This is a genomic window from Pseudomonas sp. P4_C4, assembly GCF_056402055.1.
The window spans coordinates 1-57,671 of record NZ_JBFUID010000007.1 but is presented as its reverse complement, the minus strand read 5'-3'; the positions used below and the strand labels follow the sequence as shown (position 1 = coordinate 57,671).

At 59.3% G+C, this 57,671-nt stretch carries 48 protein-coding genes and 2 pseudogenes (1 of these 50 running past the window's edge); 22 read left to right on the top strand and 28 right to left on the bottom strand.

Features of this window, described 5'->3' with window-relative positions:
- The 9 genes from AC1DXW_RS06215 to AC1DXW_RS06175 form a co-directional block, all read right to left on the bottom strand.
- Positions 1–754 carry the 5' end (the start) of a glycosyltransferase gene (locus AC1DXW_RS06215; protein ID WP_477752391.1) on the bottom strand. It extends 2,840 nt beyond the left edge of the window, so only the first 754 of its 3,594 coding nucleotides appear in the window; it begins with the start codon at positions 752–754; the stop codon falls past the left edge of the window.
- 115 nt (positions 755–869) lie between these two features.
- Positions 870–2,441: a flagellar hook-associated protein 3 gene (locus AC1DXW_RS06210; protein ID WP_477752390.1), complete on the bottom strand. Its 1,572-nt coding sequence runs from the start codon at positions 2,439–2,441 to the stop codon at positions 870–872.
- Positions 2,442–2,454: 13 nt separating this feature from the next.
- On the bottom strand, positions 2,455–4,500 hold the full coding sequence (flgK, locus tag AC1DXW_RS06205) for a flagellar hook-associated protein FlgK (protein WP_477759847.1): 2,046 nt from the start codon (positions 4,498–4,500) through the stop codon (positions 2,455–2,457).
- Between the two features lie 23 nt (positions 4,501–4,523).
- Positions 4,524–5,810 (bottom strand): flagellar assembly peptidoglycan hydrolase FlgJ, encoded by a 1,287-nt coding sequence (gene flgJ, locus AC1DXW_RS06200; RefSeq protein WP_477752388.1) that lies wholly within the window; start codon positions 5,808–5,810, stop codon positions 4,524–4,526.
- Positions 5,811–5,821: 11 nt separating this feature from the next.
- On the bottom strand, positions 5,822–6,910 hold the full coding sequence (locus tag AC1DXW_RS06195; protein ID WP_477752443.1) for a flagellar basal body P-ring protein FlgI: 1,089 nt from the start codon (positions 6,908–6,910) through the stop codon (positions 5,822–5,824).
- A 27-nt stretch (positions 6,911–6,937) separates the two neighbouring features.
- Positions 6,938–7,633: a flagellar basal body L-ring protein FlgH gene (flgH, locus tag AC1DXW_RS06190; protein ID WP_108218610.1), complete on the bottom strand. Its 696-nt coding sequence runs from the start codon at positions 7,631–7,633 to the stop codon at positions 6,938–6,940.
- Between the two features lie 52 nt (positions 7,634–7,685).
- Positions 7,686–8,471 carry a flagellar basal-body rod protein FlgG gene (gene flgG, locus AC1DXW_RS06185; RefSeq protein WP_007975316.1) on the bottom strand — a complete coding sequence of 262 codons (786 nt, stop codon included), beginning with the start codon at positions 8,469–8,471 and terminating at the stop codon, positions 7,686–7,688.
- Between the two features lie 45 nt (positions 8,472–8,516).
- Positions 8,517–9,257, bottom strand: a complete 741-nt coding sequence (locus AC1DXW_RS06180; protein WP_477752387.1) for a flagellar basal body rod protein FlgF — start codon at positions 9,255–9,257, stop codon at positions 8,517–8,519.
- 336 nt (positions 9,258–9,593) lie between these two features.
- A complete protein-coding gene (locus AC1DXW_RS06175) occupies positions 9,594–11,153 on the bottom strand; it encodes a sigma-54-dependent phenylalanine hydroxylase transcriptional regulator PhhR (RefSeq protein ID WP_008021363.1) in 1,560 nt (519 codons plus the stop codon).
- A 279-nt stretch (positions 11,154–11,432) separates the two neighbouring features.
- Between AC1DXW_RS06175 and phhA the strand changes: the two genes are divergently transcribed.
- The 5 genes from phhA to AC1DXW_RS06150 all read left to right on the top strand — a co-directional run bounded on the left by phhA (position 11,433) and on the right by AC1DXW_RS06150 (position 15,775).
- Positions 11,433–12,224 (top strand): phenylalanine 4-monooxygenase, encoded by a 792-nt coding sequence (phhA, locus tag AC1DXW_RS06170; protein WP_104449926.1) that lies wholly within the window; start codon positions 11,433–11,435, stop codon positions 12,222–12,224.
- Between the two features lie 104 nt (positions 12,225–12,328).
- Complete coding sequence (locus AC1DXW_RS06165; protein WP_046037728.1) at positions 12,329–12,685, top strand: 4a-hydroxytetrahydrobiopterin dehydratase; 357 nt, start codon at positions 12,329–12,331, stop codon at positions 12,683–12,685.
- On the top strand, positions 12,685–13,878 hold the full coding sequence (locus AC1DXW_RS06160; RefSeq protein WP_477752386.1) for an amino acid aminotransferase: 1,194 nt from the start codon (positions 12,685–12,687) through the stop codon (positions 13,876–13,878). The genes AC1DXW_RS06165 and AC1DXW_RS06160 overlap by 1 nt, the downstream gene beginning before the upstream one ends.
- A gap of 412 nt (positions 13,879–14,290) precedes the next feature.
- The gene (locus AC1DXW_RS06155; RefSeq protein ID WP_477752385.1) at positions 14,291–14,476 is read left to right on the top strand and encodes a hypothetical protein; all 186 of its coding nucleotides are present in this window, start codon (positions 14,291–14,293) and stop codon (positions 14,474–14,476) included.
- Between the two features lie 99 nt (positions 14,477–14,575).
- Positions 14,576–15,775, top strand: coding sequence for an MFS transporter (locus AC1DXW_RS06150; protein ID WP_477759846.1), 1,200 nt, complete (start codon positions 14,576–14,578; stop codon positions 15,773–15,775).
- Here AC1DXW_RS06150 and arfB read toward each other — a convergent pair.
- The 7 genes from arfB to AC1DXW_RS06115 form a co-directional block, all read right to left on the bottom strand.
- Positions 15,772–16,185 (bottom strand): alternative ribosome rescue aminoacyl-tRNA hydrolase ArfB, encoded by a 414-nt coding sequence (gene arfB / locus AC1DXW_RS06145; RefSeq protein WP_108218603.1) that lies wholly within the window; start codon positions 16,183–16,185, stop codon positions 15,772–15,774. The genes AC1DXW_RS06150 and arfB overlap by 4 nt on opposite strands.
- A 223-nt stretch (positions 16,186–16,408) precedes the next feature.
- A complete protein-coding gene (locus tag AC1DXW_RS06140; RefSeq protein ID WP_477752383.1) occupies positions 16,409–17,821 on the bottom strand; it encodes an amino acid permease in 1,413 nt (470 codons plus the stop codon).
- 779 nt (positions 17,822–18,600) lie between these two features.
- Positions 18,601–19,821, bottom strand: a complete 1,221-nt coding sequence (rluB, locus tag AC1DXW_RS06135; RefSeq protein ID WP_477752382.1) for a 23S rRNA pseudouridine(2605) synthase RluB — start codon at positions 19,819–19,821, stop codon at positions 18,601–18,603.
- 285 nt (positions 19,822–20,106) lie between these two features.
- Positions 20,107–21,090 carry an SMC-Scp complex subunit ScpB gene (gene scpB, locus AC1DXW_RS06130; protein WP_477752381.1) on the bottom strand — a complete coding sequence of 328 codons (984 nt, stop codon included), beginning with the start codon at positions 21,088–21,090 and terminating at the stop codon, positions 20,107–20,109.
- Between the two features lie 11 nt (positions 21,091–21,101).
- Positions 21,102–21,860, bottom strand: a complete 759-nt coding sequence (locus tag AC1DXW_RS06125; protein WP_181456712.1) for a segregation and condensation protein A — start codon at positions 21,858–21,860, stop codon at positions 21,102–21,104.
- Between the two features lie 60 nt (positions 21,861–21,920).
- Positions 21,921–22,550 (bottom strand): L-threonylcarbamoyladenylate synthase, encoded by a 630-nt coding sequence (locus tag AC1DXW_RS06120; protein WP_032829738.1) that lies wholly within the window; start codon positions 22,548–22,550, stop codon positions 21,921–21,923.
- Between the two features lie 13 nt (positions 22,551–22,563).
- A complete protein-coding gene (locus AC1DXW_RS06115) occupies positions 22,564–23,427 on the bottom strand; it encodes a PHP domain-containing protein (protein ID WP_218432616.1) in 864 nt (287 codons plus the stop codon).
- Between the two features lie 87 nt (positions 23,428–23,514).
- Between AC1DXW_RS06115 and AC1DXW_RS06110 the strand changes: the two genes are divergently transcribed.
- The 6 genes from AC1DXW_RS06110 (at position 23,515) to AC1DXW_RS06085 (ending at position 27,811) form a co-directional block, all read left to right on the top strand.
- On the top strand, positions 23,515–24,111 hold the full coding sequence (locus tag AC1DXW_RS06110; RefSeq protein WP_477752380.1) for a septation protein A: 597 nt from the start codon (positions 23,515–23,517) through the stop codon (positions 24,109–24,111).
- A 1-nt stretch (position 24,112) separates the two neighbouring features.
- Positions 24,113–24,412 carry a YciI family protein gene (locus AC1DXW_RS06105; protein WP_477752379.1) on the top strand — a complete coding sequence of 100 codons (300 nt, stop codon included), beginning with the start codon at positions 24,113–24,115 and terminating at the stop codon, positions 24,410–24,412.
- A gap of 122 nt (positions 24,413–24,534) precedes the next feature.
- Complete coding sequence (locus tag AC1DXW_RS06100; protein WP_477759845.1) at positions 24,535–24,948, top strand: SH3 domain-containing protein; 414 nt, start codon at positions 24,535–24,537, stop codon at positions 24,946–24,948.
- Between the two features lie 7 nt (positions 24,949–24,955).
- The gene (locus AC1DXW_RS06095; protein ID WP_477754467.1) at positions 24,956–25,633 is read left to right on the top strand and encodes a response regulator transcription factor; all 678 of its coding nucleotides are present in this window, start codon (positions 24,956–24,958) and stop codon (positions 25,631–25,633) included.
- A gap of 208 nt (positions 25,634–25,841) precedes the next feature.
- Positions 25,842–26,291, top strand: a complete 450-nt coding sequence (locus tag AC1DXW_RS06090; protein ID WP_477754468.1) for a Spy/CpxP family protein refolding chaperone — start codon at positions 25,842–25,844, stop codon at positions 26,289–26,291.
- 182 nt (positions 26,292–26,473) lie between these two features.
- Entirely contained in the window at positions 26,474–27,811 is a 1,338-nt protein-coding gene (locus AC1DXW_RS06085) for a sensor histidine kinase (RefSeq protein WP_477754469.1), read from the top strand.
- A gap of 37 nt (positions 27,812–27,848) precedes the next feature.
- Here AC1DXW_RS06085 and AC1DXW_RS06080 read toward each other — a convergent pair whose 3' ends face one another.
- Positions 27,849–28,415 (bottom strand): NAD(P)H nitroreductase, encoded by a 567-nt coding sequence (locus AC1DXW_RS06080; protein ID WP_477754470.1) that lies wholly within the window; start codon positions 28,413–28,415, stop codon positions 27,849–27,851.
- A gap of 121 nt (positions 28,416–28,536) precedes the next feature.
- On the opposite strand from AC1DXW_RS06080, the gene AC1DXW_RS06075 reads away from it, so the two are divergent.
- Positions 28,537–29,991 (top strand): TrkH family potassium uptake protein, encoded by a 1,455-nt coding sequence (locus tag AC1DXW_RS06075; RefSeq protein WP_477759844.1) that lies wholly within the window; start codon positions 28,537–28,539, stop codon positions 29,989–29,991.
- Here the strand turns inward: AC1DXW_RS06075 and AC1DXW_RS06070 are convergent.
- Complete coding sequence (locus AC1DXW_RS06070) at positions 29,948–31,009, bottom strand: AraC family transcriptional regulator (RefSeq protein ID WP_477754472.1); 1,062 nt, start codon at positions 31,007–31,009, stop codon at positions 29,948–29,950. The genes AC1DXW_RS06075 and AC1DXW_RS06070 overlap by 44 nt on opposite strands.
- Positions 31,010–31,169: 160 nt before the next feature.
- On the opposite strand from AC1DXW_RS06070, the gene AC1DXW_RS06065 reads away from it, so the two are divergent.
- Both AC1DXW_RS06065 and AC1DXW_RS06060 read left to right on the top strand, forming a co-directional pair.
- Complete coding sequence (locus AC1DXW_RS06065) at positions 31,170–31,481, top strand: Mpo1-like protein (protein WP_477754473.1); 312 nt, start codon at positions 31,170–31,172, stop codon at positions 31,479–31,481.
- 27 nt (positions 31,482–31,508) lie between these two features.
- A complete protein-coding gene (locus AC1DXW_RS06060) occupies positions 31,509–32,099 on the top strand; it encodes an HD domain-containing protein (protein ID WP_477754474.1) in 591 nt (196 codons plus the stop codon).
- Positions 32,100–32,243: 144 nt separating this feature from the next.
- On the opposite strand, the gene AC1DXW_RS06055 is transcribed toward AC1DXW_RS06060, so the two are convergent.
- Positions 32,244–33,059, bottom strand: a complete 816-nt coding sequence (locus AC1DXW_RS06055) for a UDP-2,3-diacylglucosamine diphosphatase (protein WP_477754475.1) — start codon at positions 33,057–33,059, stop codon at positions 32,244–32,246.
- A gap of 134 nt (positions 33,060–33,193) precedes the next feature.
- Between AC1DXW_RS06055 and AC1DXW_RS06050 the strand changes: the two genes are divergently transcribed.
- The gene (locus AC1DXW_RS06050) at positions 33,194–33,958 is read left to right on the top strand and encodes an AraC family transcriptional regulator (RefSeq protein ID WP_477754476.1); all 765 of its coding nucleotides are present in this window, start codon (positions 33,194–33,196) and stop codon (positions 33,956–33,958) included.
- Between the two features lie 71 nt (positions 33,959–34,029).
- Positions 34,030–34,923, top strand: coding sequence for a DMT family transporter (locus AC1DXW_RS06045; protein ID WP_477754477.1), 894 nt, complete (start codon positions 34,030–34,032; stop codon positions 34,921–34,923).
- Here AC1DXW_RS06045 and AC1DXW_RS06040 read toward each other — a convergent pair.
- From AC1DXW_RS06040 to recQ, 4 genes are all read right to left on the bottom strand, one after another.
- Positions 34,917–35,204: an Rdx family protein gene (locus AC1DXW_RS06040; RefSeq protein WP_477754478.1), complete on the bottom strand. Its 288-nt coding sequence runs from the start codon at positions 35,202–35,204 to the stop codon at positions 34,917–34,919. The genes AC1DXW_RS06045 and AC1DXW_RS06040 overlap by 7 nt on opposite strands.
- A 33-nt stretch (positions 35,205–35,237) precedes the next feature.
- Positions 35,238–36,476 (bottom strand): type IV pilus assembly protein FimV, encoded by a 1,239-nt coding sequence (locus AC1DXW_RS06035; protein WP_477754479.1) that lies wholly within the window; start codon positions 36,474–36,476, stop codon positions 35,238–35,240.
- Positions 36,477–36,603: 127 nt separating this feature from the next.
- A complete protein-coding gene (locus AC1DXW_RS06030; RefSeq protein WP_150724407.1) occupies positions 36,604–37,038 on the bottom strand; it encodes a MarR family transcriptional regulator in 435 nt (144 codons plus the stop codon).
- 119 nt (positions 37,039–37,157) lie between these two features.
- Entirely contained in the window at positions 37,158–39,284 is a 2,127-nt protein-coding gene (recQ, locus tag AC1DXW_RS06025; RefSeq protein WP_477754480.1) for a DNA helicase RecQ, read from the bottom strand.
- Positions 39,285–39,678: 394 nt separating this feature from the next.
- On the opposite strand from recQ, the gene AC1DXW_RS06020 reads away from it, so the two are divergent.
- The 4 genes and pseudogenes from AC1DXW_RS06020 to lapD all read left to right on the top strand — a co-directional run bounded on the left by AC1DXW_RS06020 (position 39,679) and on the right by lapD (position 43,362).
- A complete protein-coding gene (locus tag AC1DXW_RS06020; protein ID WP_007975277.1) occupies positions 39,679–40,266 on the top strand; it encodes a UPF0149 family protein in 588 nt (195 codons plus the stop codon).
- Between the two features lie 10 nt (positions 40,267–40,276).
- On the top strand, positions 40,277–40,672 hold the full coding sequence (locus tag AC1DXW_RS06015; RefSeq protein WP_477754481.1) for a YbaN family protein: 396 nt from the start codon (positions 40,277–40,279) through the stop codon (positions 40,670–40,672).
- 115 nt (positions 40,673–40,787) lie between these two features.
- Positions 40,788–41,378 (top strand): annotated as a pseudogene (locus AC1DXW_RS06010) (transglutaminase-like cysteine peptidase); the annotation flags it as partial.
- A 43-nt stretch (positions 41,379–41,421) separates the two neighbouring features.
- Positions 41,422–43,362, top strand: a complete 1,941-nt coding sequence (gene lapD, locus AC1DXW_RS06005; protein ID WP_477759843.1) for a cyclic di-GMP receptor LapD — start codon at positions 41,422–41,424, stop codon at positions 43,360–43,362.
- A 60-nt stretch (positions 43,363–43,422) separates the two neighbouring features.
- On the opposite strand, the gene AC1DXW_RS06000 is transcribed toward lapD, so the two are convergent.
- Positions 43,423–44,442 (bottom strand): hypothetical protein, encoded by a 1,020-nt coding sequence (locus tag AC1DXW_RS06000; protein ID WP_477754483.1) that lies wholly within the window; start codon positions 44,440–44,442, stop codon positions 43,423–43,425.
- A gap of 250 nt (positions 44,443–44,692) precedes the next feature.
- Between AC1DXW_RS06000 and AC1DXW_RS05995 the strand changes: the two genes are divergently transcribed.
- Entirely contained in the window at positions 44,693–46,183 is a 1,491-nt protein-coding gene (locus AC1DXW_RS05995) for a hypothetical protein (RefSeq protein ID WP_477759842.1), read from the top strand.
- Between the two features lie 141 nt (positions 46,184–46,324).
- A pseudogene (locus AC1DXW_RS05990) lies at positions 46,325–47,522 on the top strand (transposase).
- 135 nt (positions 47,523–47,657) lie between these two features.
- On the opposite strand, the gene AC1DXW_RS05985 reads toward AC1DXW_RS05990, so the two are convergent.
- The 4 genes from AC1DXW_RS05985 to AC1DXW_RS05970 all read right to left on the bottom strand — a co-directional run.
- On the bottom strand, positions 47,658–48,875 hold the full coding sequence (locus tag AC1DXW_RS05985; protein WP_477755371.1) for a hypothetical protein: 1,218 nt from the start codon (positions 48,873–48,875) through the stop codon (positions 47,658–47,660).
- A gap of 382 nt (positions 48,876–49,257) precedes the next feature.
- On the bottom strand, positions 49,258–51,453 hold the full coding sequence (locus AC1DXW_RS05980) for an autotransporter outer membrane beta-barrel domain-containing protein (RefSeq protein ID WP_477759841.1): 2,196 nt from the start codon (positions 51,451–51,453) through the stop codon (positions 49,258–49,260).
- 305 nt (positions 51,454–51,758) lie between these two features.
- Entirely contained in the window at positions 51,759–53,732 is a 1,974-nt protein-coding gene (locus tag AC1DXW_RS05975; protein WP_477759840.1) for a hypothetical protein, read from the bottom strand.
- A gap of 270 nt (positions 53,733–54,002) precedes the next feature.
- The coding region (locus AC1DXW_RS05970) for a beta strand repeat-containing protein (RefSeq protein ID WP_477759839.1) at positions 54,003–57,671 on the bottom strand (3,669 nt) is incomplete at its 5' end.

Here is a 57,671-nt window from a genome sequence, read left to right as displayed (position 1 = left end):
CACGGGCCTTGAGCATCTGCGACAGCCACTGCCGCTCGGTTTCGGCCGCGTCCTTCATCGACTGCTGGCCGCTCAGCCGCTCGGGGTACAGGCGCTCGACGCCGAGCACATGATTGGACACCGCCAGATTGCCGCGCCGCATCAGGCAGACGTACAAGGCAAAATCGAGGGTCGCGACGAAGCAATGGCCGGGCTGCGTCAGTGCCGGGAACAGTTCGAGCACGTCAGCCCGCCGGAACATCGCGTTGCTGAAGCCGCCGAGGATGTTGACCGGGAAGTTTTCGAAGATCGCCAGCAGGTCCTCGCCCTTGAACACTCCGCCCACCGGGGACAGCGGAGTGTTCTCCAGGCGCGACGGCAGCGGCATGTCGTCGGCATCCCACAGCAGGCGCTGGGCCACGACCAGATTGACGTCGGCACAATCGATCAGCACCTGGGCCTGACGCTCGATGCAGGCCGAAAACAACTGGTCGTCATCACACAGAAACTTGATGTACTCGCCTTGCGCCACTTCCAGGCAGGCTTGCAGGTTACCCACCAACCCCAGGGTGCGCGGGTTACGCACATACCGCACGGTCGCGCCCTGCTCAACCACCGAAGCCACGAAGTCTTCGATCTCGTGACCGCGACTGTCATCGCAAACGATGATCTCCAGGTTGCCGTAGCTCTGGTTCACAGCCGTGTGCAAGGCACGACCGAAAAAGCGAGGATTGAAGGCGGGAATGACCAGGCTGACAAGCGGAAGTGAATTCACGGCAGGCTCACAGGCGGTGCGAGCCCGCCCTGAAAAGCGAGCCCTTTGTTACCGCAAAAAAGACGATAAATACTGAAGGGGCAAGGCCATCGGGCGCCTGCGCGCCCGACCACCGTCAGATCTTGTTGAACAGGCCCAGCTGGGAAATCTTGCTGAACGCCAGCTGCGCCGCCTGCAACATGGTCTGCTGCAAGGTCAGGCGAGTCATGACTTCGGCCGGATCCGAATCGCGAATCGACTTCTGACTGGCGCTGTTCGCCAGGGTCAGGCTCTCGTTGGTCGCGGTCTGGTTATCCAGTGCCTGACCGCGGGCACCGATCGTGGTGATGGCTGAGCCGATCTGGTTGGCCGCACTGTCGATGTTGCCCATTCCCGACTCCATGGTGCCCAGAAACTTCTGTTTGGCCACCGGGTCGCCATCGACTGGCGTGTTCAGCGCGGTGATCATCTGGCCGAGAGTGTCGAGCACGTTCTGGGTCTGATGGTTGTTGGACTGAATCACGAACTGGTCGCCGGACGCCGGGGCGCCACCGCCCAGGGCAAAGGTCACACCCGCCGCGGTGGCGTTGCCGCCCGATACGGTACCCGACGACACCGGTTTGCTGTCGGCGGTGATCGGCGCGGCATACAGGTCGAAATTGCTGGCGCTGGTGAACTTGAGGATCGCCCCGCCCGACGGGAAGGCGTTGGTGTACGCCGTCGGGTTGCTCACGCTGGAACCGGTGATGACCGCGGTCGACGCGTTACCGGCGCTGCGCGAGGTGTTGAAGGTGTCCGACGTGGAAGACAGGTTGAAGCTGTGACCGGCGATCACCGCATCCGGGTTGGTATCACCGGTTTTGAGGTTGATGTTCAGCTTCAGGTCAACGCCACGGAAACTGACCGTCTGGTTGGCGCCATTGGAGTTACTGATCAGGCCGTTCTGACTGGCTTCGGCGGTCACGTCATTGCCCAGCGAGTCGGTGATCTTCAACTGGGTGCTGCTGAGGAAACTGACGGTGTACGGCTGGCCGCCCGTGAAGCTCGCATTGTAGGTGGAGCTGGTGCCGACCGTACCGTTGGACAGCACCACGCGACCGTCATCCACCGCCGGAGCGGTCATGGTGGTCTGGGTGCGGCTGGTGTTGAGGGTCTGCTGGAACGCATTCCAGCCCGTGGTGTTGGTCCCGACCGTCATGCCATCGCCAATGCCAAGGTCGATGGTGGTCTGGTCACCGTTGTAGCTGTAGGTGCCGTCCGAGTTCTGCGAGTAAGGCGCGGTGTCGGTTTTCGAACCGGAGAACACATAGTTGCCGTTGGCATCCTTGGCGTTCATCAGGCCCAGCACTTGTTGCTGGATCTGGCCCAACTCCGACGCGTAGGCCTTGCGGTCCGCATCGGTGGCAATGCCGTTGCTGGCGGCGAGGGCCAGTTCCTTGGCGCGCTGCAAAGCGGTACCGATGGAGTCGAGCGTCGTTTCCTGCAGGCTCAACGCATTCTTGGTGGTGCCGATGTTGGTGCCGTACTGTTCAAGCATCGCGCTCTGCTGACCCAGCTCCAGCAAACGACCGGCACCGATCGGATCATCGGCGGCGGTGTTGATGCGGGTCAGGCTGCTGGCTTCGTTGCTGGTCGCGATGGCCTTGTTGAAGTTGCGCTGGTAATTGGCAGCGGTGATTTCGTAATACTGGGCGGTGGAAATGCGCATGAATTACGACTCCTTAAAGGCTGTTGATCAGCGTGGTGAAAATTTCCTGCGCAGCCTTGATGATCTGCGAAGACGCGGTGTAGTACTGCTGGTACTTGACCAGGTTGCCGGTTTCTTCATCCAGGTCGACCCCGGAGTTCGAATCCCGCGCCCCTTTGGCATTGGCCAGGATCGCCGTGGTGGCGTCGCTGTCGGACTTGCCCTGGGCAGCCTTGGCGCCGACGTTGGTCACCAGCTTGTTGTAGGCATCGGTCAGGCTGATGCCCTTGCTCGCCGTGCCGGTGTCTACGGTCTGCCTGGTTTGCAGGCCGACCAGCGCCTGGGCGTTGCGGTTGTCCGAAGACGCCGCGCCGGTCAGGTTGATGGTGAAGCTTTCGCCACTGGCGGGCGTGGCGCCGACCGTGGTCTGCACGGTAAACGTCTTCTGCACGGCCGGCGTGACGCTGGTGTCCATGACCGGCGCACCGCTGGCATCGACCATGCCCACTTTCAGGTTCAGGGTGTTGCTCTGGCCGGGAACGATGGTGCCGGTGCTGATCGAATTGCCCTTGGCATCGACCATGTTGTAGCTCTGGCTACCGCCGCTGGCCGCGCCGAACACCAGTTTGACCGGCGTCGAGTTCTTGAGCGCGGTCTGCATTTCTGCCTGGGCCGCCGGGTTGTAGATATCGAGGGTGCTGGTCAGCATCGGCTGGGTGTAGGTGCCGGTGTTGTTGGCACTGGTCACGCCGGTCAACGGTGCTGCGGCCGCGATTTTTTTCGGGTCGGTGAGCACGGTCTGGATACTCRCCGCCGCGCCACGGGTCGGTGTCACCTTGAACGAATCGCCGGCGCTCAGCGCACCGCCGTTGAGGTTCAGGCTGAAGCCATCGATCACCGGGGCCGGGGTCGTCGTGGTGCTGAACGCGCCCATGTCGGTGCCGTCCGAGCGCTTGACGGTGTAGTTGGTCGCGCTGGTGAACGTCACCTGATAGTCGCTGGTGGTCAGCTTGCCGGTGTCCTTGATGGTGACATCCAGGTTGCCGGAGCCGGCACTGTTGCCCGCCGCGGCAATGCTGCGCTGGCTGACCAGGGCGGCACTGTTGATGTTGTTGAAGATCGCCGCGCCGAAATCACCGTTCTTGTCGATGCCCTGCGCCTGTTGGCTGTTGATCTGGTCAGCCACCACCAGCGCCACGCGTCCCAGTTCATTGAGCGAAGGGTCGAGCACTTCCTTGCGGTAAGTCAGCAAACCACCGATCTCACCGCCGCTGACCACCGAGGTCACGTCGATGGTGCTGGAGCCACGGTTGAGCTGCAGCGCCATGCGCGATGGATCGCCCTGGCTCGGCACGGTTTGCAGTGTATTGGTGGTGTTGCCGACCACCAGTGGCTGACCGCTGCCGATGTAGACGTCGTAGCTGTTGCCACGCTCGACCACCTGGGTACCGACCAGCCCGGACAGTTGGCGCACGGCTTCGTTGCGCGAGTCCAGCAGGTCGTTTGGCTGGTTGGTGCCGGTGGAGAGCTCGGAAATCTTCTGGTTGAGCGTGGCAATCGTGGTGGACAGCTTGTTCACCTGATCCGCCATGTCGCCCAGGCTGCCGTTCAGGTTGGTGTTCTGATCGTTCAATTGCTTGGCAATCGAATTGAAGCGAGCGGACAAGGCCTGGGCACCGGTCAGCACCGACTGGCGGGACGTGTCGTCGGTGGCAGAGGTCGAAACGCCTTGCATCGACGTGAAGAACTTTTGCAGCACACCGGTCAGCCCGGTGTTGGAATCGGAAAGCGTGGCGTCCAGCGGCGTGGCCTGAGCGTTGTACGACGTAGCTTCGCTGTCGAGCGAGGTCGCGGTACGCAGCTGCGAATCGAGATAGGAGTTGTACACGCGACGCACATCGGCCAGCGTCGTGCCGGTGCCGATGAACACATTGCCGTACTGAATCGAGCCTTTGGTGCTCTGCACAGACTGCTGGCGCGAGTACCCGGCGGTGTCGACGTTGGCAATGTTGTTGCCGGTCGTCACCAACGAGTTATGGCCAGCACTCAGCCCCGACATCCCGATATTGAGCAAACTCATGTTTCAGACCTTATACCTTGTGCCTATAAAGGCGTGGTGGAAACGCCCGCCGCAGCGTAGTTCTGGTAACTCGTCATCTGCCTGGCTATCTGCGAAATCTTGCTTGCGTAGTCCGGGTCGGTTGCGTAACCGGCCTTCTGCAACTCGCGTACAAACTGTTCTGGGTTATCGGCCGACTTCACGACATCTTGATAGCGATTATTGGTCTGCAGCAAAGTCACAAGGTCATGGAAACTGTCCTTGTAGGAGTCGTAGGAACGGAACTCGGCCGTCTCCTTGACCATCTGCCCGTTTCTGAATTCGCTGGTGATCGCCCGCGCCGAATTGCCCTGCCAGCTGTTGCCGGCCTTGATGCCGAACAGGTTGTGGCTGCTGCTGCCATCCTGCTGGCGCATGACCGACTTGCCCCAACCGGTTTCCAGGGCCGCCTGGGCCACCAGATAACGTGGATCGACACCGATCCGGTCCGCCGCTTCCTTGGCCATCGGCAACATGGTGTTGACGAACTGGTCGGCGGAACTGAAGGCTTTCTTCGGTGGTGCCAGAGGAATCTGCGCCATGGCGCGACCGTAAATCTGCATGCCGCCCGCGGAGGATTGCTGTGCGTTCGCCAGCCAGTCGCCGTTGTACAACGGTCCCGCACCCGTGTTCGTCGTGCGTTCAGGTAATGGTGTCTTGTTGAGCGTTGTGGCCGTGGTCGTCACCGAAGGCACCAGCCCGGCCAACAACCGATCAGCCAGCTTCGGCGGCAATGCCAGGCGTCGCTGATTGATCAGCGCCATGTCATTGCGATGAGCGCCCTCGCCCGCCTCTTGCTGCGCATGGACCGAGCGCGAGGCCCACAACGGACGCTGGCCGTTGACCCGTGACAACGGCCCATTGAGCGCAACCGTGCCAGCCGCCATCGGCGTTTGCACGGCCGCCTTGGCAGCCTCTTGCTTGGCCAGCGACGCAGCCGCTGCCTCGCCCGGCGCCATCGGTTTGTTCTTCGACATCTGGCGCATCAGCACATCCGCCAGGCCAATACCACCGCCCTCGCGGGACATGGAAACGGCCAGCTGCTGGTCGTACATTTCCTGGTACTGCTTGGCCGCCGGGGTGTTCATCGGATTGTCCTGACCCAATGCTTCGGTGGCCGAGCGCATCGACTTGAGCATTTCCCCGAGGAACAGCGACTCGAACTCCTGCGCCACTTTGCGCATGTTGCCGTCGCTGTTCTTGTCGCCGACCTTGAGCTGGTTCAGGCGATTGAGGTCCGAATAGGAGCCCGAATCGCTGCTGCTGACCAGACCGCTCTTGCGCATATCCACGATGGCCGTCCTCAGATCACGATCAGGTCGGCTTGCAGGGCGCCTGCCTGCTTCAGCGCTTCGAGGATGGCCATCAAGTCACCCGGTGCCGCGCCGACCTGATTCACCGCCCGCACGATCTCGTCGAGGGTGGTGCCAGGGCCGAACTTGAACATCGGCTTGGCTTCCTGCTGGGCGTTGACTTTCGAACGCGGCACCACCGCCGTTGTGCCATTGGACAGAGGGCCGGGCTGGCTGACGATCGGGTCTTCGGTAATGGTCACGGTGAGGCTGCCGTGGGTCACGGCGGCCGGGGATACCTTGACGTTCTGGCCGATCACGATGGTGCCGGTACGGGAGTTGATGATGACTTTCGCCACCGCTTGGCCCGGATCGATTTCGAGGTTTTCCAGGATCGACAGGTAGTCGACACGCTGGCTCGGATCGAGCGGCGCGGTGACGCGAATCGAACCGCCGTCGATGGCCTGGGCCACACCAGGGCCGAGCATGTCGTTGATCTTGTCGACGACGCGCTTGGCGGTGGTGAAGTCGGAACGGTTGAGGTTCAACGTCAGGCTGTTGCCCTGGTTGAAACCGCTCGGCACCGCGCGCTCCACCGACGCGCCACCGGGGATGCGACCGGCCGACGGAACGTTGACGGTGATCTTCGAACCGTCTCGCCCTTCCGCATCGAAACCACCGACCACCAGGTTGCCCTGGGCCACCGCATAGACGTTGCCGTCGATACCCTTGAGCGGTGTCAGCAGCAAGGTACCGCCGCGCAAGCTCTTGGAGTTACCGATGGACGAAACGGTGATGTCGACTTGCTGACCCGGCTTGGCGAACGCCGGCAAATCGGCACTGATCGACACCGCCGCGACGTTCTTCAACTGCACGTTGCCCGACCCCGGCGGTACCTTGATGCCGAACTGCGAGAGCATGTTGTTGAAGGTCTGCAGGGTGAACGGGGTTTGCGTCGTCTGGTCACCGGTGCCGTTAAGTCCGACCACCAGGCCGTAGCCGATCAATTGGTTGGAACGCACGCCGGAAATGCTGGCGATATCCTTCAGACGCTCGGCCTGCGCGTTGAGCGCGGCGGACAGCATCAAGGCGGCCACCATCAGGTGTTTAAGATTCAAACTGACCACCTAGAAAGGGAACAGCGGGCTGAGGAAAAAACGGTCGAACCAGCCTGGCTGACTCGCATCGGCAAACGAACCGGTGCCCGAGTAGGTGATGCGCGCATCGGCGACACGGGTCGACGACACAGTGTTGTCGGTAGAGATGTCATCGGCGCGCACCAGGCCGGCAATCCGTACCAATTCGTCGCCGGTATTGAGGGTCATCCACTTCTCGCCGCGCACCGCGATGATGCCGTTGGGCAACACATCGGCGACGGTCACGGTGATCGAGCCGGTCAGGGTGTTGCCCTGCGCCGCCTTGCTGTCGCCCTTGGTCGCGCGATCGCCTTCATAGCTGGCGTCCAGACTCAGGTCACCACTGCCGAACGGATTGTTGGTGTTGGGGGTGGAGCCGAACAGCGAGGTCAGGCCGATGCTGGCCTTGCTGTTCTTGCCAATTTGCGAGTTGGCGTTTTTGCTGGCCTGGGTCCTTTCGTTCAGGGTGATGGTGATGATGTCACCGATCCGGAACGCCTTGCGGTCGCTGTAGAGGTTCTGTTCGAAACCGGCCTGATAGATCGAGCCGTTGTTCGCCGCTGCCGGCAAGGGCGTGCGCGGCAACACCGGAGCGTAGTAAGGGTCATTGGGCTTGGGCGTCGCAGGCACGCAACCTGCGAGCGCGGTGATCCCACTCAGTGCCAGAACAGATACATAGCGATGCATGACCCTACCTCACGGTGTTGCAGGCAGCCTCATGGCCGCCCCATAGACTTGATTACAGATTCTGCGTTACGAACGAGAGCATCTGGTCGGCGGTGGAGATCACCTTGGAGTTCATCTCGTAGGCGCGTTGGGTGGTGATCATGTTGACCATCTCCTCAACGGTGCTGACGTTGGACGTTTCCAGGGTGTTCTGCAGCGTGGTGCCGAAACCGTTCAGGCCCGGAGTGCCGACTTGCGGCGCGCCACTGGCGGCGGTTTCCAGGAACAGGTTGTTGCCCACTGCCTGCAGGCCGGCCGGGTTGATGAAGTCGGCGGTTTGCAGGTTGCCGATCACCTGGGCAGCCGGGTTGCCGGCAACGGTGATGGACACTGTGCCGTCGCGACCGACCGTGAAGGTTTGCGCGTCGTTCGGAATGACAATGGCCGGTTCGAGGGCAAAGCCGCTGGCGTTGACGATCTGGCCGTTGGAGTCCAGGTGGAAGGTCCCGTCACGGGTGTAGGACGTGGTGCCGTCCGGTTGCAGGATCTGGAAAAAACCGCGACCGTCGATGGCCATGTCCAGTGGCTGTTCGGTGGTTTGCAGACTGCCGGCGGTGAAGTTTTTCTGGGTGCCGACGATACGCACACCGGTACCCAGTTGCAGACCCGACGGCAGTTCGCTGTCCTGGGTCGACTGGGCGCCTGGCTGACGCTTGATCTGGTAGAGCAGGTCCTGGAACTCGGCGCGGTCACGCTTGAAACCCGTGGTCGACACGTTGGCCAGGTTGTTGGAAATGGTGGTCAGGTTGGTGTCCTGGGCGGACAGGCCTGTTTTGGCAACCCATAGAGCCGGAAGCATTCGATTCTCCTCGTGCGCCTGTTTTACGGCGCGACGTTCTGGTAATTAGCTGATCTGCAAGACCCGAGCCATGGCCTGGTCATCGTCTTTGGCGGTGTTCATCATCTTGATGTGCAGCTCGAATTGCTTGGACAAGGCCAGTACCGAGGTCATCTCTTCCACGGCATTGACGTTGCTCGACTCGAGGAACCCGGACACCAGCTTGACGCCGGCATCGGCCTGCGCAGGCGCGCCGTCCTTGGTGTGGATCGAACCATCCAGGCCTTTGGTCATGTTCTTGAGGTCCGGATTGACCAGCTTGATGCGGTCGACTTCAGCCATCACCCGGGGACCTTCGCCCATTGCGCGGATGCTGATGGTGCCGTCCTCGCCGACTTCGATCTGCTGCTCCGGCGGCACGGCAATCGGCCCGCCATTGCCCATGACCGGCATGCCATTACCGGCACGCAACACGCCCAGGGCGTCAACGTTCAGGCTGCCGGTGCGCACGTAGCTTTCAGCACCATCGGGATTCTGTACGGCAATCCAGCCGCTGCCTTGCACGGCAACGTCAAGGTCGCGACCGGTTTCCACCAGTGAGCCGGGGGAGAAATCGGTGGCCGGGCGTTCGGACATGGCAAACGCACGCGCCGGAAAGCTGTCACCGAACACCGGCATTGAACGAGCTTGCTCCAGGTCTTTCTGGAAGCCGTTGGTGGAGATGTTCGCGAGGTTGTTGGCATGCGCCTTTTGCGCCAGTGCATTCTGGCTGGCGCCGGTCATTGCCACATAAAGGTACTTGTCCACACTCTTTCCTCTGCCTGCCGGACGTTTGCCGCCCACTGCTGTACTGCTGAGCCATAAGCAATTTGCAGACCAACTTGTTTTTGGCGGCGCCAGGCCCGGCAAACAGGGGACTTTGGGGATTCAGAGGGGATTTGTGATTTGTATCAGAGACGAAAAACCGGCGGTGTCATGCCAGTGGGTGGCAAGGTGTGACCGTGGGCAACGGCCACAACCGCCATCGCGAGCAAGCTCGCTCCCACAGGGTCACTGGTGATCACAGATTGTGTGTCCGCCGATGAACCACTGTGGGAGCGAGCTTGCTCGCGATGAGGCCAGCACAAACGCAGCAGGCCTCAGCTATGACTCAGTCTTGCCCACCTCATATTCACGCAACTTGTTGGCAATGGTGGTATGCGAAACCCCCAACCGCTTGCCCAGCTGCCGGCTGCTCGGATGCTCGGAATACAGCCGCTCCAGCACCGCCTTCTCGAAACGCCCGACGATCTCGTCCAACCCACCCTCCAGCGAAAAATCGCCAAGGGGTTGGCGCACACCATAGTCCGGCAAACGAATGTGCTCGGCCTTGACCGTGCCGCCGTCGCACAGGGAAACCGCCTGGAACAGCACGTTCTCCAGTTGCCGCACGTTACCCGGCCAATGGTAGTGACTGAGCCGCTCCATGGCCGCCGGGGCCAGTTTCGGCAGCGGGCAACCGATCTGCCGACTGGCCTGATCGAGGAAGTGCTCCACCAGCGGCGTCAAGCCGTCGAGGCATTCGCGCAGCGGCGGGATGTGCAGCGACAACACATTCAAGCGGTGATAGAGATCCTGGCGGAACTCACCGCGAGCGCACAGTTCGGACAGGTCGACCTGGGTCGCGCAGATCACTCGCACGTCAAGGTAGACCTCTTCATCACTGCCTACACGACGGAAGCAACCGTCCTGCAGGAAGCGCAGCAACTTCACCTGCAAGCGCGGGCTCATTTCCCCGACGCCATCGAGAAACAGCGTACCGCCCGCCGTCAGCTCCAGCAGCCCGAGCTTGCCTTCTGCCCGCGCCCCTTCGAAGGCACCGGGGCCGTAACCGAACAATTCCGTCTCGGCCATGGACTCGGGCAGGCCGGCGCAGTTGAGCGCCATCAATGGCGACTGCCCACGAGGACTGGCCAGATGGCAGGCCCGCGCCAACAATTCTTTGCCGGTGCCGGTTTCGCCTTCTATCAATAGCGGTGCATCGAGTGGCGCCATGCGCCGCGCTTCGCGCACTACGGCAGCCATGACTTTCGAGCTTTGGAAGATGCTGTCGAAGCCACGCAATTCCTGCTTGCGCACGTTGTAGATGCGCTCGCCCACCCGGTCCGCTCGATGCAACGTCAGCACCGCACCGGCCATGGCTTCGCTGTCGTCATGCTCCGATTGCAGTGGCGCGATGTCGGCCAGGAACACGTCACCCTTGACCTTGACCCGCAGCCCGTTGATCCGCGACTTGTTGGCGCGCACCAGTTCCGGCAAATCGAAATCTTCGGCGTAGCGCGACAGGGGAATCCCCGGCACCTCGTCGACCCGCACCCCGAGCAACTGCGCCGCCGCCCGGTTGGCCGCGACGATGGAACCGCCCATGTCGATCGACAACACCGGAAACTCCAGCGCACCGAGCAGAGCGTTGAGCTCCATGTGCCGACGCTCGCTGGGCATCAGCCCTACACGCTTGACGCCAAACACCCCGGCAATCGCTTCGAACTTCGGACGCAAGGCCTGGAACTGAATGTTGATCAGGTTCGGGCAATGCAGGTAGATGGCGTTGCCATGCTCACCACCCACCTCACCGCGGGCCACGTTGATCCCGTACTCCACCAGCAGATTGAGAATGTCGCGCAGGATGCCGATGCGGTTCTGGCAGTGGACTTTGATACGCATATGAATGGCCTGAAAAAACGGTGAGTAAGGTGCGCAGGGATAATTTCTGCTGAGGCGCTCAGATAGTCGTCAAGATTATGTTACAGGTGGAGAGCTTTTCCCACCCGCCAATCTCAACATTTGCGCACCGACGCTCAATACGTAACGAAAGCTTTACGATTATCGAGGAATTTTCCTACGCTTGACGCCGAGCACCTGCTGCAACAGTGCAATCCTTGGAGTATTTCTAGGTCCATAGCAGTACATAACAAGAACGAAATCCCCTAGCAGGAGAGCAGCATGAAGCAGACGCAATACGTGGCTCGCGAGCCCGATGCGCAAGGTTTTATCGACTACCCCGCCGAAGAACACGCGGTGTGGAACACGCTGATCACTCGCCAACTGAAAGTGATCGAAGGGCGTGCGTGCCAGGAGTACCTGGACGGTATCGAAAAACTCGGTCTGCCCCACGACCGCATTCCTCAACTCGGCGAAATCAACAAGGTCCTCGGTGAAACCACCGGCTGGCAAGTTGCCCGGGTTCCCGCACTGATTCCCTTCCAGACCTTTTTCGAATTGCTGGCCAGCAAGCAGTTTCCGGTGGCGACCTTCATTCGTACCCGCGAAGAACTGGACTACCTGCAAGAGCCGGACATTTTCCACGAGATCTTCGGTCACTGCCCGCTGCTGACCAACCCGTGGTTCGCCGAATTCACCCACACCTACGGCAAACTCGGCCTCAAGGCGTCCAAGGAGGAACGTGTGTACCTGGCGCGCCTGTACTGGATGACCATCGAGTTCGGCCTGGTCGACACTCCGCAAGGCCAACGCATCTACGGCGGCGGCATTCTGTCTTCTCCGAAAGAGACCGTGTATTGCCTGTCGGACGAGCCTGAGCATCAGGCGTTCGATCCGCTGGAATGCATGCGCACGCCCTACCGCATCGATATCTTGCAGCCACTGTACTTCGCGTTGCCAAATCTCAAGCGTCTGTTCGACCTCGCTCACGAAGACATCATGGGCATGGTCAAGCAAGCGATGCAGATGGGTCTGCACACACCGAAATTTCCGCCAAAACCAAAAGCCGCGTGATCCGCCGCTTTTAGAATCAAGTGAGCCTGTCAGAAACCATCGCTTTGGATTAGCGTGGTAGCACTGAGGGCCGATTTCCCAACATTCGATTTCAGGAACACATCATGACCGCATTAACTCAAGCCCATTGCGAAGCCTGCCGCGCCGACGCCCCACAAGTCAGCGACGAAGAACTGCCGATCCTGATCAAGCAGATCCCGGACTGGAACATCGAAGTACGTGACAGCATCATGCAGCTGGAAAAGGTCTTCCTGTTCAAGAACTTCAAGCACGCCCTGGCGTTCACCAACGCCGTCGGTGAAATCTCCGAGGCCGAAGGCCATCACCCGGGCCTGCTGACCGAGTGGGGCAAAGTCACCGTTACCTGGTGGAGCCACTCGATCAAGGGGCTGCACCGCAACGACTTCATCATGGCCGCGCGCACTGACGAAGTGGCGAAGGACGCCGAGGGCCGCAAATAATGCATTTCGACGCCATCGGTCGAGTACCTGGCGACCCGATCCTCGGCCTGATGGAGGCCTACGCGCAGGACCCGAACCCGCGCAAGTTCGATTTGGGTGTGGGCGTCTACAAAGACGCCCAGGGCCTGACGCCGATTCTCCAGTCGGTGAAGCTTGCCGAGCAACGTCTGGTGGACAGTCAGTCCACCAAGACCTACATCGGCGGTCACGGCGAGCCGGCGTTCGGCAAAGCGATCAATGAGCTGGTGCTGGGCGCCGACTCGAAGCTGATCAGCGCACAACGCGCCGGCGCCACCCAGACTCCGGGCGGCACCGGGGCTTTGCGCCTGAGCGCGGACTTTATCGCCCAATGCCTGCCGGGCCGCGGCGTGTGGTTGAGCAACCCGACCTGGCCGATCCACGAAACGATTTTTGCGGCAGCCAAGGTCAAGGTCAGCCACTACCCGTACGTGGGCAGTGACAACCGGCTCGACGTCGATGGCATGCTGGCGGCGCTCAATGAAGCGCCCAAGGGTGACGTGGTCTTGCTGCACGCCTGCTGCCATAACCCGACCGGTTTCGACCTGTCCCAGGATGACTGGCAGAGGGTACTGGAGGTGGTACGCAAGCGCGAACTGCTGCCATTGATCGACTTCGCGTATCAAGGATTCGGCGATGGCCTGGAGCAGGATGCCTGGTCGACCCGGCTGTTCGCCGCCGAGTTGCCGGAACTGCTGATCACCAGCTCTTGCTCGAAGAACTTCGGCCTGTACCGCGACCGCACCGGCGCACTGATTGTCTGCGCGAAAACCGCCGACAAGCTCACCGACATTCGCAGCCAACTGGCCAACATTGCCCGCAACCTGTGGTCGACGCCGCCGGATCACGGGGCGGCCGTGGTCGCGACCATCCTCGCTGATCCGGAGCTGAAAAACCTCTGGGCTGACGAAGTGGAAGCCATGCGCCTGCGTATCGCCCAACTGCGCAGCGGTCTGGTGGAAGCGCTGGAGCCTCACGGTTTGCGCGAGCGCTTCGCGCACATTGGCGTGCAACGCGGGATGTTCTCCTACACCGGCTTGACGCCTGTGCAAGTGAAGAACCTGCGGGACAACCACAGCGTGTATATGGTCAGTTCGGGACGGGCTAACGTCGCAGGTATTGATGCTACGCGTTTGGATTTGCTGGCCGAGGCGATTGCCAAAGTCTGCGAGTAACCCCCCAAACTCAGCAAATCCCCTGTGGGAGCGAGCTTGCTCCCACATTTGTTTTGTGTCGCTCCTCCAGTCATGTCTAGACAACCCCACCCGTCGAAACAAATGGATATAAAAATCCGTTTGTCATTTTCAGTGCTGTATCCTGCCCAAGCTTTTTAAAAGCGCGGATCTACCAGATCTATCAACAGACTTAGCGAGGAGCGCGACTATGCACGAGATTCCTAATCTCCCCTTCCCAAGCCTGCACGAACCTGAGCAGACGACCACGCAGCAAGCCGGAGCCCAACAGCCCGAGCCGAAAGAAGCCACTGACAGCCGCCAGGCTGACAGAGAAGACTGAAACACCCGCCGTACAGACCGTGTGGAAAGCGCTAACATGCGCTTTCCACACTGCCTGAAAGAGCCTTTACCCATGACCGATGAATTCAGCGAAGCGCAGGCCAGCGTCCTGATCGGCACCGCCGAGAAAATGATCGAGATCTGGAATCGCCTCTCTCCCGAGAAACAAACCGCCTTGCTCGCCCGCTTCGGCACCCAGGAAAATGCGCTGGCCGCCCTGGTCACCACGCAGCTGGTCGCTCCCGTCAAACCTGAATGACAGCGCCCGGCAAATAGTTTTACTTTTTCACAACCTGCGACTGTCCACACCGCTATCATAAGCAGCCTATCTATCCTGCTTTACCGTGGACCTTTACCCATGCCTGAAAACCAGCGCCCCCTGGCGGTCACGCTGCAAGTTGTTTCCATCGTCCTGTTTACCTTTATCGGCTACCTGAACATCGGCATTCCCTTGGCCGTATTGCCCGGCTACGTCCACAGCGACCTGGGCTTCGGCGCGGTGATCGCGGGCCTGGTGATCAGCGTGCAATACCTGGCCACCCTGCTCAGCCGCCCCTATGCCGGGAAGATCATCGACAACAAGGGCAGCAAGCTGGCTGTGATGTATGGCCTGGCCGGTTGCGGCTTGAGCGGTGTGTTCATGCTGGTCTCGGCCTGGACCCAGAACCTGCCGGCCTTGAGCCTGTTCAGCCTGTTGATCGGCCGTCTGGTGCTCGGCAGCGCGGAAAGCCTGGTGGGCTCGGGCTCGATTGGCTGGGGCATCGGCCGCGTCGGCGCGGCGAACACGGCCAAAGTCATCTCATGGAACGGTATCGCCAGCTATGGTGCACTGGCTGTCGGCGCGCCCTTGGGGGTGTTGCTCGTCCATCGACTGGGCTTGTGGAGCATGGGCGTGAGCATTGTGTTGCTGGCCGTGCTCGGCCTGCTGCTGGCCTGGCCGAAAACCGCCGCACCAATCGTTGCCGGTGAGCGCCTGCCGTTCATGCATGTGCTCGGGCGGGTCTTCCCCCACGGCTGTGGCCTGGCCTTGGGTTCCATTGGTTTCGGCACCATCGCCACCTTCATCACTCTGTATTACGCCACGCAACACTGGGACAACGCGGTGCTGTGCCTGAGCCTGTTCGGCGCCAGCTTCATCGGCGCGCGCTTGCTGTTCGGCAACCTGATCAACCGTCTCGGTGGCTTTCGCGTGGCGATTGCCTGCCTGTCGGTGGAGACCCTGGGCCTGTTGCTGCTGTGGCTGGCACCCGACGCTCATTGGGCACTGGCGGGCGCGGCGCTGAGCGGGTTCGGTTTTTCGCTGGTGTTTCCGGCGCTGGGCGTGGAAGCGGTCAATCTGGTGCCCGCCTCCAGCCGTGGTGCGGCGGTGGGTGCTTATTCGCTATTCATCGATTTGTCGCTGGGGATCACCGGGCCATTGGCCGGTGCGATTGCGGCGGGATTCGGCTTTGCTTCGATCTTCCTGTTCGCCGCACTCGCCGCGCTCAGCGGTCTTGCGCTCAGCGTCTACCTGTACCGGCAGGCGCCGAAGCAACGCGAAACGCGAGACGTGCGTTAGAAATCGACCTTGCCGCGCCCGGCCTTGATGTTGCCTCGCTTGGATTTGGATTCGAGCCGACGGGTTTTTGAGCCGAGCGTCGGCTTGGTCGGGCGGCGTTTCTTTTCGACCTTGGTGGCACTCTGGATCAGCTCTATCAAACGTTCCAGCGCATCGGCACGGTTCTGCTCCTGCGTCCGGTACTGCTGGGCCTTGATGATCAACACACCGTCGCTGGTGATGCGACTGTCGCGCAGCGCCAGCAGCCGCTCCTTGTAGAACTCGGGCAAGGACGACGCCGGAATGTCGAAGCGCAGGTGCACGGCACTGGAAACCTTGTTGACGTTCTGCCCACCGGCCCCCTGGGCGCGAATGGCCGTCAACTCGATCTCGGCATCCGGCAGGTGCACGTTGTTGGAAATCACCAGCATGGAAAAGCGTCCGTATTCAGAGCGTGCAGGATACCGCGATCAGATCTTCAGCACGCCACAAATCCCTTGTGGGAGCGAGCTTGCTCGCGATAGCGGTGTGTCAGGCAGCGATGATGTCGACTGACACGGCCTAATCGCGAGCAAGCTCGCTCCCACAGGGAAATGTGTACGTGCAGAAACGACAAACCCGGCACTTGGCCGGGTTTGTCGTTTCTGCGCGGAGTTACTCCACTGCGGCCTGCAAGGCACGCTGAGCACTGCGCTTGTTCTTGATGCAGTAGCAGACCCACATGAACACCAGCCACACCGGAATCGCATACACCGATGTCTGAATCCCCGGAATCAACAGCATCACGCCAAGGATGAACACCACGAACGCCAGGCAGACGTAGTTCCCGTATGGGTACCACAAGGCCTTGAACAGCGGCGTCTGTTTGGTCTTGTTCATGTGCTGGCGGAACTTGAAGTGCGAGTAGCTGATCATCGCCCAGTTGATCACCAGGGTGGCCACCACCAGCGACATCAGCAGTTCCAGCGCGTTTTGCGGGATCAGGTAGTTCAGCAGTACCGCGATCAGGGTCACGGCGGCCGAGGCCAGGATCGAACGCACTGGCACGCCACGCTTGTCGATCTTCGCCAGGCCCTTCGGCGCGTCGCCCTGCTCAGCCATGCCCAGCAGCATGCGGCTGTTGCAGTAGGTGCCGCTGTTGTACACCGACAAGGCAGCGGTCAGAACCACGAAGTTGAGGATGTGCGCAGCGGTGTTGCTGCCCAGCATCGAGAACACTTGCACGAACGGGCTGCCGCTGTAGGAGTCACCGGAGGCGTTCAGGGTGGTCAGCAAGCTGTCCCATGGAGTCAACGACAGCAGGATGATCAGGGCACCGATGTAGAAAATCAGGATCCGGTAGATCACCTGGTTGATGGCTTTCGGGATCACGGTTTTCGGCTTGTCGGCTTCAGCTGCGGTGAAACCGAGCATTTCCAGACCACCGAAGGAAAACATGATAAACGCCATGGCCATCACCAGACCGCTGACGCCGTTCGGGAAGAAGCCACCGTGGGACCACAGGTTGCTGACCGCCGCTTGCGGGCCGCCATTGCCGCTGACCAGCAGGTAACTGCCCAGGGCGATCATGCCGACGATCGCCACGACCTTGATGATCGCGAACCAGAACTCGGCCTCGCCGAACACTTTGACGTTGGCCAGGTTGATCGCGTTGATCAGTACGAAGAAGGCAGCTGCAGAGACCCAGGTCGGGATGTCCGGCGCCCAGTAGTGGATGTACTTGCCGACGGCCGTCAGCTCGGACATGCCCACCAGAATGTACAGAATCCAGCAGTTCCAGCCCGACAGGAAGCCAGCAAAGCCGCCCCAGTATTTGTGCGCGAAGTGGCTGAAGGAACCGGCCACTGGATCTTCGACGATCATTTCGCCCAGTTGGCGCATGATCATGAAGGCGATGAAGCCGCAGATGGCATAGCCGAGGATCATCGACGGGCCGGCGGACTTCAGTACCCCGGCCGAGCCGAGGAACAAACCGGTACCGATCGCGCCACCGAGGGCGATCAATTGAATGTGGCGATTTTTCAGGCCGCGTTTCAGCTCGCCTGATTGCGGGTTTTGTCCACTCATGAAAAGGGTCTCACGCAAGGTTTGATGATGTTCAGTAGACGTTGCTGCTCAGGAAAGGCGTTAAGCGGCACCGATCAAACCCCAGCGCAGGCACCAGGAGTTCAGCGTAATTACAACGGTCATGCGTCACCTGTTTGTTTTTATCTGTGACGAAATCGAACCCGACACGCTCGTGACGCGACGGAGTGAACAAGGCGGATAGCCTTGAGGTTTGCGCAGATGCGCAGGAGGTCACAGGTAAAACGCGGCGCATTGTACACCCGTAACCCCCTGCTGCCAGACCCGCTGGACAAGCGTGTCTATGGCCGGGATTGCCTGTGTCCGCCCCGAGGAGCTCGGGCGGCTGCAAAAAATGGGTCAGATCCTTGCGGATCATCGACGGGAAAGGCAGGAAAACCGCCTCTCGCAGAGAGATGGAGATGGTATACGGCGTTCATTGCGCCTCCTTTTTGTTATGCACCTGCACGACAGGCATGGCGCGCATAACACCCTGCATGGCGCGATGAAACAAGCGGGCTAGAGCGTTGAGAGAAGGATGCAAGGTAATGACGCGTAAGAATTTTCTTACAACATTCGAGGAGGGGCGATTTCATGGGGTTAATCTGTTGATTTCGTCATGATTTCTTTACAGCATGTAATTTTGGCTTTCCACTTCGGACATCCCGGTGCGGCGACTGGCTTGCCCGCGAAGGCGGCCTCAAAAACGACACAGACACAAAGCCAGGCCAAAAAAAACGCCAACCCGAAGGTTGGCGTTTTTTTATGAAGCGCTCAGCCGATTATTCCGGCTTGCGACGCCCAAAGCCCGGACGCTGGCCGGAACCGGCCGGTGCGCCACGGCGCTTGCCCGATGGCGTGTCACCATCGACCAGCTTGATCCCCGGACGCTTCGGCGCAGGCTTGGCCGGGCGCTTGGTGTCGGCCGGACGATCGGCTACCGGCGTACCACGACCTTCGCCACGCTCCGTACGGCCGTTGGCCGGACGTGGCGTGCGTGGACCGCGTTCGCCGTCCTGACGCGCAGCAGGCTTGCGCCCTGGACGCTCGCCTTCGATCTGCGGCTCGCGGCTGGCACGTGGCGCGGCAGGTGCGGCGGCTGCGCCAGCGGCCGGACGCAGGGTACGCACGCGCTCGGTCTTGGCCATCGGACGCGAGGATTTGCGCTGCATCCGGTCAAGCTTGTCCTTGCTCTTGGCGTTCATCTGCGGCATCGCGACCGGTGTCAGGCCGACCTCGGCACTCAGAATGTCGACTTCGTACTGGCTCATTTCACGCCAGCGGCCCATCGGCAGGTCGGAGTTGAGGAACACCGGGCCGAAACGCACGCGCTTCAGACGGCTGACCACCAGGCCCTGGGATTCCCACAGGCGACGCACTTCACGGTTACGACCTTCCATCACCACGCAGTGGTACCAGTGGTTGAAACCTTCACCGCCTGGCGCCTGCTTGATGTCGGTGAACTTGGCCGGGCCATCTTCAAGGACAACGCCAGCCTTCAGACGCTCGATCATCTCGTCGTCGACTTCACCGCGTACACGCACGGCGTACTCGCGGTCCATCTCGTAGGACGGGTGCATCAGACGGTTGGCCAGTTCACCGTCAGTGGTGAACATCAGCAGACCGGTGGTGTTGATGTCCAGACGACCGATGTTGATCCAGCGACCCTCTTTAGGGCGCGGCATCTTGTCGAACACGGTCGGACGGCCTTCCGGATCGACACGGGTGCAGATCTCGCCGTCGGGCTTGTTGTACATGATCACGCGGCGCACCGATTCGGCGGCCTCTTCGCGCTTGATCACCTTGCCATCGATGGTGATGGCGTCATGCATGTCGACGCGCTGGCCAAGGGTGGCGTCTTTGCCGTTGACCTTGATGCGGCCGTGGCTGATCCAGGCTTCCACGTCACGGCGCGAGCCGACGCCGATACGGGCGAGGACTTTCTGCAGTTTTTCGCCTGCTGGGCCGATTGGCTGGTCGTCTTGCTGGTCTTTGATACTCATCTGGGCACCTCCCGGTGTGGTCTGAAAACTGGGTACTTGGGCGAAGGGATCGCCGAAGGGTCGCGAATCATACGCGCATGAGGGCGTTTGCGCATCAGAGACTAGCTGATCAATGCAAGGTTATTTGTTTTTCCGCCGGCCGGTGGCGCAGCTGCCCAGCAAACACAGCTCCCTGTGGGAGCGAGCTTGCTCGCGATAGCAATGGATCAGTCACCTTGATGTTGAATGTTCTGCCGTCATCGTCGGATCGCCGCCCGGAGCAAGCTCGCTCCCACAGGGTCCGTGTCAATCTTCAAGTTCGCGGCGTTCCGCTTCGATGGCTTCGGCCAGGGCGCGGGCTTCGGCTTCCTCATCTGACAGTTCGGGCTCGGGCTTCGGCTGTTCGAGGGCGGCAACGGCGGCCAGGAGTTTTTCCCGGGCTTCGGCAACGCCGAGAATGTCGTCTTCTTGCTCTGGTTCAATGTCCGACTGAGGCTCGCCTTCCGGCTCGGGCTGCGCCGCTTCGACTTCTGGTTCGATATCCGACTGTTGCGGATCGAACTCAGGCGACGCCCCATCACGCAGCAAGTCGTCGAAGTCGGTCTTGAGCCCCTCCTCCATGCTGTCCAGTTCCAGCAACAGCGTGTGGAAACTGGTTTCTTCCTTGGGCTCTTCCGGCTCGGCGCTGGCGTCGGCCAACGCTTGCAGACCGGCAGGTACGGGCGCGTCATCGAAATCGAGCACCGGATCCGGTTCCAGCTCGCGCAGTTCCGCCAGCGGCGGCAGGTCGTCGAGGTTTTTCAGGTTGAAGTGATCGAGGAACGCCTTGGTGGTGGCGAACATCGCCGGTTTGCCGGGCACGTCGCGGTAGCCGACGATGCGGATCCACTCGCGCTCCATCAGCGTCTTGACGATGTTGCTGTTGACCGCCACGCCCCGCACGTCTTCGATTTCGCCACGGGTAATCGGCTGGCGATAGGCGATCAGGGCCATGGTTTCCAACATGGCACGGGAGTAACGCTGCGGGCGCTCTTCCCACAGACGCCCGACCCAAGGCGCAAATTTCTCGCGAATTTGCAGGCGATAACCCGAGGCCACTTCCTTCAGTTCAAACGCGCGGCCATCGCAGGACTTGGCCAGAATCGTCAGGGCCTTCTTGAACACCGGCGGCTCCGGGCGCTCGCCTTCTTCGAAGAGTTCGAACAGGCTTTCCAGAGATTGCGGTTTTCCCGAAGCCAACAGAAAGGCTTCGAGCAAGGGTGCCAGATCACGGGGTTCAGTCAGGTTCATGTTTCGACTCGTTATTCGGCTCGCGCTCGCACGTGGATCGCGGCAAATGGCTCATTCTGCACCAGCTCGACCAGGGATTCCTTGACCAATTCAAGGATCGCCATAAAGGTCACCACCACCCCCAGGCGCCCTTCTTCAGCGGTGAACAGCTCGACGAACGGCACGAAACCGCCGCCCTTGAGCCGTTCCAGCACATCGCTCATGCGTTCGCGGGTCGACAGCGCCTCGCGGCTGACCTGATGGCTTTCGAACATGTCGCCACGGCGCAACACCTCGGCCATCGACAGCAGCAACTCGGACAGACGCACGTCTGGTAGCAGCTTGCGCGCCCGGGCCTCTGGGGCGTCAAGCCTGGGCACCACCACATCACGACCGACGCGGCTCAGGCCATCGATGCCTTCGGCGGCAGCCTTGAAGCGTTCATATTCCTGCAAGCGGCGGATCAGTTCGGCGCGCGGGTCTTCCTCTTCGTCTTCAACGGTTTCGGCCCGTGGCAACAACATCCGCGACTTGATTTCGGCCAGCATCGCAGCCATCACCAAGTACTCGGCGGCCAGCTCCAGGCGCACCGACTGCATCAACTCGACGTAGCCCATGTACTGGCGAGTGATTTCCGCCACCGGGATGTCGAGGATGTTGATGTTCTGTTTGCGGATCAGGTACAGCAGCAGGTCGAGGGGCCCTTCGAAGGCTTCGAGGAAGACCTCGAGGGCATCCGGCGGGATGTACAGGTCCAGCGGCATTTCCATGACCGCCTGGCCATAGACCATGGCGAAGGGCAGTTCCTGCTGGGCTCCGGCCTGACTGTCGACGGGTTCTACTGCGGACATCTAGGCCTCGACCATGAACGGCGCAGGGTCGCCGCAACCAACGCGAATGACTTCCGGCTCGCCGTCGGCGAGGCTGATCACGGTGGACGCCTTGATCCCGCCGAAACCGCCGTCGATGATCAGATCAACCTGGTGTTCGAGCAGTTGGCGCATTTCGTGTGGGTCGCTCAACGGATCTTCATCGCCAGGCATGATCAGGGTCACGCTCATCAACGGTTCGCCCAGTTCAGCCAGCAGCGCCAGGGCAATCGGGTGGCTCGGCACACGCAGGCCGATCGTACGTTTCTTCGGGTGCAACAACAGCCGCGGTACTTCGCGGGTGGCGTTGAGAATGAAGGTATACGGTCCCGGCAGATGGGCCTTGAGAATACGGAATGTGCCGGTGTCGATCTTGGCGAACAGGCCCAGTTGCGACAGGTCGCTGCAGATCAGCGCGAAGTTGTGTTTTTCATCCAGCTGTCGCAGGCGCCGAACGCGCTCCACGGCCACCTTGTCGCCGATCTGGCAACCAATGGCGTAGGAAGAGTCCGTGGGATAAATCACCACCCCGCCCTTGCGGATGATCTCGACTGCCTGTTTGATCAGGCGCGCTTGCGGGTTTTCCGGATGAATCTGGAAAAATTGACTCACATTCTCTACCTGTTCAGACGGCGGCAATAACTGGGTCATGTTTGAATCGACACCATAGTGGTGGCAGATCCTCCGGGAGTGGCCGGTATTCACCGATCTCCGACCACCCTCCAGGGCCATGAAAATCACTGCCGGCGCTGACCAGCAGACCGAACTCGCGGGCCAGAATGGCCAGGCTGCCCACTTGCTCGGCAGGCTGGTAACCATTGACCACTTCGATGGCGTGGCCCCCTGCTTGAATATAGTCGGCAATCAGGCGACGACGCTTGCTTCGGGTGAATTCGTAGTGCCAGGGGTGTGCCAGGCTGACCCAGGCTTTGGCTGCGCGCAGGGTTTCGACGGTTTCTTCCAGGGTCGGCCAGTGTTGCTTGACGTCGCCCAGCTTGCCGGCGCCCAGCCATTTGCGGAACGCCTCGGCGCGGTCCTTGACGAAACCCTCACGCACCATCCAGTCGGCGAAATGCGGGCGGGCCGGCGCATTGCCGCTGTCGCCCAGCTCCTGCTGGATCTTGCGGGCGCCCTCCAGCGCCCCCGGCATGCCTTTGAGCGCCAGTTTGCGGCTGATTTCCTCGGAGCGTAGCCAGCGGCCATCATGCAATCTGGCGATGGCCTCGACCAACGGCGCGGCGTTCACGTCAAAACCGTAGCCCAGGACATGAATGGTCGCGCCACCCCAGGTGCAGGACAATTCGACGCCGTTGACCAGTTGCATCCCCAGCGCGGTGGCCGCGTGGCGGGCCTCGTCAAGGCCTTCAAGGGTGTCGTGATCGGTCAGGGCCAGGACTCGCACGCCTTTCTCGAACGCCCGCGCCACCAGAACCGCAGGCGCCAGGGCGCCATCGGAGGCCGTGCTATGGCAGTGCAAATCAACATTCACAGGGCTTTGTAACCTCAAATCAGCTGGCGCTATCGCGCGCCCATATGTTTGTTATTATGCCGCCACATCCTGCTTCTGGCTGCCACTGTGAAACAATTCATCGATTTCATCCCGCTCCTGCTGTTTTTCATCGTCTTCAAGATCGATCCACGGGTCGTCGACATCGCCGGCCATGAGCTCACTGTAGGCGGTATTTACAGCGCCACCGCGATGCTGATCGTCAGTTCCCTGGTGGTCTACGGCACGCTGTTCATCAAGCAGCGCAAGCTGGAGAAGAGCCAGTGGCTGACCCTGATCGCCTGCCTGGTCTTCGGCAGCCTGACCCTGGCGTTCCACAGCGAGACGTTCCTGAAGTGGAAAGCCCCGGTGGTCAACTGGCTGTTCGCCCTGGCGTTCATCGGCAGCCACTTCGTCGGTGACAGCCTGCTGATCAAGCGCATCATGGGCCACGCGCTGACCTTGCCGGAGCCGGTCTGGACGCGCCTGAACATCGCCTGGATCGTCTTCTTCCTGTTTTGCGGTGCCGCCAACCTGTTTGTCGCGTTCACCTTCCAGAGCTACTGGGTCGACTTCAAGGTCTTCGGCAGCCTGGGCATGACTTTGCTGTTCCTGGTCGGTCAGGGCATCTACCTGTCCCGCCATCTGCACGATGCCGATACCACTACGCCAAAAACCGAGGACTGACATGCTTTACGCAATCATTGCCACAGACGTCGCCAACTCCCTGGAAGCCCGCCTGGCCGCACGGCCTGCGCACCTCGATCGCCTGCAAGTGCTCAAGGGCGAAGGTCGCATCGTATTGGCCGGCCCACACCCGGCCGTCGACAGCAATGATCCGGGCGCGGCGGGATTCACTGGCAGCCTGATCGTCGCCGAATTCGATTCCCTGAGCGCCGCCCAGGCCTGGGCCGACGCTGATCCGTACATCGCCGCAGGCGTCTACGCCAACGTTCTGGTCAAGCCGTTCAAGCAAGTCCTGCCGTAACTTTCTTCTCGCAATTGCCCCACGCGATGAACCTTGTCGGTACATCGCGTTCTCAATCGCTCATTATTCTCGCTTGCCGGCCGACAACTTGCCCAATACTCGTATTGGAATCAGGAGTCGCGATGCGCAAGGGTCCGTTGTGTCTGATGTTGGTCACGTTGTCGATCGGGGCGCCTGCCCACGGTGAGGAAAGTGTCGAGGGCGGTAATTCCACGCCGCTTTCCTTGAGCGCCGGCAGCCAGATCACCGAGTTGCAGCAACGCTTGAAAGAAAGCGAACGGCAACGGGAAGATCTGAACAAACAATTGCAAACTGCCGATGGCGAACGCGAAAGCCCGCTGCTGGCCCGGTTGCGCCAGGAGAACCAGCGCTTGAAGCTGCAACTCAAGGAAGCCCAGGCCAGCAGTCCACTGCCGCGCCTGCTGACCGACCAGCAACAATGGTTTGTCATTGGCGCCGGGGTAGCGCTATTGGCTCTGCTCTGCGGTATCTTCGCCAGTGGAGCAAGTCGAAAACGTCGACAATGGCTAAATTGAGTGAGTCATGAGCGAGCTGTTACTTATTGATGATGACCAGGAGCTGTGCGAGCTCCTGAGCAGCTGGCTGAGCCAGGAAGGGTTTCAGGTACGTGCCTGTCACGATGGCCAGAGCGCACGCCGTGCACTGGCCGAAACCGCCCCGGCGGCCGTGGTGCTGGATGTGATGTTGCCCGATGGCAGCGGCCTGGAACTGCTCAAGCAGTTGCGCAGCGATCACCCGGATCTGCCGGTGCTGATGCTCTCGGCCCGTGGCGAGCCCCTGGACCGTATCCTCGGCCTGGAACTCGGCGCCGACGATTACCTGGCCAAACCCTGCGACCCGCGGGAACTGACTGCCCGCCTGCGCGCGGTCCTGCGTCGTAGCCATCCGGTAGCGGTGTCCAGCCAGATGGAGCTGGGCGACCTGTGTTTCAGCCCGGTGCGCGGCGTGGTCAGCATCGACGAGCAAGAGTTCACCCTCACTGTTTCCGAAAGCCGCCTGCTGGAAGCCCTGCTCAAGCAACCCGGCGAGCCCCTGGACAAACAGGAACTGGCGCAGATCGCTCTCGGACGCAAGCTGACCCTGTACGACCGCAGCCTGGACATGCACGTCAGCAACCTGCGCAAAAAAATCGGCCCACACCCCGACGGTCGTCCGCGCATCGTCGCCCTGCGCAGCCGCGGCTACTACTACAGCCTCTGATCCCCGTAGGAGCTGCCGCAGGCTGCGATCTGTTGATCTTCAAAGCCAAGGTCAAAAGATCGCAGCCTGCGGCAGCTCCTACGGGTTTGTCAGGTCGGCCGAAAATCATGTTTACCAAAGCTTTACCCTCCGCTGACCGCCGCTGACCTTGATCTGCGTAATCTGTACTCATCCGGAACGTACCGGGAACGAGACAAGGAGATACACCATGCGCAAGACTCTTATCGCTCTGATGTTCGCTGCTGCCCTGCCGACCGTTGCCATGGCCATGCCTGAAGGCACCGGCCCGATGGATGGGTCGATGGACGGTTCGCGCCACGGCGGTCAGATGCACGGCATGCACGGCAAAGGCCCGTACAGTGAACTGGACCTGAGCCGCGAACAGCGCGAGCAGATCCGCAAGATCATGGGCGAGCAGATGCACGAGCGTAAGCAACTGGTCGAGAAGTACCTGGAGAAGCTCTCGCCAGCCGACCAGAAAGCCATGAAAGACGAGATGGCCGCTAACCACAAGAAAGCCGAAGCGGACGTGCGCGCCTTGCTGAAGCCGGATCAACAGAAGAAATTCGACGAGATCCAGAAAAAACAGGCCGAACGCCGCGCCGAGTGGGCCGAGTTCAAAGCCTGGAAAGCGCAACAACCGCAAAAAGCGCAATAATGCGCTAACTCCGGACCCAACGGCTCAACACCGTTGGGTCTGCTGCTTTTACTGTAGGAGCGAGCTTGCTCGCGAAAAACGAATAGACAACACGTGCCGCCTGATGCCGCGCGTTATCGTTGACGTCCATCGCGAGCAAGCTCGCTCCTACATAGAATTTTGCGCTTGCTTGAGGATTTTCCGTGCGTTCATTGTTCTGGCGTATCCTGGCCAGCTTCTGGCTGGCCATCGCTCTGGTTGCCGGGCTTTCCATCCTGCTCGGGCACATGCTCAACCAGGACGCCTGGATTCTCAGCCGCCACCCGGGCCTCAACACACTGGCCGAACAGTGGACGCAAACCTACGAAAGTCAGGGCGAAGATGCCGCCCAGGACATTCTCCAGCAACGCAAACGCCAGTATCACATCGACGTTCAGGTACTTAACGAAAGCGGCGATCCGGTGGTGCGCGGCACTTTCCCGAAACGTGCGGCGGCCTTTGAGGCGCGCCAGAACAACGAGGACCGGCGCCTGCCATGGCGGCGTCTGACCGATGAGTTCACCAGCGAAAAAACCGGTGACACCTTCCTGTTCATCTACCGCATTCCGCACCCGGAACTGGACGCCTGGCATCGTGAAAGCCTGCTCTGGCCGCTGAGTGCGCTGGGAATCGCCTTGGTGGTACTGACTCTGTTCAGCCTGCTGGTGACCTTTTCCATCACTCGCCCGCTCAGCCGTCTGCGCGGAGCGGTGCATGACCTGGGACAAACCACGTATCAACAGAACAGTCTGGTCAAGCTGGCCAACCGTCGTGACGAGTTCGGCGTCCTTGCCAACGATTTCAACCGCATGGGCGCACGCCTGCAAAGCCTGATTGGCAGTCAGCGGCAACTGCTGCGGGATGTATCCCATGAACTGCGTTCGCCCCTCGCCCGCCTGCGCATCGCGCTGGCGCTGGCCGAACGGGCCACTCCGCAAGAACGGGAACAGCTCTGGCCGCGCCTGACCCGCGAGTGCGACCGACTGGAGGCGCTGATCAGCGAAATCCTGGTTCTGGCGCGGGTCGACTCCGATAACGCCGGTGCGGAAGAGGTGGATCTGAACGCCTTGCTCAATACCCTGCAAAAGGATGCACAACTCGGTTCACCCGAGCAGCTCGTCCACCTTGAAGCCGAGTCGCAACTGAATCTGAAGGGCTGGCCGACCATGATCGAACGGGCCGTCGACAACTTGCTGCGCAACGCCCAGCGCTTCAATCCGGTGGGTGGCCTGCCGATCGAAATGCAGGCGCTGCGTCAGGGTGAGCGGATCGTCGTGACCGTGCGCGATCACGGGCCGGGTGTCAGTGCCGAATATTTGAACCAGCTCGGTGAGCCGTTCTATCGGGCACCGGGGCAGACCGCGGCCGGACATGGCCTGGGCCTGGCCATCGCCCGCCGCGCGGCGGAGCGCCATGGTGGCAGCCTGGTGCTGGCCAATCACCCGGAGGGCGGGTTCATTGCCAGCCTGGAATTGCCGTTGGTGCCAGGGGCTGTCGTATAACCTTAAAGTAGTGATGATGTAAAAAGAATGTTGATTTTTAGGCTTTACCCGGCCAGGCGCTGACGAATTCGGCCAGGTCGACTTTCTCGGCCACACGCGGTTCTTTCTGCGGTGTGCCCAGATACAGGAAAGCAATCACCTCTTCCCCCTCCGCCAAGCCCAACCCCTTGGCCACATGGGGCGAATAAGCCAGGTCACCGGTACGCCACACCGCACCGATGCCCTGCGCATACGCTGCCAGCAAAATCCCGTGGGCCGCACAGCCTGCCGCCAGCAACTGCTCGGACTTCGGATACTTGACGTGATCCTGCAACCGCGCAATCACCACTACCACCAGCGGTGCCCGCAGCGGACCATTGCGTGCCTTGTCGATGGCTGCTTCGCTGACTTCGCTGTCCGAAAGCTTCGCCGCTTCGGCCAGCAACTCGCCCAATTGCTCGCGCGCCGCGCCTTCCACCGTCAGGAAACGCCAAGGCTGCAAGTGACCGTGATCCGGGGCGCGCATGGCGGCGCCGAACAGCACTTCGCGCTGCTCGGCAGTGGGCGCTGGGTCAATCAGTCGTGGAACGGAAACACGGTTGAGCAAAGCGTCGAGAGCCTGCATCGGCCACCTCCTGAAAAATTTGTGCGGCTATTCTAGCGGTAACTGCCGCAGCAGTGCCGGTTTACATGCCCTGCCTCGCGGGTAGAATGGCGCCCTTTCCACTATCAGCCGAGCGGACCTCATGGCGTTGCCGACCTTACGGATCATTGGTTTCATTATCGGCATCTTCTTGATCACGCTGGCGATTTCCATGGTCGTGCCCATGGCCACGCTGGTCATTTTCGACCGCACCAGCGACCTGCCGTCGTTCCTCTGGGCCAGCATGATCACCTTTGTCGCCGGATTGGCGCTGGTGATTCCGGGGCGCCCCGAGCACATTCACCTGCGCCCCCGGGACATGTACCTGCTGACCGTCAGCAGCTGGCTGGTGGTGTGCATCTTCGCCGCGCTGCCATTCCTGCTGACCCAGCACATCAGCTACACCGACTCCTTCTTCGAAAGCATGTCCGGCATCACCGCCACCGGCTCGACCGTGCTCAGMGGCCTGGACACCATGTCCCCCGGCATCCTGATGTGGCGCTCGTTGCTGCACTGGCTCGGCGGCATCGGCTTTATCGGCATGGCGGTGGCGATCCTGCCGCTGTTGCGCATCGGTGGCATGCGGCTGTTCCAAACCGAATCGTCGGACCGCTCGGAAAAAGTCATGCCCCGCTCGCACATGGTGGCGCGCCTGATCGTGGCGGCGTACGTCGGCATTACCATTGTCGGCAGCCTGGCGTTCTGGTGGGCCGGGATGAGCCTGTTCGATGCGATCAACCATGCGATGTCGGCGATTTCCACCGGCGGCTTCTCCACCTCCGACCAGTCTTTGGCCAAGTGGCCGGAGCCTGCGGTGCATTGGGTCGCGATCGTCATCATGATTCTCGGTGCCCTGCCGTTCACCCTGTATGTCGCCATGTTGCGTGGTAACCGCCGGGCGCTGATCAAGGATGAACAGGTTCAAGGCCTGCTCGGCATGCTGCTGGTGACCTGGCTGGTGCTCGGTACCTGGTACTGGTGGACCACCAAGCTGCATTGGCTGGAAGCACTGCGGCATGTGGCGCTGAACGTGACGTCGGTGGTGACGACGACCGGTTTCGCACTGGGGGACTACAGCTTGTGGGGCAATTTCTCGCTGATGCTGTTCTTCTATCTGGGGTTTGTCGGCGGTTGCTCCGGCTCGACCGCGGGCGGTATCAAGATTTTCCGCTTCCAGGTGGCCTATATCCTGCTCAAGGCCAACCTTAACCAACTGATCCACCCGCGAGCGGTGATCAAGCAGAAGTACAACGGTCACCGCCTCGACGAAGAAATCGTGCGCTCGATCCTGACCTTTTCGTTTTTCTTCGCAATCACCATCTGTGTGATTGCGCTGCTGCTGTCGCTGCTCGGCGTGGACTGGATGACCGCCCTGACCGGCGCGGCCAGCACCGTGTCCGGTGTCGGCCCGGGGCTCGGCGAAACCATCGGCCCGGCGGGCAACTTCGCCACCCTGCCGGATGCCGCCAAGTGGATTCTGTCGTTTGGCATGCTGCTGGGCCGACTGGAGATCATTACGGTGTTTGTGCTGTGTATTCCGGCATTTTGGCGTCATTGACCGCTTCAGATATTTGCATCAGCCGCATCCGGTACTCGCCGGGTGTGGCATCGAACCAGCGGCGGAAAGCACGGAAGAAGTTGCTCGGATCGGCGAACCCCAGCAAGTAGGCGATTTCCAGCAAGGTCATGGTCGGTTGCGCCAGGTACTGCTCGGCCAGTTCACGCCGGGTATCGTCCAGCAGCACCTGAAAACTCGTGCCCTCTTCCTGCAAACGCCGTTGCAAGGTGCGCTGGGACAAATGCAGCGTCTGCGCCACGGTGTCGCGCTTGGGCTCGCCCTGTGGCAACAGGCGACACAACACCTGCCGCGCCTGGTGGGTCACGCGGCTTTCGGAAAAGCGCGTCAGGTACTCGCCGGCAAAGCGGTCATGCAGCAAGGCCATGGCCTCGTTGGCCGTCGGCAGGGGCGCTTCCATGTCCGCGCGTTCGAAAATCAGCGCATCGTAAGGCGCGTTGAACAGCAGCGGTGCATGAAAGGCTTGTCTATAGGGTTCAAGGTTGACCGGCTCGGCGCCTTGCAACAACACTTTGCGTGGATGCAACGTACGCCCGGTCAACCACCCGCACAGCGCCAAGGCACAGGCCAGTGAAGCTTCGGCGCTTTGCCGGGTTGGCGGCAGATGGTCGCCATGTACCGTCAGAATCAACGCGTAGTCTTCTTCCAGCAGCTTGAAACTCAGGTCGGCACTTTCGGCGATGATCCGCTGATAGCGCACCAGACGCTGAAAGCCTTCGGCCAGGGTCTGACTGGACATCAAGGCGTAACCGGTCACATGAAACTGCGCCGGTCGCACCACCTTGCCCATGTTCAGGCCGATGGCCGGGTTGCCGGACAGCTCGACCGCGCGTTGCCACAACCGCGTCATGGAGTCTTGCGGGAAGCGTGCATCCGGATCATCCAGTGCCGCGTAGTCGAGCCCCAGCTGTGTGAACAGAACCCGGCAATCCAGGCCGTCCATCTCCAGCGCTTTGACAATCCCCATCGCCCAGCTTGCAGAAGTCGTTCGTTCGCTCATGGCGTTTTCTAACTTGGTGAGCCGCATGCGACGGCTATTGACCGAAGGATACTAAAGTGGCGCCTATTGTCACTGGCTGATGCCATTGATCACTCTAGACTCAAATAAGCTACCCGCAGAACAACTTGCAGCAAGAACAATAACCACAGAGATCGCTGTCGTGGAAAACGTCAAACGCTTCAACAGCTTCGCTGAGTTCTACCCTTACTACCTCAGCGAGCACAGCAACAGCACCTGTCGCCGTTTACACTTTATCGGCACGACGCTGGTTATCTTGATTCTGTCGCTGACCATTGGTCGCGGAGCATGGATGCTGTTGTGGACCCTGCCGCTGGCAGGTTACAGCTTTGCCTGGGTCGGGCATTTCTTCTTCGAGAAGAACCGCCCGGCAACGTTCCAACACCCCTTCTATAGCCTGCTCGGCGATTTTGTCATGTACCGGGACATGCTTATGGGGCGCGTTCCGTTCTAGCTGACATCCGTCACCAGAGAGTTGCCTATGAATGCCAATGCCCGCTTCACCCACATGAAGGACGGCACGCAGGAAGACTGGGCGATCATTGCCGCGGACTTCAGTGCCTACGCAAGACAATTGCCTGCACGGATTGTGGCGCACCTGAAGTTACTGGAGGGTGATTTCGGCGGGTTCCCGGTGGATCGCCTGAGCCACTCCCTGCAAACCGCCACCCGCGCCTGGCGCGATGGTCGCGACGAGGAGTACGTGGTCTGTGCCCTGCTCCATGACATCGGCGACACCCTGGGCTCCTACAACCACCCGGACATCGCGGCGGCGATCCTCAAGCCATTCGTCAGCGCCGAGAACCTGTGGATGGTGGAAAAGCACGGGATTTTCCAGGGCTACTACTTCTTCCATCACCTGGGTATGGATAGGCATCTGCGTGAGCAATTCCAGGACCATCCGCAGTACCAGGCGACCGTCGAGTTCTGTGCCAGGTACGATGCGGCGGCGTTTGACCCGGCGTACGACACGCTGCCGTTGAGCTTTTTCGAACCGATGATGGAGCGCTTGTTTGCGCACCCCAGGAGTTCGATCTACAAGGCGGCGATGGAAGAGCACGCGCCGGTCTGACAGATCCAGCGGGACCGCTTCGCGGTCCATCGCGAGCAGGCTCGCTCCCACAGGTTTTGCGGCGTCCACAGAATATGTGTTCGCTACAGATCTACTGTAGGAGCGAGCCTGCTCGCGATGAGGCCCGCACAGGCACAGTGATCATCAAGCCAGCTCGGTGACCCTGGCCGCCTTCAACTGCGCCTCGCGCGCCTGGGCATCCGCCAACCGGTACAGCTCGATCGAACCATCCCAATGCTCGATCAGCGCGGTGCACGACTCCACCCAGTCGCCGCAATTGAGGTAGTCCACCTCGCCGACCTTGCGAATCTCGGCATGGTGAATGTGCCCGCACACCACGCCGTGCAGCTCGCGCTTGACGCATTCATGGGCGATGGCTTCTTCGAAGTCGCTGATAAAGCTGACCGCGGTTTTCACCTTGTGCTTGAGGTAGGCCGACAGCGACCAGTAGCCGTAGCCATATCGCGCGCGCCAATGATTGAGCCAGCGGTTGAGGGTCAGGGTGAATTCGTAGGCCGAGTCACCGAGAAAGGCCAGCCAGCGATGGTAACGGGTGATCACATCGAACTGGTCGCCATGGATTACCAGCAGATGCCGGCCGTCGGCGGTGACGTGCACGGCTTCGTCCACCAGCTGGATATTGCCCAGGATCAGCTTCGAATAACGGCGCAGGAATTCGTCATGATTACCGGTGACGTAGATCACCTCAGTGCCACGCTTGCTCATGGTCAACAGGCGACGGATCACGTTGGTATGCGCTTGTGGCCAGTACATGCCGCCGCGCAGCTTCCAGCCGTCGATGATGTCGCCGACCAGGTAGATTCTGTCCGCGTGGTAGCTCTTGAGAAACTGCGACAGGTGTTCAGCCTGGCAATCCCGGGTGCCCAAATGCACGTCGGAAATCCATAAAGTCCGTACGCGTTGCTTACGGGTGGGTTTGGCGAGCTCGGCGCTGGTCATGGGCAACCCTCTGGCAAGTTTTGCCAAGTCTGCCCCGGCCCGGTTAATCGTCCATGACAGCGTCAAGTCAGTCCTGTGACAGCGCTTGCAGGCCCGCTCGGTGTAGACTGACGCCCTGAACCGGGAGACCTGCGATGAGACCGATCCTCACGCTTCGCCAATACAGCCATGACCTGATCGTCCACAGCCACGACCACGCGCAATTGGTGTTCGGGCTTTCGGGCGCCCTGGATTTCGAGGTTGACGGCCGTGGTAGTCAGGTGGTGCAACAGAGTTTCGTGGTGATACCGTCGGGCGCTCATCATGCGTGTGGCAGCCCCAATGGCAGCCGCTGCCTGGTACTGGATGTGCCCGGCGAACAATGGGTTGCCCAGTCGTTGGGCGATCACGCCGAGTCCAGCCGGCGCTTGCTCGACAACGCCGGCCGACTATCACTGGATGCCGGGCAAAGCCAATTGGTCAGTTGGCTGGCGAACAGTCCGGTCGATGATCCGCTGATTGCACAACAAGGCGCGGTGCTGCTACTGGCCAGTCTCAACAACGCCAGGCCCGACACCGTCGGCGGTCGGCGCCTGCCCTATGCCGCGCTGAATGCACACATCGATCAGTATGCGGCGTACCCGCTGCAAGTGGCCGATCTGGCCCGGGTGGCCGGCCTTTCCAGTGCCCGTTTGCATGCGCGGTTCGTGGCCGAGTGCGGGCAGACGCCGATGGACTACATCCGCAGCCGCCGCCTGCACATCGCGGTGGGCTTGCTGCGCAACTCGGCGCTGCCCATCGGCGAGATTGCCAGCCGCGTCGGCTACAGTTCCCAGAGTGCCTTTGCGGCGGCGGTGTTGCGCGAGTTCGGGGCATCGCCCGGGAAACTGCGGCGCGAGGCTGGCGACAAAGGACGATAGTCTGCCGACAGACTTGATGGGCGATTACGCGCTTCAATGATGCCTCTATTCGTTTGTCGTCAAGGATTGCAATGACTCCCCGTACCGCCCTTGGCGCCCTGCATATCGGCGCATTGATGTTCGGTCTGACCGGCGTGTTCGGCAAACTGGCTGCCGCATCACCGGCGATCATCGTTTTCGGCCGCGCCGCTTTTGCCGTGCTTGCGCTGGCGTTTTTTGCACGGTTCGCCAGCCAGACGCGCTGGCAGAAACTCGAGGCCGTGGACTGGCGTCGACTGCTGCTCAGCGGCTTGTTGCTGGCCGGGCACTGGGTGAGTTTCTTCATTGCGGTGAAAGTCGCAGGCGTGGCGATTGCGACGCTCGGCTTCGCCAGTTTCCCGGCCTTTACCGTGATCCTCGAAGGGCTGATCTTCCGCGAGCGCATTCACGCCAATGAGATCGTGCTGGTGCTGCTGGTGAGTATCGGGCTGGTGCTGGTCACGCCTGATTTTGACCTGGCCAGCGGCGCCACCACCGGTCTGCTGTGGGCCGTGGGTTCCGGGTTGTTGTTCGCCCTGTTGTCGCTGACCAACCGTGCCAGCTCCGGGCGCGTCCCGCCCGTGCAGGCGGCACTGTGCCAGAACGTGGTGGTTGCCCTGTGCCTGCTGCCGGTGGCGGCGCCTCAATTGAGCGAAGTGCGTGCCATCGACTGGCTGTGGATCGGCCTGCTCGGTGTGTTCTGTACCGGTGTCGCCCACAGCCTGTTCGTCGCCAGCCTCGCGGTGATCAAGGCACGCACCGCCGCCGTGGTGTTCGCCCTGGAGCCGGTCTACGGCATCACCGTCGCCTGGTTGCTGTTCAACGAAAACCCGACCCTGCGCATGTTGCTGGGGGGCGCTCTGATCATTGTGGCGATTGTGGTGTCCAGCAGGTTCTCAAGTGGCACAAGCAAGAAAGCCGTTACAGCCGAGGCCGCGTCTCACTGAGTGCGGTCGTTGTGCCCCAGGTCGCGGTCCGGGTCGATCTGGTCGCGGACCCGCTGCTTGAGCACTTTGGCCTCAGGGAAGCCACCGTCCGCCTTGCGCTCCCAGATCTGCACAGCGTCACAGTAAACATGAAAGACCCCGCCGGTGCCCGGCACCAGGGAGACTTTGCCCAGGTCATCACCAAAGGTGCTGAGCAGTTCCTGGGCCAGCCAGGCCGCACGCAACAACCACTGGCATTGCGTGCAATAGGTGATGACGATTTCCGGTTTGCTGACGGTCATGATGGGGCGTAACTCCAGAGTTTGACGACGCCACTATGATAGCCCGACCGGAGGCTGCCGGAACGGCGAAGCGGGTTGCGCCTCCAATTCGAACGCAGGCTCGATCATGGCCAGAGCAGCCGACTGCTGGTTCTCGTTTGGGCTGATCACGTCCCAACTCGACACCATGGACAACTCCTCCAGGTTGAGCCGGTACTCATCGTCAGCGGCGGATTCGCCGGATATCGCCAAACCAGGAACCACCGCCACGGCAGCTGCGCCCGCGATGGAGCGATGGCTATCGACCCGCTCAAGCTCATCGTTGGCCGGCACCGCGACTGATTGCCTGACGGTGGGCCACGTGACAGGCTCGGTAAAAAGCTCCGCCAACGGTTCATGCTGCGACGACAGCATCTCTGAAGTTGTGGCCTGATGCTGCTGGCGTCGGTGGCGAACTAACCAGCCCAGCGCCAGCAACGCCATCAGCGCTGACACGCCGGCAATCGGCAGCCAGCCAATCCCGGGACTTTCAGCAACGGCGGGGGCTGGCGTCACCGCGTCGCTAGCAACGGGTTGCGCCTTTACCTTCTTGAGCTCCGCCAGTTGGGTTTGCAGTTCGGCCAACTGTTTTTTCTGGCCGGTGATCAGCTCATCCTGGCCTTGAAGCTTCTCGTTGAGCTCATCGACAGTGGTTTGCAAACTGTGGTTTTGCAGGGCGCTGACGGCCAGTTGTTCGACTGCGGGATCAACCACGGGGACGTCCGTTTCTGACGTCGTCTTGGCCACGGGTGACGGCGGTACGACCGGTTGAACACTGGGGAATGCGGACGCCGGGGAACTGAAAACCGGTTCATCGGCGGCGGGAACAACGCCTGGCGAACCCGGCGGATCGATCAGTACCGTGTACTCGCGTAATAACCGACCGTTGGGTTGATCGAGTTGCACGAGGAAATTCAGGAAGGGTTCACTGACCGGTTTGCTGGAGGTCACCTGGATCACGCTGCGATTACCGCGCAGGACCGGGGTGAACTTCAGGTTATTGAGGAAAAAAACCCGGTCGACCCCGGCACGGCTGAACTCGTCTGCCGCTGCCAGACTCACCGACAGCTCGTTCTCTTCCAGGCCAGCCGCATCCACCAGTGCAATATCGGCACGCAGCGGTTGATTCAGCGCCGAATGCAGGGTGATTTCACCCAGGCCCAGTGCAGGCGCCCATGTCGAATAAGTGACAGCGGCCCCGGCCAGCAACCACTGAGAACCACCGCGTAAAACCAATCGCCAGCACTTGAGCATGAGCATCCTTGAGATTCACAGAAATTACCCGTACGCGTTCGTACATCCGTTACGAACACGATATTGCCGAGTAGTTCTTATAGTCTGCCCAATGCGGTCTCTCAGAAGCCTGGCGTTCGGTTATGCCTCAAGATTTTTCAAGGTTGCCCAGGATATGCCCGTGAACCCGCATGCACACCTTCAAATCCGCCTCATCGACGCCTTCGAACAGTTCGTGACGCAGTTGCGTGGCAATGGTTTCAATTTGTTCGATCAGGGGACGCGCCGGCGCGCAAAGCACGATTTTCTTCGCCCGACGGTCTTCGAGCACCGCCTGGCGTTGCACCAGGCCCTGGCTTTCCAGGCTGTCGAGCAAACGGGCCAGGGTCGGGCCTTCGACACCGACGCTTTGTGCCAGTTCACGCTGGGTCGGTGCTTCATCGAAACGCGCCAGGTGCAGCAGCACCAGCCAGCGCGCCTGGGACAAGCCCATGCCCGCCAGACGGCGGTCCAGTTCGGCACGCCAGCCACGGGACATCTGGGCCAATTGCATGCCAAAGCGGTGTTGATCGGTTAACGGCATAAAACACTCATGATTAGACTGAAATAAATAAAAACTAATTATTAGTCAGCTAAGCATGAGCCTCGACTTGAGGCAAGGCTTGATCTGTACTGAATCGTTACATCAGCACTACAGATGTCTCAAATCTCGAATTCCGACTGCAACGCCGCCCGAACGCAGTACAACACCCCTTCCGGCACCCTGCCTGCAAACAGCGCGGCGATCTCGGAAACCGGCGGCAATTCGCCTTCGCCGTCGAGGAAGGCGTCCTGGACTTCGCCCATCAGGTCTTCAGGCAGATCCAGTGCCTGCTCCAACGACAACTGCTGCTTGCCGATCGCTTCGGCCAGCATGGTGTAGACGTTCTTTTCAGAGCACTGCAACTGACCGGCGATCTGCACCGGCGTCATCCCGGCCCGCGCCAGAGTGATCAGTTCGTGACGTACGTCGGCCACCACTTTCGGTGCCTCGACCTGGCCGCCGAGCACTTCGAGGAAGGCCTCGCCGTAGCGCTCCAGCTTGCGCGCGCCGACGCCGCTGACCGTGGCCATTTCCGCCAGCGAGGTCGGCTGGCTGCGCAGCATCTCCAGCAAAGTCGAATCGGGGAAGATGACGTACGGCGGCACGCCATGTTCTTCGGCGAGCTTGCGCCGCAAGGCGCGCAAGGCTTCCCACTGTTCGCGCTCCTCGCCACGGACCAGCTGGCTCGCCTGGCTCTTGCTGCTTTTCGCCACGGTTTGCGCCTTGAGGTCGCGGCGCAGTTCCAGGGTCACTTCACCTTTGAGTAGCGGCCGACACGTATCACTCAGACGCAGACCGCCATAGCCCTCATGGTCAACATCGGCCAGACCGCGAGCCACCAATTGGCGGAACAGGGAGCGCCACTCGCCTTCGGCCCTCGCCTTGCCGACACCAAACACCGACAGATGCTGATGACCGAAGTTGCGGACCTTTTCGTTGTCCTTGCCGAGCAGTACATCCACCAGGTGCCCGACCCCGTAGCGCTGACCGGTGCGGTAGATCGCCGACAGCGCCTGACGCGCAGGCTCGGTGGCATCCCAGGTCTGCACGCCGTCGACGCAGTTGTCGCAATGACCGCAAGGCTCGGGCATGTCTTCGTCAAAGTAGGCCAGCAGCGTTTGCCGACGGCAGCGGGTTTCTTCGCAGAGCGAGAGCATGGCGTCGAGCTTGTGCTGCTCCAGGCGCTTGTGGCGCTCGTCGCCTTCGGAGTTCTGCAGCATCTGCTTGAGCATCACCACGTCTTGCAGGCCGTAAGCCATCCAGGCATCCGCCGGCAGGCCGTCACGGCCGCCACGACCGGTTTCCTGATAGTAGGCTTCGAGGGATTTCGGCAAATCGAGATGCGCGACAAAACGTACGTTGGGCTTGTCGATGCCCATGCCGAACGCCACCGTGGCGACCATGATCAGGCCTTCCTCGTTGAGGAAGCGTTTCTGATGGTAGGCGCGCATATCGTTGGGCAGGCCGGCGTGGTATGGCAGCGCCGGGAAGCCTTGCTCGCTGAGGAATGCTGCGACTTCCTCGACCTTCTTGCGCGACAGGCAATACACGATGCCGGCATCGCTGCGGCGTTCGGCGAGGAACGCCAGCAACTGCTTGCGCGGCTGCTCCTTGGGCACGATGCGATAAAAGATGTTCGGCCGGTCGAAACTCGACAGGAAGCGCTCGGCGTCTTGCAGGTGCAACCGGGTGACGATTTCTTCCCGGGTGCGCTTGTCGGCCGTGGCGGTCAGGGCGATGCGCGGCACGTCGGGGAACATTTCCGCCAACTGGCCCAATTGCAGGTATTCCGGACGGAAGTCGTGGCCCCATTGCGACACGCAGTGGGCTTCGTCGATGGCGAACAGGGCGATGTCCAGCCCCTGCAGGAAGGACAGCATGCGCGGCTGGACCAGACGTTCAGGCGCCAGATAGAGCATCTTCACTTCACCGCGGCGGATACGGACAGCCAGGTCGCGCTGCTGCTCGGCGCTGAGGGTGGAGTTCAACGCGGCGGCCGCCACGCCCAGCTCTTCGAGGGTGGCGACCTGATCGTCCATCAGTGCGATCAGCGGCGAGACCACCACCGCCAGGCCTTCGCGCAACAGCGCCGGGACCTGGAAGCACAGGGACTTGCCGCCACCGGTAGGCATCAGGACCAGGGCATCGCCACCACTGGCCACACGCTCAATGATTGCACCCTGGCGGCCACGGAAACTGTCGTAGCCGAAGATGTCCTTGAGGACGCGTTGAGCCTGTTCGAGCATAGAAACTCCAAAAATCACCGAAACATCCCTGCAAGGCTGGTTCAGAACCCGCGACGCTGCACCGACAAATCGTAAGTGCACATTGCATGACGCTTCACATTTCAGCCGTGACGCCAGCAGGGCATCACAAAACGCGCGAGTATACCCGAGCCCCGTCCGGCAAAGGGTGCCGCCGATAAGAGGGAATGGACATGATCCTCTGTAGGAGCTGCCGAAGGCTCGGGCCGCGTTCGGACGATCTTTTGATCTGATTTTTTAAAAGCCAAGTCAAAAGATCGCAGCCTTCGGCAGCTCCTACGAGAAGAGGCCAGGAGCAAATATGCCGTGCGGCTGGCCCAAGTGCTCAAGAAGGCCTAGAATTCCCGCATCGAACATTCCCCAAGGTAGCCCTTTAATGTCCTTCGCTGAGCAACTAACCCGCCTGCAAGTCTTCCTCGATGCTGATGAACTGCATGACGAGGCGCTGGACTACGTGGCCGCCCACGGCTACCTCACTGCGCTGTCGATCTGCTCCGAAGTCGTTCCGGACCGTGAATGGATCGATGCCCTCTTCGCCGAAGAGCCGCACTACAGCGGCGAAGCCCAGCGCGAAGAGATCGAAGCCACGCTGATCGGCCTCAAGGCCCACATCGCCCGCCAACTGGCCTCCGACGAAGAGTTCGAGCTGCCGTGCGACCTCGACCTGGGCGACGACCCGGATGATTCCGAACTGCGCGGCTGGTGCATCGGTTTCATGGAAGGTGTGTTCCTGCGTGAAGAAGCCTGGTTCGAAACCGCCGAAGACGAAGTCAGCGAAATGCTGCTGCCGATCATGGTCGGTTCGGGCCTGTTCGACGAGCAACCGGAGTTCTCCGACATTGCCGCCGATGCCAACCTGATGGACGACATGATCGTGCAGATCCCGGAAGCCCTGACCGCGCTGTACCTGCTGTGCAACGCTCCAGACGAAAAGCCGGCGATTCTCAAGCCACGTCACCACTAAGATCCGGCCTATGGACAACCCCATAGGCAACCGCCCCCTGATGTTGCGCTACGTGCTGCTGGCCATCGGCTGGCTGAGCGTGGCGCTGGGGGTGATCGGGATTTTCCTGCCGGTATTGCCCACCACCCCTTTCCTGCTGCTGGCGGCCGCCTGCTTTGCCCGCAGTTCACCGCGCTTTTATCAATGGCTGGTCGAGCATCCCCAGCTTGGCCCATGGATCCGCGATTACCTCGACGGTAACGGCATTCCGCTCAGGGGCAAGGTCTACGCCATTGGCCTGATGTGGGCGAGCATCCTGTTCTCCTGCTTTCTGGTGCCGCTGCCCTGGGCACGGGGCTTCATGCTGACCAGTGCRGTACTCGTGACCGTCTACATCCTCAAGCAGAAAACCCTGCGCAAATCCTGAAGTTCCCCGGGACTGTTGTGGCAAGAGAGCCAGTGCGAGTACCGACCCGACGACCTGCCCTCCCCCCGCAAAAACTCCACCTAAACTTCCCCCATCTACACTCGAGCAGCCAGACATGGCCCGCAGTCTGCGTAGTCCAGGATGGCCAGCGCTCCGACTTCGGCTCGGCGGCTGGATGCTGCTGGCTGGTCTGCTACTGACTGCATTCAACGGGGTCCGGGCCGACTGGGATTTTTCACAGATTCTGCAAACCGTTGAACAACGCTACGGCCCGCCGGGACCGGCGCGAGGCCGGATCGAAGCCTGGAGTCAAATGCTGCAGAGCGCACGCGGCGCGCCCGAACCTGAGCAACTCAACGCGGTGAACCGCTTCTTCAATCAGCAGCTGAACTTTCAGGACGACACGCGCATCTGGCAACAGACCGATTATTGGGCCACCCCCGTCGAAGCCCTGATCAAGGGCACCGCCGACTGCGAAGACTATGCCCTGGCGAAATACTTCAGCCTGCGCCGACTCGGCATTCCCAGCGAAAAACTGCGCATCACCTACGTCAAGGCCCTGAGTCAGAACCAGGCGCATAGGGTGCTGACGTTCTACAGCCCCCCCACGACCGACCCGCTGGTACTGGACAACCTGATCGGCGATATCCGCCCCGCGTCCCAACGCAAAGACCTGCTACCGGTGTACGCCTTCAATGCCGAAGGCTTCGACATAGGGGACGGCTGACCGCCATGGCAAGGAGCGATGTATGACATTGCGTAAACAGCTGTTCCTGGCCATCTGCCTGTTCCTGTTGGTGGCGTTCAGCGGCAGTTTTTTTGCCAGCCTGGAAAGCTCCCGCGAGCAAACCCTCAGTCAACTGCGCGCCCACGCCCAGGACGCAGCCACCGCGCTGGGGCTGTCACTGACCGCACAGGTCGATGACCCGGCCATGATGGAGCTGATGGTCAGCTCGATTTTCGACAGTGGCTATTTCAGCAGCATCCGCATCATCAGGCTCAAGGATCAGCAAACCCTGGTGGAGCGCAGCGCACCGACGAAAATCGACGGTGCGCCTGACTGGTTCGTCAACCTGGTCGACCTGCGCCCGGAAGGTGGCGATGCCTTGATCATGCGCAGCTGGGAACAGCTGGCACGGGTCGAAGTGCTGAGCAATCCGCAATTCGCCCTGGCCAAGCTCTGGGACAGCACCCTCGGCAGCCTGATCTGGTTGCTGTTGTGCGGGCTGTTCAGTGCGGTGATTGGAGGATGGATGCTGCGCCGGCAATTGCGCCCACTCGACAGCATGGTCCGACAGGCTGAAGCTATCAGTAAACGCGAGTTTCTCAGTCTGCCGAAACTGCCGCGTACACCGGAACTGAAACGGGTGGTGCTGGCGATGAACCAGATGGTCGAGAAGCTCAAGGCGCTGTTCGCCGAAGAAGCCGCACGCAGCGAAAAACTGCGGGCCGAATCCTATCTGGACAGCCTCACCGGCCTGGCCAACCGGCGCCTGCTCGACGAGCAACTGGCCGACCATTTACGCGTGTGCGAACAGAGCCGCGATGGTCATTTGCTGATGTTGCGGATCAACGACCTGAACGGGCTCAACCAGCGAATGGGTGGCCAACGAACTGACGCGCTGATCAGTGCCGTGGGCGAATTGCTCAAGCGCCTGACTCAATTGCCGGAACGGCGCACCTGGCTGGCGGCACGCAATCGTGGCGGCGAATTCAGCCTGCTGACACCGGGTCTGGACGCTGAAAATGCCGCTCGCCTGGCCTCAGATATCAGCGTCAGCCTGGAGAACCTGCGCCTGACCGGCGCCAGCGACTGCATGCCCGTCGCCCATCTGGGCGTTGTCGCCTATCGCCCCGGTGAGCCGATCAGCACTGTACTCTTGCGCCTGGATCAGGCACTGACTGAATCCCGGCAACATCCCGAGCGACCCTGGGTGCATTTGAGCCATCGTGACACCGCGCCGAATCACTCCCAGCACGACTGGCGCACCTGGATCGACGATGCCTTGACCGAAGGCAAAATGCAGCTGTACTTCCAGCCCGTCGTGCAATGCGCCGACACCCAACACGTGCTGCATCACAAAGTGCTCGCACGCCTGCTCGACCCAGAGGGCGAGGCGATTGCCGCCGGGCATTTCCTGCCGTGGATCGAGCGTCTCGGCTGGTCGGCACGGTTCGACCTGGCGATGCTCGAAGCCACGCTGGACGATCTGGTGCTCAACCGCAGGCCCTTGGCACTGAGCCTGTCCGGCAACACCCTGCGCGACCCGGTGCAATGGCGAACAATCCTCGACCTGCTCGACTCACTTGCGGAACTGGCGCCGCTGCTGACCCTGGAAATCGACGAGCGCCAGTTGCCGTCCCCCGAAGAACTGCAGCGTTTTTGCCACAGCCTGCTTGCCACCGGTTATCGAATCGGTCTGCAACATTTTGGCGGGCGTTTCAGTCAGATCGGCAACCTCACCCAATTGGGCCTGGCGTACCTGAAAATTGATGGGGCCTACATTCGCAACATTGACGAGGAGCCTGATAAACGGCTGTTTATCGAGGCACTTTACCGGACGACCAACAGCATCGATTTGCCATTGATTGCGGAGCAAGTAGAAACCCAGGGGGAGTTGGAGGTGATCAGGGCACTGGGGGTGTTTGGCGTAACGGGGCGCTTGATCGGATCGCCGCAGCCGATGTGAAGTATTTGGGGATGACCCAATCAACGGGGCCATCCCCAAACGCGTAAACTACATGGTTTATCACTCCAGAAAACAACGAAAGCGGGTCATTGTGACACCATGAAGTCTTTGAATTTTCAACGCAAACTCACCACGCGTTTGCGCAGGGCAGGTTATATTCCAAGTCAAACCGCCGTTTGGAAAAGTGAAGGCAGGATCGCTCTTAAAGTAATTTTCATTGAGCTGTCCACCGCCTTTTTCCCAGAATAAATACATTGAATCCAGTGATGGGCTGCCCGGTTTAGCAACAACACTCAGTGTTTCTGATACACCGCCCTTGAACCGTGCTCCGCCAGCAGGAACATCCACTCCATTTAGCTTGATCGTTGCATAATCCAAAAGGTTTGAGGAGCGCCTGATGCAATCCAATACTCTAACCGGTGTCATCCCTTGGCCCGTTATGAAGAGATTGAATTCTATCTCTCGAGTCTCCTCTATGCCGGTCAGATACCATTGATGATCAGTGGTTTGGGTCAATATGGGGGGGCTGCTGGTCAGCGGGTGGGGTAACCCGGGCTCTTTGAATGAAAAGTTCAGCATCAGTGGAAAGCCTGCAATGGGGCTCCCAGGGTTAGCTCGAAAATTGAGGTGTTGGCTTACACCCGGCCAAAACTCTTTCGGGCCTACAGGTGTTGGTATGAGGGTGCCGCCCAATGTCGCGTACCCTTCATCCGACAGATTGGGCGACAGTACCCAACACGGAAACTCATGAACCTGATCAAACTCCCGGCTCAAGAACACCAGCCTGACACGCCCGCTTAAATTCTCCGGCGTCAGCCTCCAACTTGCTTCACCGTCCTTTATCGACACCCAATCACCGAATGCTGGCTCGGCTCCGATGACCAGTCCGTTGTCATTCACCAATCCCAGATTGATTTGAGTTCCGTTCAGCCAGGGCGCTTTGACTATTAATTCATTTGACTGCCCACGACGAAGTCCGATACTCGGCGAGTTCCACGACACTTGCTCACCATTCATGAAAAAATTTACCTGTTCCCAGGGAGAACTTTGAGCTCCTGAATAAGCTGTTGTCGCCGTCATGATGCCACCTCTTAAAAAGCAATGTATTCAAAAGAAGAAACACCACTCTAAAAAAACATGTACATAAGCACTACCGTCAAAAATACCAGTTAAACCAGAATAAATCACAATAAGAAAACACCTTTCCATGCTGGTAACGCCACCCACTCTCCAAAAACAATAAACACCTATTAGTTATGACAGTAGCCACCCAGACTACTTCGAGCCTTAATTGACTTCGTTTCCCTCAACAGCAAATGGAGTCATCAACATGATCACCAAAACACCGAGCACCTCGAAGCTCTCCCCTGATACACCAGTTGAAGTATCAGCACCTGTAACGTTCGATGAAATTCGCGATTCCAGCGATAATCTCGTTGGCGAAAACGGCACCACATACGATAAAACCCTGACCTTCAAGGGCACGTCCGAGGTAAATACCGCCCTCTGGTTGCGCGATAACGCGATCAGACTTACTGATATGACCAGCAATGCTTCCGGCATTTGGGAAACGAATTTCACGCTGTCAGACTTCAGGCGCTACAGAATATCCGCTTTGGAAAAATTCCCGCCGCAGAATAGCTCCCGAAATAAAACCTTTGTCCTGGCGACCGAAACACCCATTATCAATTCCGTCACTGGCAAGGACGGTGCTATCGAAGACGGCGGCACCTACGACGGCGATTGGGTAGACATCACCGGCAATGCGCCCCCCGACGTTGAAGTCGAAGCCTTCAATGGCGTCGCGACAACGGGCAAGAAAGCATTGGTTAATGCTGACGGCCTGTTCAAACTGACCCTGGATGAGCTGAAAACGGGGCCATACAACATCAAGATCAAGGCACCGAATAACAAAGAGTCCACTGTGTTCAAGTTTACAGTGGCCACGAGCATGCCGCTGAGTCTTGATGATGTGCTGGACGACGATGGGACCAGCGTAGATGAAGGCGATACCACCATCCAAACGACCCTGACCATCAAAGGCAAGGCACGGAAAAATGGTGAGCTGACATTGCTCGGTGGACAACCGGCACCAGTGACGGTGACAGCGAATGACTCCGGAGTCTGGGAGCATACATTCAGAGATTTGCCCGTGAATTCCTACAGTCTGACAGCTCGAACAAACTATAGCCCGGTGGAAACGACTCTCCCGCGGACTTTCACCGTGGTACTGGACGTCGAACTTGGCCTGGACGAAGTTCTTGAATCCGAAGAGGGTCCCGCTGTCCCTGAAGCCGGCACCACCTACAAAGACCTGTTGATCATCAAGGGTCATGCCCGCCCCGGCAAGAGCATTCAGCTACTCAATGGTGGCACTCCAATAGAAGGTACCACCGTAACAACTGACCCCGAAAATGGCGCTTGGACAATTGCGCTGAATGTATCCGAAGGTGCTTACAGCCTTACAGCAAAAGCAAACTATGGCGTAGGGGACGTCACAGCCCCCCCATACACCTTTAACGTGGAATCAACTGTAAAGCCGCACAGCACCCGTATCTACGATACAAACGGCCCGATCGAGGATAACGGCAGCACCACGCAAACCTATGTTTATGTCAGGGGCCTTGCTGCGCCATCAGAAGCGATCAAGCTCAAGATCAACGGAGACATTGATGAAAAGGCAGCACCTACAAATGATAAGGGAGAGTGGGTCAAGCTCGTGTCTGAACTGACCCTTGGAACCCGGTATGCGATTAGCGCGGTGGCCCAGTACGGCGATAACGCAGAGTCTAATACATGGACCATTACCGTGCGCCAGTAAAGGACTCCACTGAGCGTTAATCAAAACTGAATGCAGGCAACGGAAAAAAACCACTCAGTCAGGCTGTGTGAAAACCTGGCAATATGCATCGCGGTTTAAGAAAATGCCCCGTATCGAAAGATACGGGGCATTTTTGTAGTCATGGCTTACATCCAAGGTCAAGCACGCGATCAGATCAGCCTTTTTCCGGTTTCACTGGAGGATTTAATCCCTGGGATCACCTCGTTCGCGTGATTGATGCCGTCGTTGCCAAGCTCGATCTCATACGCTTGGGGTTCGACAAGGCGGTGCCCAAAAGCACAGGCCGCCCCTCTTACGATCCGGCAGATCAGCTCAAGCTCTATCTGTACGGCTATTTCCAGCGTATCCGCTCCTCCCGTCGTCTCGAAGCCGAATGCCAGCGCAACATCGAAGTCATGTGGTTGCTCAACCGCCTCAAACCCGATTTCAAGACCATTGCTGACTTTCGCAAGGGCAACAAACAAGCGTTCAGTGCAACGTTTCGGGTCTTCGTTCAGTTCTGCCGTACGGTCGGTTTGATTGCTGGCGGCCTGGTTGTCATTGATGGCAGCAAATTTCAGGCGGTAGCTTCTTCGCGGCGCCATCTGAACGTAAAACAGCTCAAGCGCCAGCAGGAAAAACTGGATAAGCGCATCGCCCAAAATCTGGCCGAACTGGATGAGGCCGATAACGCCGAATCGGGTGAAACCATTGATCGCAGCGCCATCAGGACAGCGCTAGAGCAACTTGAAGCCCGGCAACGTTGCAGCAGAGCGAACTGAGCGTGACCGCCGATGCGGGCTACTCCAACGGCAAGCAGTTCCAGACGTGTGAAGAGGCGGGCATTACGGCATACGTACCGCCCAACCGAGCGGTTAACCCTCGTAGCAAAGAGAAGGAGCTCTTCGCGCGAAAAGATTTTACTTACGATGCGCTGCAGGATCAGTACCAGTGCCCTGCTGACAAACGGCTGACGCTCAAACAGCTGAATAAAGGTGAGCGCATTTACCATGCGGCTATCAGCGACTGCGCTAACTGCCCACTGAAAGGGCAATGCACCGACGCTCAGCGCCGATACGTCTCACGCCACGCCCACGAAGAAACCTTCGAGCGAATGGAGCAGCGCATGCACGCGCATCCCGAAATGATGGTGAGCCGAAGGTCCATCGTTGAGCATTCCTTCGGCAACCTCAAACAATGGCTGCTTGGAAACGGCCGCTTCCTGTTGCGACAGTTAGAGGGGGCAACCGCGGAAATGGCCCTGGCAGTGAACGCCTACAACCTCAAAAGAGCGATCAATGTGTTGGGTGTACGCCGAATGATGGCGTTGATGGGCTGAAAAGCCTTTTTTTGGCTGTTACCTGCACAAAAGCAAACGCCCCGAACAAGTCGGGGCGTTTGCTTAGGCCGCCTTCAGCGTGTTTTCACACAGTCTGTATAAGCGTTTTTTTTGCTCTGTCTGCTGCGAGTTTTTTTAGCTTTTGGAAGGGGCTCGGGCAACGACGGTCCATTTATTGGACTCAGCCTTTTCATCTTCCGTCAGGGCACTAATTTCATAGGCGCTCCCGACTGTCAGATTACTTTGGAATGAGGCCCATCTACCCTCAGCGTTGGTGAGCTCTGATTGTGGTTGGATATCACCATTGAGCTTGATCTTGACCACACTGTTCGGCGTATGGAAGCCCCTGGCAACAAACCAGTTCGCGTTTAAGTCGCCGCCATCAGCAATTGCGTTCCCGTCGGCATCATGAATACGAGTTTGTGTTGGTGCGGTGGTGGCTGCTTCCACGGTAATCGTGTAGGGCCCGGCGTCGCCGCCACCTGTGTATTTTGCGGTGACGGTGAAGTCGTAGGTGTCATCAGTCAGCAGGCCAGTAGGATGTCTGTAGTGACCGGTTACAGAATCCACAGTCGCTTCACCCAGCGTTTCACCCTTTTTGAATACTTCAACCTTCGCACCCTTTTCACCTTCGCCTTCCACAAACAGATCGTTCTCGGTTGTCGTGGAATTATCTGGAATCACGGTGCCGGCAGCGTTGGTGATTTTGTCGAGGGTTACCGGCTCGATACCTTCCTCAATCACCGTGAACCTGAAAGGGGGCGTCGACACGTTTCCATTGGGGGCCTTGACCGTGATGATGTAAGGGCCTGGTGCCAGATCTTCCAGTTTGAAAGTGCATACTCCGCAAGCATTGGTTAGCTCCGTTTTGAGTGGAATATCGCCATTAAACGCTTCGGCATCCTGGTTCGGGATCGAACTGCCGTTGATGGTGACTTCTGTAGCGCTGATGGTGTCATTGTCGGCAATCGGCCTCCCGTCGCTGAGTACTTCGTTGATGATCGGCGTCGCGGTAGCCGCCGTAAATTTTTTGGGCAGTGACGACGGGTAGGGACTCCATTGGCCTACGGCGCGAACGTTGTAGCAATCGAAGTGCTTCAAATCGAGCAGCGGGCTTTCGAATTCGCCGAAATCATTGGTGTTCGCTTCGCCCAATTCCTCATTACCGTTCATGATTCTGACTTTGTTTTTCGGTTCAGCGTTGATGCCGCTAACTTTGATGGCTGTTTCGTAGGTGGTTCTGTTAACGACGCTAACGCCATGACGATCGAGGACTTTGCTGACTGTTAAAAGATTTTCGTCAACCTGTTCGTTCAACGTCTGCAATGAATTGTTAGAGGGAAAATCGGTCATGTTCATAACTCCGGTTGGTCAAGGGGACGCAGTGATTTAAGGCCTCGAACGGTTGATTGACTACTGTCAGAAATAACAGGGTGGGCTGGATTTCCGATGAGTGGAGCTCTCTGCTTGGGAAGTGCTTTACAAAACACCACAATGTTTCCGCGTTTTATTTCGATTGGTTCTGGATGACTGATATTTCTGACAGGTCTCTTTCATGTGGGTTGTCCGTATCGTCAGGCGGTCGGTACTTCGGTCGCGCGCTTGACCTTGGATGTAAGCCATGACAACAAAAATGCCCCGAATCTTTCGATACGGGGCATTTTCTTAAACCGCGATGCAGATTGCCAAGTTTTCACACAGCCTGTTATAGCGGTTTTTTTTCGCTTCTCACATTTTAAAATTGGTAGTTCACTCCAAATGTGACGGCCACGGGCTGTTCGATATTTTTGCCCTTGGCATAATCGACACCGACATCAAAACGCAAATTCTCAGACCACGAAGCTGTCAACCCGACACCGGCTTCAAAACCGGTGCCCGCAAGGTTGGTATTGATCGAGTTTCCATTGACCCGCACGTTGTTGTCGTTCGATGCAAACTCATGGACTACCGCTGCCCGCCCGTATGGACGCAGCTGAGTATTACCCTGGTCGATGCTTCGACCGGCCATGACGCCCAGCTTTGTGCGCAACGAGTGCGTGCGGTCACCTTCGGCTTCCATGTCGTTGTCCAGGTGATAGTTCTTGCCCTGGATGACTGCCGCGGATACCTGGGCAGAAGGTTTGGCGAACCAGCCATCCCCGAGGTCAAAATTTCGGCCGCCTTCTACGATCGCACTCACCGCCGAGTTGCTGTAATCGCCTTCGGCACGCTTGCCATCGCTCATCCTGACTTTGGACTCATTGCGGAAATGGTTGAACTTCAGGGCGCCATCAACATAGTAGCCAGTGTCGCGATTCAGCCAGCCAAAATAGGGGCCGAAGTAGTAACTGTTGACCTCGGCCGAGGTGCCGCCATTGAGATCCAGATCGGACTTGCTGTAACCCGCCAGCATACCGACCGTCCAGGGACTGTCACCCAGCCGGGTGTCGGCGCCCATGGTGAAACCCTGCTGCTGTTGACGATAACCCACACCCGACGAACCGTCGTCAACGTTCCACTTGTTGCCATACGACCGTACCCACAGACCATGGCGCTTATCGTCCGCCTGCAACTCGCTCATGCGGTTTTCCAGCGACTTCAACTCGCCATACGACACGGTAAGGGCGGTCTGAAACAGGGCCACCAGCGATTGCGCACCGGACGTGAGCCGGGTGGTAGGGTTCAGGTAATACTCAGTGTCGCCCGTTGCGTTGGTCCTTTCGGCCAAATCGTACTCAAATGTCCCCACATCGACCCGGCCTCCCAGCAAAGCAAAAGCTGCCTGGTTATTGGCGATCTGCACCAGCGTCAACTGTTGAGGAGACGTCGCGTCCTTGCCCGAAGCATTGACATCCAATTCGTAGCTGCCGGTCGCCGTATCGGCTTTCAGCAAGTCGCTTTCACCGGTCTGGAAATTGCCCTGCATGGCAATGATGCCGTTGCCGGCAAGCGTACCGACTTCGAGCTGACGATTCGCACGCTGCGCGCCAGGCGCACCGAAATTGACGAGACCGTCGTTCATCGACAAATTGTCGATGCTGTCATTGTCGACCATGGTCAGGCTCGACTGGTTGAGCGTCAGGTTGCTGTTGTTCAAGCGCCCGGTGAACGATGAGCCATTGTTCATGGTGACATTGGCGGTAGAGCCATCCTCGCGCAGGATGTCCCCCACCATCGAGGCCCCGTTGAACGAGAGGTCGACGCTGCTGTTCTGCAGGGCCTGCACGTTGCCTTCCAGCGCACTGCCGACGACATTCATCGCCGCTGTGGAGCCGCCTTGCACCTTCAGCAGAATGCCATCAGCCGCCCGCAGAACACTGTTGTTCTGCACCTGGATGGTCGCGCCCTGAACGCCGCCTTCCACCAGGATCGCCGGCCCGCTGCGACCTTCTACGGTGGAGTTGTCCAGCAACAATGTATTGGTGCCCTGGCCATTGGGGTCATTGGTCATTCGTACGCCTGCGCTGTCGCCACTGATCAGTGTGCCCGCCAGTGCGCGTACATCACCGCCACGACTGTCCAGGCCGACGCTGCCGGCATTGGTGCCCCGCAGTTCGCTGTTGGTCAACGTCAATGTACTCAGTCCCGTGACCAGTGCGCCGGTCGCACCGCCCAGGAACCGACTATCGCTAGCCTCGACCGTCGACCCCTGCGTAGATGACGGTGGTCGAGCGACCCATAAAGCACGGGTGTCCGCCGTCACGGTGGCCCGATTAATGGTGGCCTGGCTATCAGACACCTGAATCCCATAGAAGCCGGGAATGCCATTGACGGTCGCACCATCGATGTTCAAGGTCGACCCGGTCTGTATGGTCAAGCTTTGGGTCGTTACTGCCCCCGCATTGAGTACGCCGCCATTTCTCACCAGATAGTCGCTGGTCGGGTCCGCCGGATCGATCGTCACGTTCTCGCCGGCGCCAACTTCGATCGCCGCCATTGCGGAAGTGCTCACCCAAAAAAAAGCCGGCAACAGTGCCAGCACTTTGAATGTCGTAACGGTCGCAGTTTTATTTGAGACTGAGTTATCGAAGCTCATGAGTCTGTCCTTTTGTCTTCTTGTCTCCTACAAAGAAGCGGAGAACGTTGAGGGCTGCGGACGATACAGAGACTTCCTACAAAAAAATGTAGGATTAATCTCTGAAAGCGTGAGAAAAACCGAAGCGGAAAATTAAAAAAAACAACTCTGTATATCCGATGCCTCGACACCGGATATACAGTTGGACTCAGCTAAAAGACTTTTTCCTACTGGCGCTCGATCTATACAGGATCAATCGGTTTCACCACATCGCATGTATCCGTGCCGTTATACGCGCTAACCCGAACAACATCGCCATCTTTCTCGGCAAACTCCCCTTTGATAGTGACCTGATAGCTCACCCGACCATAACCATTGAGTGTCGCCAACATATGAGCATAGGGCATATACCTTTCATAACCGGCAGCTGCTTCAGTTGGATTAGGAGCATATGGGGTATCCGTCCACTCAGAACCGGGAATAGGAGTCCCAGGAGTGTTTGTAGTATATCCTTCGTACTTTACTGTAACTTCGTTGCCAGCCAGCCGTGTATCCGCAGGAATATTAACAACCAACACAATCGAGCCATCGGGTAGTTTTCTCAACGAGCTGCAGTTCAAACCGATCGCCGGATTGGCATGCATGTATTTGAATCCGGCCGCGGTCAAGACGATCGGCCGAGTACTGACATCCGCAAAATCCGTTTTAGAAATCGCCTCGTTATAATTCAGGTCATGCGTTACAACGACTTGAAGTTGCGTGGTTTTATTATCCGGTATCGTTGCAAGAAAGGTCCAATCCATTTCAAATTCAATGGGCTTTGTTTTATCTTCAGTGCCATCGGGCTCATAGATTCCGCCCGGCGGCGGCACTTCAACGCCACCTATGTAAAATTGAGCAGAGTCTCCTACTTTGAAATTAGCGTGATAAGGTAAAAACCCTTTAACAGCCCCGCCATTCTGTTTATCTGCTGCCGTCAGTATATTTTTATCGGAGACCGGCCCCTTAATCCATGGAAGAAGCATAGTCTCGTCCGGTGGATTCGGCTTATCGGGGTCAAACGGTGCACATGGTTTTCGGGTATCCAATAAATAATCGGTGACGAGAGGTGTAGCCGGATAAAAAAAGATGCCTCGTTTAATTCTGTAGCCCAGTTTCAGATCATTTCTGTAATGCCCATTTTTAACAAGAGCGTGGTTATCAAGTTTATGCAAGAATGGGAAGGCGGGTATAGCCATCTCCGATTGTTCTACTCCATCAATGGTGTATACAATTTTATCCAATGAACTATTAAAATTTGGAATCAGTTTTTCAAGACCAGCATCCAATCCATCAATCAATTCCTGAACCCCAATCGCATCAAGGGTCGGATCTGATATTTGGGGAACGTGCAAGGGGTCCGCCACAACCGGCTTAAGATTTTTGAACACATACAATACTGTTTCTGCAGAGGGTGAGGACGGAACGCCCGGATAACTCGTCGCCTCACAGAAAACAATATATCTCCCATCGAAATTAACGACGTGAGCAGCCGTCAAATCGAACTCTAGCGTTTGATTCAAGTAAGCCGCAGTTATTGTTATAGAACTCACTTCCTGCTTAGTATTTTTATCACGACCGATATAGCACGTAATCTTGTCCCCAAGTCGTTGATTCGACCAAGGCTCATACTTCAATTTAACAACCTTGCCTCCAGCAAAGTCATCCGGATCCAAACCATAATCTATTGCGGTTTGCGGTGGCTCTACTGACTTATCGAGTAAGGGCGCGGCGGTATCGACAAAGTATTCGAATTCCTCAACGTTCGCAGGGTTACCCTGAAACTCGAAGGCCAAACTGATTTTACGCAAACCGGGGGCATCTTTAGTCGGCAAATTGAGGGTCATGGGACGAGGTGGAAGAGGATCAAGAGGTGTACTCTCTTCAAATTTTGATGTTAAATCCGGGGTACCATCAACCGTCAGCATCGAGCTAATAAAATTCGATGGAGTGCTGCTATCTTGCCCATCAAATACCGGGTGCATAAACACCAGCGATTTATTAAAAGAACTATAAGGAAGGTACTTCGGACCGCCGGCTACCAAAGGATCTAAAAAAGGGTTGGCGGTACCAGGTGTGGGGGCAGCCATATCAATAACGCGTAGGCTTTGTCGATAGGCCAGGTACTGCTCTCTTTTTTTTCTGGCGTTAACAGGAAAGCTTTCTTTTTTGGACATTTTAATACTCCTTTGATGTTGAGCTTTATTGCCCTGACGTTCAGTTATCGCAATGCCAGACGAAGAGCGCGGACACTGATTACTCGCCTTACATTGATGAGTGCTTCACTCATCTCGATGTCTTGATTTAAAGGCAGTCACGCAAGACTGGCTACTGTCAGAAATTACAGGTTTTGCTACCGCTGGTCGGACACTTCCCTAAACGACGCACAACAAAAACCCGCCATCCCTTACATAGGGATGGCGGGTTTTGTTGTTTAAGGTTTCAGGTCACACGGTATCCACCTTCAACGAATGATCGTTGAGCATGCCGTTGATAATGGTCGCCGTGTCATGCCCGCCCGCGATCACTCCACCCGCCCCCGGCGTTACACCGTAGTGGCTGGCGAGGTTGACGCCAGCCAGATCGATGGTCTGGTTCGGCGCGGCGCCGGCCATGGCGCTGACGTCGATACTGGTCACCGTCGACGGCCCACTGCCGGTGACGGTGAAGTGCAGATAGTCATCCAGCGAAGCCGTGGTGCCGTTCTCCCCTTGCAGCAGCTGCGACAGGTCGAGCTTGTCGGTGCCGGGGGTGAAATCGGTGATCACGTCATGGCCGCTGTTGCCCTTTAGCCACTGGAAGGTGTCGACCCCGGTTCCGCCGGTCAGGGTGTTGTTGCCCAGGCCACCGATCAGCCAGTCATCGCCGCCCACACCATTGAGGATGTCGTTGCCCAAGCCGCCGTTGATCACGTTGCCGTTGTTGTCACCGGTCAGGGTGTCGTTGAAGTTCGACCCGGTGAGGTTTTCGATACCGGTCAGGGTGTCCGTGCCCGCGCCGAGGGTGTTTTGCGCACCGAGCAAGCTGAGGTCGACCGTCACCCCGGCGGTGGCGTGGGCGTAGCTGGCCGTGTCGATGCCCGTACCGCCATCGAGGATGTCATTGCCCGAACCGCTGAAGAGCAAATCATTGCCCGCGCCGCCGTGCAGCTCGTTGTTGCCGGAGCCGGCAGTGAGCACATCGTTGCCGCCGCCAGCATTGATGAGGTTGTTGCCCGTGCCCGCCACCAGTACGTCATCCCCGCTGGTGCCGGTAAGGGTGTGGCCGTCCTGATAGCTGATGGTCAGGTTGGCCGAGTCGCTGCCGCCATGGTTGTCGTTGGCGGTGTAGGTGCCGTGGTAGTCCGGGGTGACGTCGTGTGCCCCGGCGTAATTCACGGTCATGGTCAACTGATAGTCTTCCGCCGCATTCGTATTGCCGTTACCTGGGTTGGCAATGTTGGTCATGTGGATCTGGTAAGTGCCATCCGCACTTGCGGTGATGGTGGCGCCATCGGCGATGCTGACGAACGCCCCACCGTTGAGCGAATACTCCATCGTGACGTGCCCGGGGTCCAGGTTGTGATCGAGGTTGAGCGTCTCACCTTGTTTCAGCTTGACCGTGATGAGGTCTTCATTGTTGCCATCGGAGCTGTTCGCTTTGTCGAGATAGCCACTGATCACCAGCAGCGCCGTCATGGTCGCCGTGTTGGCCGCAAAGGCATTGCGCACGTCTGCCAGACTCTGGTTGGCAGGGTTGTTGTTGGTGCCGGTGAAGTTGATCGCGCCGGTGCCGGTGAAGTCCGCGCCCTTCACTATCCAGCCGGTGTTGAAGGAGGTCGGTGTCGCCGAGAGTTGATCGCCGTTGGGATCGGTGTCGTTGGCCAGCAATAGTTCGCCCGGCACCACGACGGTGCCCGAGAGCACGTTGGTGATGACGTTATCATCGGCGGCCACTGGCGGTGCGTTCGGTATGACCTTGACCGTCAGGGTGGCGCTGGCCAGGTCGCCGTCGTTGTCGCTGGCGGTGAATGCGATGTTTTCGGTGATCAACACCGATGTGGTTTTCTGCGAAATGTAGGCGTATTCACCGGTGTCGAGATTGATCTGCAAGGTACCGCTGTTGTTGGTGGCAATGCTCAACGTGTTGTCCACGGTGTTGAACGTGCCGTGGTTGAGCCCGCCGCTGAAGCTCAGCGAGCCCTGATTGCTGTTGCCGCTCGGATCATAGGTGTACGTGGTGCCGTCCACCGTGACGGTTTTGATGAAGCCGCCATCGGCGCCGAATGTGCCGCCCTCGCCCAGCAGCGAACCGGTGACCGGTGCGCCGATCACCGTGCCAGACAGCACCGAGTTGAGCTGGTTGAGGTCGGTCACCACCACCGCATTGGTGTCGGTGTGGCTGCTGCCGTCATAGGCCAGTGGATTGAGGTTGGCGTTGCTCACGCCGCTGCCCAGACCGATCGCGTAGTTCTTGATGTCGTTGGCATCGAGGAAGGCTTTCAACGCGGTCTCGTCGGCGGTGCCGATTTCCTGGCCAGTGGTGGGCTTGCCGTCGGAGAAGAAGTAGCCGACGTTTTGCGCCCCGGTGAGTTTGCCCGAGGTAKTGAACGCGGTCTGCATGGTCGCCACGGCCGCGTCGTAGTTGGTATTGCCGTTCGCGTTGAGGCCGGCCAGCAGTGTCTTGGCGGTCGCGACATCGACCCACACCGAGGTCATGTCGGTGGCGCTGCTGCTGAAGGTGACGAGTTGCACTTTCACATCACCAAGATCGTCGTATTTATCCAGCAAGGCACTGATGGCCTGCTTGGCCAGATCCAGCCGCGACAGGCCCGACACGCCGGAAGGGTCGGCCATGCTGCCGGAGACGTCGAGCACGATCAGCAGGTTGGAATCGATCTCCACCGCCGCCACCGAGCGATCCGTTGCCACCGCCTTGGGCACGTCATCGACAATGTTGACCACGAGGGTGCTGGTGCTGCTGTTGCCCAATGCATCGGTGGCTTTGTAGGTGAAGCTTTCACTCAGGCTGTTCGGCCCGTCGTTGGCATTCGGCGAGGTTTTCGGCGCCGAGGTGAGGGTGTAGGTGTAGCTGCCGTCGGGGTTGAGCAGGATCTGCCCGTAGGTGCCGGTGGCGCTGCCGACCAGGATGTAGGTGAGCGCGCCGCTGCCACCCGAGACCGAACCGACCAGGGTCCCGGACGCGGTTTCGCCAGTGTTGCCCGGGTCGCTGCCGGTGACCGTAGCGGCGGCCAGGTCCTGCCCGTCCTGGCTCAGGTCGAGGGCTTTTTCGTAGACCGTCACGTCGCTATCGGGGTTAGCCTTGATGATGCTGTTGGCCACGTCGATGGTGATGGTGGTGGTGCTTTCATCGCCATCGGAGTCGCGCACGGTATAGGTGAACGTATCGGTCGCCCCCGCATCGCCGACCAAACCCGGGTTGCTGTGATACACCGCGTTGCCGTTGGCATCGAGGGTCAGGTAGCCATAGGTGCCGTTGATCTGGTTACCCAACCCGCCAATGGCCGACGTCGAGGTATTGCTACCGGCGCGTACGCCGACCACCGTCGCTGGACCATCGGCGCCGCTGATGTCGTTGCCCAGCACACTGATGTTGACGGTGCCGCCCTCCACTACCGACGACGAGTCAGGTTTGGCGCTCGGCAAGTCATCGATGATGTTGACGTTGATCTGCCCGGTCGCACTGTCGCCATCGGTGTCGGTGGCCACGACGCTGAAGTTCTCGGTGAGGCTGTTGGTGCCGTTGGCCGTTGGATGGGCTTCGTTATCGTTCAGCGTGTAGCTGTAGCTGATCACCCCGGTGGCGGCGTTGAACCCGGTGATGGTCAGGGTGCTGCCCAGTGGCGTGACGGCGGTTTGCGGGAAGCCGGCGGCCACACCACCGCTGACCACGGCGATGCCGCCAACGGTCAGGCTCGTGACGCCGTCCAGCGCGGTCACGGTGAAGGTGCCGTACTGGGTCAGCGCCGGTGCGTCCGGGCTGCTGCCGTCGCTGAGGTTTTTCTCGAAGACGGTGAGTTCGCCGCCCTCAACATTCAGACCGCCAATCGTGACCGAGTCATCGTTGTTGTGGATCTGCAGCACCAGGTTCGCCGTGCTGCTGTCACCGTCCCGAAT

What these genes read in the sequence shown, in the direction of transcription:
- rluB (WP_477752382.1), bottom strand. Translation starts at nt 19,821, where the DNA reads ATGAGTATCAAAGACCAGCAAGACGACCAGCCAATCGGCCCAGCAGGC.
- AC1DXW_RS06020 (WP_007975277.1), top strand. Translation starts at nt 39,679, where the DNA reads ATGTCCTTCGCTGAGCAACTAACCCGCCTGCAAGTCTTCCTCGATGCT.
- flgG (WP_007975316.1), bottom strand. Translation starts at nt 8,471, where the DNA reads ATGCTTCCGGCTCTATGGGTTGCCAAAACAGGCCTGTCCGCCCAGGAC.
- lapD (WP_477759843.1), top strand. Translation starts at nt 41,422, where the DNA reads ATGACATTGCGTAAACAGCTGTTCCTGGCCATCTGCCTGTTCCTGTTG.
- AC1DXW_RS06035 (WP_477754479.1), bottom strand. Translation starts at nt 36,476, where the DNA reads ATGCTCAAGTGCTGGCGATTGGTTTTACGCGGTGGTTCTCAGTGGTTG.
- phhA (WP_104449926.1), top strand. Translation starts at nt 11,433, where the DNA reads ATGAAGCAGACGCAATACGTGGCTCGCGAGCCCGATGCGCAAGGTTTT.
- AC1DXW_RS06160 (WP_477752386.1), top strand. Translation starts at nt 12,685, where the DNA reads ATGCATTTCGACGCCATCGGTCGAGTACCTGGCGACCCGATCCTCGGC.
- AC1DXW_RS06100 (WP_477759845.1), top strand. Translation starts at nt 24,535, where the DNA reads ATGCGCAAGGGTCCGTTGTGTCTGATGTTGGTCACGTTGTCGATCGGG.
- AC1DXW_RS06175 (WP_008021363.1), bottom strand. Translation starts at nt 11,153, where the DNA reads ATGCGTATCAAAGTCCACTGCCAGAACCGCATCGGCATCCTGCGCGAC.
- AC1DXW_RS05995 (WP_477759842.1), top strand. Translation starts at nt 44,693, where the DNA reads ATGATCACCAAAACACCGAGCACCTCGAAGCTCTCCCCTGATACACCA.
- AC1DXW_RS06195 (WP_477752443.1), bottom strand. Translation starts at nt 6,910, where the DNA reads ATGGTGGCCGCCTTGATGCTGTCCGCCGCGCTCAACGCGCAGGCCGAG.
- AC1DXW_RS06105 (WP_477752379.1), top strand. Translation starts at nt 24,113, where the DNA reads ATGCTTTACGCAATCATTGCCACAGACGTCGCCAACTCCCTGGAAGCC.
- AC1DXW_RS06050 (WP_477754476.1), top strand. Translation starts at nt 33,194, where the DNA reads ATGAGACCGATCCTCACGCTTCGCCAATACAGCCATGACCTGATCGTC.
- AC1DXW_RS06060 (WP_477754474.1), top strand. Translation starts at nt 31,509, where the DNA reads ATGAATGCCAATGCCCGCTTCACCCACATGAAGGACGGCACGCAGGAA.
- AC1DXW_RS06095 (WP_477754467.1), top strand. Translation starts at nt 24,956, where the DNA reads ATGAGCGAGCTGTTACTTATTGATGATGACCAGGAGCTGTGCGAGCTC.
- AC1DXW_RS06155 (WP_477752385.1), top strand. Translation starts at nt 14,291, where the DNA reads ATGACCGATGAATTCAGCGAAGCGCAGGCCAGCGTCCTGATCGGCACC.
- AC1DXW_RS06070 (WP_477754472.1), bottom strand. Translation starts at nt 31,009, where the DNA reads ATGAGCGAACGAACGACTTCTGCAAGCTGGGCGATGGGGATTGTCAAA.
- arfB (WP_108218603.1), bottom strand. Translation starts at nt 16,185, where the DNA reads ATGCTGGTGATTTCCAACAACGTGCACCTGCCGGATGCCGAGATCGAG.
- AC1DXW_RS06090 (WP_477754468.1), top strand. Translation starts at nt 25,842, where the DNA reads ATGCGCAAGACTCTTATCGCTCTGATGTTCGCTGCTGCCCTGCCGACC.
- AC1DXW_RS06125 (WP_181456712.1), bottom strand. Translation starts at nt 21,860, where the DNA reads ATGGTCTATGGCCAGGCGGTCATGGAAATGCCGCTGGACCTGTACATC.
- AC1DXW_RS06140 (WP_477752383.1), bottom strand. Translation starts at nt 17,821, where the DNA reads ATGAGTGGACAAAACCCGCAATCAGGCGAGCTGAAACGCGGCCTGAAA.
- scpB (WP_477752381.1), bottom strand. Translation starts at nt 21,090, where the DNA reads ATGAACCTGACTGAACCCCGTGATCTGGCACCCTTGCTCGAAGCCTTT.
- AC1DXW_RS06030 (WP_150724407.1), bottom strand. Translation starts at nt 37,038, where the DNA reads ATGCCGTTAACCGATCAACACCGCTTTGGCATGCAATTGGCCCAGATG.
- AC1DXW_RS06080 (WP_477754470.1), bottom strand. Translation starts at nt 28,415, where the DNA reads ATGCAGGCTCTCGACGCTTTGCTCAACCGTGTTTCCGTTCCACGACTG.
- AC1DXW_RS05975 (WP_477759840.1), bottom strand. Translation starts at nt 53,732, where the DNA reads ATGTCCAAAAAAGAAAGCTTTCCTGTTAACGCCAGAAAAAAAAGAGAG.
- AC1DXW_RS06055 (WP_477754475.1), bottom strand. Translation starts at nt 33,059, where the DNA reads ATGACCAGCGCCGAGCTCGCCAAACCCACCCGTAAGCAACGCGTACGG.
- AC1DXW_RS06210 (WP_477752390.1), bottom strand. Translation starts at nt 2,441, where the DNA reads ATGCGCATTTCCACCGCCCAGTATTACGAAATCACCGCTGCCAATTAC.
- AC1DXW_RS06045 (WP_477754477.1), top strand. Translation starts at nt 34,030, where the DNA reads ATGACTCCCCGTACCGCCCTTGGCGCCCTGCATATCGGCGCATTGATG.
- AC1DXW_RS05985 (WP_477755371.1), bottom strand. Translation starts at nt 48,875, where the DNA reads ATGACCGATTTTCCCTCTAACAATTCATTGCAGACGTTGAACGAACAG.
- recQ (WP_477754480.1), bottom strand. Translation starts at nt 39,284, where the DNA reads ATGCTCGAACAGGCTCAACGCGTCCTCAAGGACATCTTCGGCTACGAC.
- AC1DXW_RS06150 (WP_477759846.1), top strand. Translation starts at nt 14,576, where the DNA reads ATGCCTGAAAACCAGCGCCCCCTGGCGGTCACGCTGCAAGTTGTTTCC.
- AC1DXW_RS06000 (WP_477754483.1), bottom strand. Translation starts at nt 44,442, where the DNA reads ATGACGGCGACAACAGCTTATTCAGGAGCTCAAAGTTCTCCCTGGGAA.
- AC1DXW_RS06165 (WP_046037728.1), top strand. Translation starts at nt 12,329, where the DNA reads ATGACCGCATTAACTCAAGCCCATTGCGAAGCCTGCCGCGCCGACGCC.
- flgH (WP_108218610.1), bottom strand. Translation starts at nt 7,633, where the DNA reads ATGCATCGCTATGTATCTGTTCTGGCACTGAGTGGGATCACCGCGCTC.
- AC1DXW_RS06040 (WP_477754478.1), bottom strand. Translation starts at nt 35,204, where the DNA reads ATGACCGTCAGCAAACCGGAAATCGTCATCACCTATTGCACGCAATGC.